We start from the raw sequence: 57,671 nt of genomic DNA on the forward strand, positions 1-57,671 counted from the left end.
TATGAGATCCATGATATATTTATATTCGTCGGTTAGATACGACGTAAAAAACTTGCCGGTGTGGCGGAATTGGCAGACGCGCACGACTCAAAATCGTGTTCCTTCTGGAGTGTCGGTTCGACCCCGACCACCGGTATACTGAAGAACCCGTTTCTTATTTAGAAACGGGTTTTTATTTTTATCGAAGAAAAGGAGCCTCAGCTCCTTTTTTTACTTACTCAGCGTATTGGTCTATGATCTCTTCTAACACCTCTTCAAGACCTTCGGCATCTTCAAGCTCTGATTGGCTGAAACGGACGCGTACAAGCTGTTCTCCGTCATTATACATCTCTTCCAGCCACCCTCGGAGTCCTCTTGCTCTGCGGTCGATTTCGAAAATGATTTCCAAACCGTCTTCTTCTAAAAGGAAAATGAGCTCTAATTCATCAAGCATCTGACGATAATATCCGGAAGTCGGAACGAACTCGAATTCTTGAACGAATGGAAGACGGCGCTGGAAGTAGGGCGCTTGTTCGCAGTCTGCTTCGTTAAGACGGAAGCCCAGGTTTTCGATAGCATCCAGGACATTTTCAATCCAAGGGTGCGCTTCAACGAAAATGCGGTCATGGTCAGATTTATCGATACCGCCTTGAATGTCAAGGTCTGTCACCACGGCAACCTCTACTTTTCCTACAGTGATCGGCGTATCTAGAGGCAGAGTGAATGCGAACGGAAATTGACGCTCTTCTCCGGGCTGAATGGCAAATGAACCAGTGACCCGAAAAGAATGAATTGTAGCGTATTTCCGGTGTTCTTCATCGTCTTTTACAATGACGTACTTGGTGTTAAGCTGTAAGTCAATATAGCGGATGTCCTGAGCGATTTTTCCGCCTTTGACGTGTACAGTTCCCCGTACTTCTTCTCCCGGAAAATATGCATCTTTCTCTAAAATTGTATCGACTTTTGCAGCTCCGATTCCGGCACTTGCCGCAAGTTTCTTAAAAAATGACATGTTTGATCTTCCCCTTTTTCTTTTTCTCAACAGATATACGCAAGAAGGAGGAAAAAAGATTCATTTTATTCATACTTTTTTCCTATTATTCATCTAAGCCTAAGGGCAGACTAAGAATAATATTGAAAACAAAGGAGTAGGTGGAAGTGAATAAAGAAAATTTGGTTGCAGATGAATTACACAGAATGTTTTTGGCTGGTGAGCTGCAAATCACAGTAGAGGAGGATATAAACCATATTTCCGAAAGGCTGAGAAACGGCGATCTCAGTTTAGACCGATTAAGCGGTGAAGACGCGTTTATAAAAGAAACGGTAAACGAGGCTTTAAGAAGAGTGGAGCAATAAAAAAGAGACGGCATCTCATCTTTGAGATCCCGTCTCTTTTTGTGGTCTTTGCTGCAAGATAAAAGCGAATCAATTTGAAATTGCTCACCCAAGCCACCCTTTTTCGAACAGAAGATCTGACAGTTCATCATGGAGATGGGCAGCTGTATCTAATTGATCATGCAATGCTCTTCTGATGTGCGGGTTTGCGGTTTCTGTTATTGCGACAGTGTATTTTTTCATGCTGGCTTTTATTGTTGTTAACAAATCAAAAATGTCTTCGGGATAAAGACTCAATGAGCAAGCCACCTCCTTTGGTTTTTATAGCAGCTCCTGATAAGAAAGTATTTTGCTTTGTTTCTTGCTTCTATTCAAAATGCTATAATAAACAACAAATTTTGTTGGGGAGTGTAATGATGAAACAGATTATTGCGATGGGAGGCGGGGGTTTTTCGATGGAGCCGGAAAATTTGTCCCTCGATCAATATATCCTCAATCAATCGGAACGGGAGTCACCTCGTATTTGTTTTTTGCCGACCGCGAGTGGAGATTCCCAAAACTATATTCAGCGGTATTATCATGCGTTTCAAACAATGGATTGTGTGCCGTCTCATTTATCCTTATTTAAGCCGCCGTCAACAGATTTAACTTCTTTTGTTATGGAAAAGGACGTGATCTATGTTGGCGGGGGAAATACGCGCAATATGCTTGTGCTATGGAAGGAATGGGGGCTGGACTTTATTCTCAGAGAGGCATGGAAGAACGGAGTGATTTTAGCTGGATTAAGTGCAGGTGCGATATGCTGGTTTGAAGAAGGCGTGACAGATTCGACCGGGCCGCTGACAAGTATGAAAAGTTTAGGTTTTTTGCAAGGGAGCTTTTGTCCTCATTATGACGGGGAAAAGGATCGGAGACCGGCATACCACCAGCTGATAGCTAACGAATTCTTGTGCAATGGCTATGCGGCGGACGATGGGGCGGCTCTCCATTTCATAAATGATCAGCTGTTTCAGACTGTGAGTTCAAGATCGGATGCAAAGGCATATCGGGTGATGAGGGATGAACATGGGATATGTGAAATCCCGTTGCCCGTCACATATTTGGATTCAATTAGCTGAATATTTTCTATATTCCTCTTTTTTTTCGATTGGTTTTATGTTAAGATGAGTCCGAAATCAATAGTTACTGGGGGTGCCCGCTTTCGGGCTGAGAGAGAAGGTAAGCTTCTTAACCCTTTGGACCTGATCTGGTTCGTACCAGCGTGGGGAAGTAGAGGAATTGTTTTTATTATTGTCGTGCTGGGCAATAATATGTTTCTTTCTGACTGTAACCGGGTTCATTTTTATGAATCCGGTTTTTTGTGCTGGTTATGGGCTTGATTTTGTCCTTTCAAACGTAGAGAGGGGAAGGATAAGTAATGCAAAACAATTCAGTGCAGCAAGCCAACATTTCTATTATGTCAAGTTTTTCTGGCAGCAAAAAGGTATACGTGGAGGGTTCTTCTTCAGACATCCAAGTGCCGATGAGGGAGATTACATTGAGTCCGACGACGGGATCGTTCGGCGAGGAGGAAAACGCACCTGTGCGTGTCTATGATACAAGCGGACCGTATACGGACCCCGAAGTTACTATTAATATTCAAGAAGGATTAAAGCCGCTCCGCCAAAAGTGGATTACAGAGCGCGGTGATGTGGAAGAATATGAAGGTCGTGCAATAAAACCAGAAGATAATGGTTATAAAAAAGCAAATCCAAACGTAAGCTACCCAGGGCTAAAGCGGAAACCGCTGAGGGCGAAGGCTGGTCATAATGTCACCCAAATGCACTATGCCAAAAAGGGAATCATTACACCTGAGATGGAGTTTATCGCTATTCGAGAGCACGTGTCTCCCGAATTTGTAAGAGACGAGGTGGCAAGCGGCCGGGCAATCATTCCTTCAAACATTAATCACCCTGAAAGTGAGCCGATGATTATCGGCCGGAATTTTCATGTGAAGATTAATGCGAATATCGGGAATTCAGCTGTTACGTCATCCATTGAAGAGGAAGTGGAAAAAATGACGTGGGCCATCCGCTGGGGAGCAGATACAATGATGGATCTCTCTACAGGAAAAGATATTCATACGACGCGTGAATGGATTATTCGCAATTGTCCTGTGCCTGTGGGAACTGTTCCGATTTATCAGGCGCTTGAAAAAGTAAACGGCGTAGCGGAGGATTTAACGTGGGAGATTTATCGTGATACGCTGATCGAGCAGGCAGAACAGGGAGTGGATTATTTTACGATTCACGCGGGTGTTTTGCTTAGGTATGCGCCGCTGACTGCCAAAAGGACAACTGGTATCGTGTCCCGTGGGGGCGCCATTATGGCACAGTGGTGTCTGGCTCACCATCAAGAAAGCTTTTTATACACTCATTTTGAAGAGATCTGTGAAATCATGAAAGCGTATGATATTGCGTTTTCTCTTGGGGATGGCCTGCGTCCCGGATCAATCGCCGATGCTAATGACGAAGCACAGTTTGCTGAATTAGAGACGCTTGGAGAGCTGACGCAAATTGCGTGGAAGCATGATGTTCAGGTGATGATTGAGGGTCCTGGACATGTTCCGATGCATAAAATCAAAGAGAACGTCGATAAACAAATGGACATTTGTAAAGAAGCTCCTTTTTATACATTAGGGCCGTTGACAACGGATATTGCCCCTGGATATGACCATATTACTTCAGCGATCGGGGCGGCGATGATCGGTTGGTATGGGACAGCAATGCTTTGTTATGTAACGCCGAAGGAGCATTTAGGGCTGCCAAACCGTGATGATGTTCGTGAAGGAGTCATTACATATAAGATCGCTGCGCACGCTGCGGACCTTGCAAAAGGGCATCCCGGAGCGCAAATCCGCGATGATGCGTTATCGAAAGCCCGTTTTGAATTCCGCTGGCGGGATCAGTTTAATCTATCTCTTGATCCGGAAAGAGCGCTTGAATATCATGATGAAACTCTGCCGGCTGAAGGAGCAAAAACCGCTCACTTCTGTTCCATGTGCGGTCCAAAGTTTTGCAGCATGAGAATTTCTCAGGATATTCGAGATTATGCGAAGAAAAACGATCTCAGTGAAGCAGAAGCCATAAATAGAGGATTAAAAGAAAAAGCAAAAGAATTTGTCGATACGGGAAGCAATTTATATCAATAAAAAAGATGAAGATGGAGAATGCTCCATCTTCATTTTTTTAGAAAAACAGAGAGCGTCGAAGCGGAGGAATACTCTGTTCAAAGCGGAAAACATTTTCTGGATCATATTTCGTTTTGACACGGCGGAGTCGTTCAACATTTTCGCCGTAATATGTTCTTGGCCAGTTTCTGATTTCGATATCTGGCCAATTTACGTAGTCCCCCATCGTTTCTCTCGAAAGGGATGTTCTCAACCTCTCAATCCAGCGGACGTTTTGTCTTTTTTCTTCAGGGGATGTCCAGTTTGTTAGGTATTCCTGGGCAATGATTGCATCACGATAATAAAATGCTGTTTGGTCTGGAGCGATCCGTCCGGCTGCTCCGCCGAGCGACTGCTGCCAGACGCTGGCGTTTTGATTCGGAGCGTGCTCCAAAAAGTGTTTAATCGTTGAAATCGCACGTTCTGATAATGGCTTTTCAATGAAAGAGCCGGAGCGTTTCATTTTTTGAGGCTGATTGCCTCCCGGGCTGTTAAAAAAGGTTACCGCTTCAATGAAGGGCATTGCGATTACCATTCCGCTTGTCGGGCTTCCTGCTTTCAATAAAGGCTTTAACAGTTTTTTTAACTCTGTTTTTGGACCGACAAATTGGCCGAGGGCCTCTATCCGGTTTACTTCTTTAGGCCAAAACTCTATTGATGAGGTAAGCCGGTCATCTGTATAGGGGGCCCAGTGCTGCCACGTGTTAAATACTTCTTTAAAATCATCCCAGCCCCATGTAATTGAAAAAATCGACACTTGAGAGATGGGCACTGCTTGAAATGTCATGGAGGTGACAATGCCGAAATTGCCGCCTCCGCCTCCCTGAGACGCCCAAAATAAGTCTGGATGGTTTGAAGAGCTGACTGTAACCAAATCAGCGCCCTCTTTTTCGTCTGCTATTATCATCTCGAGATTCACGAGGCGGTCACAAGTAAGACCGGCAGCCCTTGTTAAAAGTCCAATACCTCCTCCGAGAGTTAAACCTGTGAGCCCTACATTAGCAATGGTGCCTGCGGGAAGCGTCAGGCCGTATTGCCAGAGAGTCCGATAGACTTCTCCCAATTCAGCGCCTGCTTCAATATAGGCAAGCTTTTTATCCTGATTTACAGTTATTTTTTTCATTTCGCTTAAATCAATAACAAGACCGTTATTTAAAAGGGAAAAGTTTTCATAGCTGTGCCTGCCGCCTCGAATACGGAAAGGCACACGGTTTTCACGCGCCCATTTCAGCGCATTGAGTGCATCTTTTTTGTTTTGGCAAAACACAATGATGTCAGGATACCTTTCTAAGCTCAGGTTAATATTGGTTCTTGCTTCGTTATAGTCCGGATCATCCCGTGTCACGATACGTCCGGTCAGTTTTGTCTTTTCCACACTCCCACATCTCTTTCTCACGTATTCTAGTTTCTCTAGCTTATGCGTCAGGGTAAAAGAGTGTATAAGGAAAAAGCGTGGATATAATCTAATAAAGCGTCAATAGCTTCAAAATATAGTTGACAGGTCGGTATTGTATGAATTAACATGGTCAGTACAAATTTTCAAAACTGTCGCGCTGATCGGAACACCGAAGGCTCTTATCTTTAGATAAGGGCCTTTTTTGTATGAAAAAGGAGGGATTATTGATGGGGGTCAAAAAAGAAAAGGGAAGAAAACGATTCAGGAAGCGAAAAACCTACGGGAATCAGATTTTGCCGCTCGAGCTGCTGATTGAAAAAAACAAACGAGAGATCATAAACAGCGCGGAGCTCATGGAGGAAATTTATATGAAGATTGATGAGAAGCATACGCAATGCGTAACTAAATATAAAAAAACCCGCTGATTACAGCGGGTTTTTGCATTTCAATTAAGCATCTTTTTTAATCGGCAATCCAAGGCCTTCTGCGACGCGTTTTCCGTATTCAGGGTCCGCTTTATAGAAGTGCTCGATTTGACGGAGCTTGATTTCTTCTTTTTCTACCGGCTTCATAGCGTTAACAATATTTTCAACAAGGCGGGTACGTTCATCTTCGCTCATTAAACGATATAGGTCACCGGCTTGTGTATAGTGATCGTTGTGATCGTAGCTTACGCTGTCAGCGATACCTTGTACCGGATATGCTGCTTGCTTATCCTCAGGTGACTCTTTCGGGCCGCCGAAGCTGTTAGGCTCGTAGTATACAGATCCGCCGCCATTATTGTCAAAGCGCATTTGTCCGTCACGCTGATAATTTTTCACTTCGTTGCGTGCGCGGTTGATTGGCAGCGCTTGATGGTTTGCACCGACACGGTAGCGGTGTGCATCATGATAAGCAAACAGTCGGCCTTGAAGCATTTTATCCGGTGAAACATCAATACCAGGCACGAGTGTTCCAGGTGAGAATGTCGCTTGTTCTACTTCAGCAAAGTAGTTTTCCGGATTTCTGTCTAGAACCATGCGTCCGACCTCGATTAACGGGTAGTCTTTTTGAGACCAAACTTTTGTGACATCAAACGGATCGAAACGGTACGTATTTGCATCTTCTAAAGGCATGATTTGCACATATAGTTTCCATGCAGGGTAATCACCGTTTTCGATTGCGTTGAAAAGGTCTTCTGTATGGTAATCAGGATTTTCACCGGCAATTTTTGCTGCCGTATTGACATCAAGATTTTTCACGCCTTGTTCTGTTTTAAAGTGATATTTAATCCATACGCCTTCGCCTTCGGCATTTGTCCATTTGAATGTATGGCTTCCGAAGCCGTGCATGTGGCGAAGTGTCGCAGGAATTCCGCGGTCAGACATCAGGATTGTCACTTGGTGCAGTGACTCTGGTGAAAGTGACCAGAAATCCCATACAGCCGTAGGGTTTTTCAGGTGTGTTTTTGGATCTCTTTTCTGTGTATGGATGAAATCAGGGAACTTAATCGCATCGCGGATAAAGAATACCGGCGTATTGTTGCCGACGATGTCGTAGTTTCCTTCTTCGGTATAAAATTTAACAGCAAATCCGCGTGGGTCGCGAACTGTGTCAGCCGAGCCAAGTTCACCGGCAACTGTTGAGAAACGGATGAACAGCGGTGTGCGTTTGCCGACTTCAGAAAGGAAAGCGGCTTTCGTATATTTTGTTACGTCGTTTGTCACTTCAAAATATCCGTGTGCGCCTGCTCCTTTAGCGTGAACAACACGTTCAGGAACACGTTCTCGGTTGAAATGGGCCAATTTTTCGAGTAAATGTACATCTTGAATTAAAGTTGGTCCGCGAGAACCGGCAGTCATTGAGTTTTGGTTATCTCCAACCGGAGCGCCCCAGCTAGTTGTCAGTTTATTTGAACTCATGTAATCACCTCTTGGAATTTATAAGAACATAATATCACCTCTAATTAAAAAGTCAATATTATTTTATAATTATTATAAAATAGTTATCTATATTAAGCGATATCTAGTATTGGAAATGGTGAAAAACCTTGTTATATCAGCTGTTGCATAGCATTTAATAATTTTCGGAGAAATCATTTTTTCTACTCTACTTGCGAAACAAGCAGAGTAAGTGATAAACAAGGATCAAAAACCGCATTTTTAAAAAAGAGTTGACATATCGGAATAATTTGAATTAACATGTTATTCAAACAAAAAACAATTGGGCAGCTGATCGGACCGCCGAAGGCTCTCATCTCTACAAGAACAGAGATGGGGGCCTTTTTGTTTTTTGAAGGCGGCGTTGGCAGAAAGAGGGGATAAAAGTGGCTGTGACCATCAGCATCAAAGAAAAGTCATTTGTTCAAGAGGGCCGCAAAAACACGGTCTTAGAGAACATACAATTATCAATCGCACCAGGTGAATTTTTAACGCTTATCGGACCGAGCGGGTGCGGGAAAAGCACCTTGTTAAAGATTATTGCGGGACTTGATTCTGAATATGACGGGAGTGTTGAAATCAACGGCCGCAGCGTAACAGCTCCGGGGATTCAGCAAGGATTTATTTTTCAGGAGCACCGCCTCTTTCCTTGGCTGACGGTTGAGCAGAATATTGCCGCCGACTTGAATTTGAAGGACCCAAAAGTCAAACAGAAGGTGGATGAACTGATCGAGATTGTCAGATTGAAAGGATCGGAGAAAGCATATCCGCGCGAGCTGTCAGGCGGCATGTCACAAAGAGTTGCCATTGCCCGGGCCCTTCTGCGGGAGCCTGAGGTGCTGCTTTTAGATGAACCGTTTGGTGCACTTGACGCTTTTACAAGAAAACATCTGCAGGACGTGCTGCTGGAGATATGGAGGAGGAAAAAAACAACGATGATTCTTGTAACTCACGATATAGATGAATCTGTTTATTTAGGAAATGAGCTTGCGATCCTTAAGGCCAAACCGGGGAAAATCCATAAGCTGATGCCCATTCACCTGGCGTATCCGCGGAACCGGACGACTCCGGATTTCCAAGCGATCAGGCAGAAAGTGCTGTCGGAATTCGAGAAAACAGAAGATTTGGAGTACGCTGAAGGATCAGGGATATAGAAAGGGCGGAAGCGGAAATGAAAAAAAGGCTCATTGTATTGGCTGCCGTTATTTTTCTGCTCGCAGGCTGCGGAGCAAACGGAGCTAATGGTGATCACAAACAATTGAAGGAAATTCGTATTGGTATTCAGCAAAGCTTAAGTCCGCTTTTGATCGCGAAGGAGAAAGGCTGGTTCGAAGATGCATTTGAAAAAGAAGGCATCAAAGTGAAATGGGTGGAGTTTCAAAGCGGTCCGCCCCAATTTGAAGGCCTTGCGGCGAACAAACTTGATTTTTCTCAGGTCGGCAATTCGCCTGTGATCGCTGGACAGGCGGCAGGCATTGACTTTAAAGAAATTGGTTTGTCTCAGGACGGTTTGAAAGCAAACGGCATCCTTGTGAATCAAGGCAGCGGCATTCAGGACGTCAAGGACTTAAAAGGGAAGAAAATTGCAGTCGCCAAAGGCAGCAGCGGGTTTGATTTTTTGTATAAAGCGCTTGATCAAGTCGGGTTGTCAGCTAATGATGTGACAATTATTCAGCTTCAGCCTGATGAAGCGGCTTCGGCGTTTGAAAACGGATCTGTTGATGCCTGGTCCATTTGGGAGCCGTACTTGTCATTAGAAACAATGAAACACGGAGCAAAAATCCTTGTGAACGGAGAAAGCACAGATTTATATTCACCGGGCTTTACTTTAGTAAGAACCAAGTTTTCAGAAGAGCATCCAGACGAAGTGGTCCGTTTTCTGAAGGTGTTTAATAAGGCTGTTGTATGGCAAAAGGAACATTTGGATGAAGCAGCAGAACTGTATGCAGACATTAAAGATCTCGATAAAAAGGTCGTCGAAAATGTGCTGAAGAATACTGAGCCCCTGAATGAGGTCATTAGTGACGATATTGTGAAAGCACAGCAGGAAACAGCAGATTTTCAATTTCGAACGCAGGCAATAGATAAGAAGATTGATGTGAAGGATGTTGTGGATAACACTTATATCAAAAAAGCATTAAAGGAATATTCCTCAGGAGGTGATCAGTGATGAAAGCAGAGGCTGCGGGCTCGCTGCCCAAAACGAATGCGGAAGCAGTGCGAAAAAAACCCGGAAGGAAGAAGTATGGCTGGACGAAGGGGCTTTTACTGCCAGCTGCCATCATTGCCATCTGGCAGATTATCGGCGCGCTGGGGCTTGTGTCCGCTACAGTGCTGCCTACGCCTGTGACGATTGTCCTGACCTTTAAGGAGCTTATTTTGTCCGGTGAGCTGTTCGGCCATCTGCAAATCAGCATTTATCGGGCGGCGCTTGGTTTTTTGCTTGGTGCGGGACTTGGATTGATAATCGGGATTTTGGCCGGATTCTCAAAACGAACGGAGCTGTATCTTGATCCGTCGTTGCAAATGCTTAGAACGGTACCTCATTTGGCCGTCACGCCGCTGTTTATTTTATGGTTCGGATTTGACGAAGTATCTAAAATTTTGCTGATTGCGCTCGGTGCCTTCTTTCCCGTCTATATCAATACGTTTAACGGTATCCGCGGAGTTGATGCGAAGCTGTTTGAAGTCGCTCGGGTCCTTGAATTTAAATGGCATCAGCAGATAACCAAAGTGATATTGCCGGCAGCCCTGCCCAATATATTGCTAGGCATTCGCTTATCGCTCGGCATTGCATGGCTCGGGCTCGTTGTAGCAGAGCTGATGGGCTCAAGCTCGGGAGTCGGCTATATGATTATGGATGCGAGACAATTTTCACAAACGAACAAAGTCTTTGCAGGGATTATCATTTTTGCAGTGGTTGGAAAGCTGACGGATTCCTTCGTCAGGCTGCTTGAACGAAAGCTGTTAAAGTGGAGAAACAGCTACGAAGGATAGAGTATCTAAGGGGGATGAATATGGAAATTCTTTGGTTTATACCGACTCATGGAGACGCGAGATATTTAGGATCTGAAAGTGATGGACGGACTGCGGATCATCTTTACTTTAAACAAATCGCGCAGGCGGCAGACAGGCTGGGATATACAGGGGTTCTTCTGCCGACGGGAAGATCGTGCGAGGACCCGTGGCTTACAGCGTCGGCGCTGGCAGGAGAAACAAAGGACTTGAAATTTTTAGTCGCGGTAAGACCTGGTTTAATGCAGCCTTCTTTAGCAGCCAGAATGACATCCACCCTAGACCGCATTTCAGACGGACGGCTGCTGATCAACGTTGTGGCAGGGGGCGATCCGTATGAGCTGGCAGGTGATGGCCTGTTTATCAGTCATGATGAGCGCTATGAAGCAACAGACGAATTTTTAACCGTTTGGCGAAAACTTTTGCAGGGAGAAACGGTTTCCTATGAAGGAAAGCATATAAAAGTGGAAAACAGCAATCTGCTTTTCGCCCCGCAGCAAGCGCCGCATCCGCCTATCTATTTCGGTGGATCGTCGCAGGCAGGGATTGAAGCTGCCGCAAAGCATACAGACGTGTACTTGACATGGGGGGAGCCGCCTGAACAAGTAAAAGAAAAGATTGAGAGAGTCAAAAAGCAGGCGGAAAAAGAAGGGAGATCTGTCCGGTTTGGCATTAGGCTGCATGTCATTGCCCGTGAAACTGAACAAGAGGCGTGGGAAGCGGCTGAGCGCTTGATCAGCCACTTGGATGATGACACCATTGCCAAAGCGCAGGCTGCTTTAAGCCGTTACGACTCTTCAGGCCAGCAGCGGATGGCCGTTCTTCATCAAGGCGATCGGACGAAGCTTGAAATCAGCCCGAATCTGTGGGCGGGGATCGGTCTGGTCAGAGGAGGGGCAGGAACAGCCCTTGTCGGTGATCCGCAGACTATTGCCGACCGGATAGCGGAGTATCAGGCACTCGGCATAGAATCATTTATATTCTCCGGCTATCCGCATCTAGAAGAAGCGTATTATTTTGCAGAGCTTGTATTTCCACTTTTGCCGTTTGAAAACGATCGGACGAGAAAGCTTCAGAACAAAAGGGGAGAAGCAGTAGGAAACACTTATTTTGTCAAAGAGAAAAATGCATGAGTTTAATTAAAATACAGCCCCCGAATATGGTATGATTTTCAAAAAGGGGGCTGTTTTTCTGAAAACATTGAGAAGCGCAGCAGTCATTTGCCTGATAGCTATGCTGTCAGCATGCGGACATTCAAAACAGATGGAAATCAAAGCAGCGGACATATCAGATTTTGAAAAAAACAGAATGGATGTTGCAGCTTCACAGGCATTCACTGCTGAAGCCGTCAATATCGGTGAAGGTATTTCTTCAGCTGACATGTACATCGAACATTATCAAAAGGGAAAGCTTGTTGAGACGGTTGGTCCAGTTCGTGCAGATTATTCAGAGGAAAAATCTGATACCATACAATTTGTTTATTTTGAGAATGAAGAGGGGGAAGGAAAGGATAAACACACCACCATTCATTTTGGCATTGTGGATAAACAGGGAAATATAGCAGCTGATTCATCGGTGAAACGTGACGATAGCGCAACACAGGAAATGACTCAGAATATTTCATCGCCGGAACCGATTTCTTTCGAGAAGCCTGTTTTGATCGGCAGCAATATTAGAGGGACTGACGAGACAATGCATACCTCTGAACATAAAAAAGAGCTCATTAAGCATCAAGATGCGTTACTGTATTATGTGAAATTGCATCACTAGAAACGGGCGGCTTCAGGCCGTCTGTTTTACAAAGCGGTATGCTTGCTTTTTTAAAGGGAGCATGATACATTTTAAATCGTAATAATTTCGATTTGATGAGGAGGCTATGTGACTTGGCTAAAAAATCAAAAGTGGCAAAAGAGTTAAAACGACAACAGCTTGTTGAACAATACGCTGATATCAGACGCGAGTTGAAGGAAAAAGGAGATTACGAGGCACTCAGCAAGCTGCCAAAAGATTCAGCGCCGGGAAGGCTCCACAATCGCTGCATGGTAACGGGGCGCCCGAGAGGATATATGAGAAAGTTTAAAATGTCCAGAATCGCTTTTAGGGAGCTGGCCCATAAAGGCCAGATTCCCGGTGTGAAAAAAGCAAGCTGGTAAGAAAAAACTCCGGCCGATTACAGTGCGCCGGAGTTTTTTTCGTTTTTCTTGAAAGAGATGACGTAGGAAAGGTGCTGGATGATCATGATGACAAACACAATAATAATAGGGAAAAACGGCATGCGCGATTGAAAAAGCGGATAAAAAATGAGAAGCACCGCAGCGGCAGGCAGCGAGAAGTAGACAGCGATATATGAAGCGCGGCATGCTTTTGCCGTCATCATCTGCTCTCTTTCATCCTGCTCTTCAAATTCATCAGGCAGAAGAAGCTGCTTTCTGGCAGGGCGGCTTTTTTTCTGTAAGTACAAATAAACCGCAGTCGCCGCAATAAACAGAACAAAGGGGGTGAGGTTTATTTCAAACACCGTCCCGCCGCTCTTTGTGCGGAAAAAAGATGCTATGCCTTCCGAGGCTTCAAAGTATGAAATCAGCGTCCAGCATGCAAGGCCAAATAACACCAGTTGAAAAGCTGCTTTTGTTTTCATGCTCATCTTAGTTTTCCTCCTCTAACCAAAAGACATCCTCCATTTTCATGGAGAAGGCTTTGCAGATTTTCAATGCTAACAGCAGTGAGGGAACATAATCGCCTTTTTCAATGGCTGCCACAGTCTGTCTTGTGACGCCGACCGTTTCTCCGAGTTTTTCCTGAGAATAGCCGAAGCGTGCCCTCAGCTCTTTTACTTTATTTTTCATCATGACGTCTGTCCCCTTCACTTTCTTGTTTCATTATATTGTATAGTATACTTAACATTATGTAAATGTTACTTAACAACTTTACAAAAAGATAACTTTTTTTCGACAAAATTTTTATATTCCCTTGACGAAAAATAAATAAACCTGTAATATAAGAACAGTCAAAGCGGTACTGTTACTGACATTCACAAATGCGGGTGTAGTTTAGTGGTAAAACCTCAGCCTTCCAAGCTGATGTCGTGAGTTCGATTCTCATCACCCGCTCCATACATACGTTATTAACGCAGTGTTTCGTTTCTCAGATAAACGAAGTATTGCGTTTTTTTATGTAAAAAAGAACACGTTATTCGTGTTCTTTTACGTAAGCCAATGTACTGTATGGGTGCCGCCGTGAATTTGTTCAAACATTTTCGTTAATGATGATAAGAGTTTAACAGCGCTGCTTTTCTCAATGGATGGCGGGAAAAAAATGATTTGCAGCATATTTTTGGTCTCGTTTGAAACGGGATGTTGATTGAAGCTGTTTTTAAAATCGCCAAAAATGCCATTTTCATCAGAGAAAAGCAGGATGTTTTCTTTTTCTCCCAATGAGATCCGGACAGACTCATGAAGCTTTCCGGCATCATAAATCATAATGGGCAGAGAATATTTTAATGCGAAAAAATCGATTGTGTCATGGGCCGAGTCCTTACTTTCCATGAATTGTTCTTTTGATATCGGGATCAGCATGTCCTCCATTGGGGTTGTTTCTCCCTCAAATGAAGGGTTAAGCTGTTTAAAGAGTTCCCGCCATTCCTTGACGAAGGGTTCATCAGGTATACCGCCGTCTGCATAGTCGAAAAACAGGGACTCCTGGAATAGGCGGAGTCTGCCTTTCAGCATTTGCGGTGAGGAGCCGACTTCGATATTCTCATAAATGACAGCTGCTGCATGTAAGCCAGCCGCACGTTCAGTAATAACAGAATCAAGTTTGATATTCACTAGCATTCACTCCAGTTACGTGATATCAACCTATTATAAACGCTGTATCGTTTTATCACAAAGAAAGGAGGCTGTGCAAAACATGAACGTTTATCAGCTCAAAGAAGAATTAATTGAATACGCGAAAAGCATTGGCGTGGACAAGATTGGTTTTACGACCGCTGATACTTTTGACAGTTTAAAAGACCGTTTGATTCTTCAAGAATCACTCGGCTATCTCTCCGGCTTTGAAGAGCCGGATATCGAGAAAAGGGTGACGCCGAAGCTTCTGTTGCCGAAAGCGAAATCAATAGTGGCGATTGCTCTCGCATATCCTTCCAGAATGAAGGATGCGCCAAGAAGCACGAGAACTGAGCGCAGGGGCATTTTTTGCAGAGCCTCCTGGGGCAAAGACTATCATGATGTGTTGAGGGAAAAGCTCGATCTGCTGGAGGAATTTCTAAAAAGCAAGCATGAGGATATCAGAACGAAGTCAATGGTTGATACAGGTGAATTGTCTGATCGCGCCGTTGCAGAACGTGCCGGCATCGGATTCAGTGCGAAAAACTGTATGATCACAACGCCAGAGTATGGCTCTTATGTGTATTTGGCGGAAATGATCACAAATATCCCTTTTGAGCCTGATGTGCCGATTGAAGATATGTGCGGCTCCTGCACGAAATGTTTGGACGCCTGTCCGACGGGAGCACTGGTTAATCCCGGGCAGCTTAATGCGCAGCGCTGCATCTCTTTTCTGACCCAGACAAAAGGATTTTTGCCTGATGAATTCCGGACAAAGATCGGAAACCGCCTGTATGGGTGCGATACGTGCCAAACGGTATGTCCTCTCAATAAAGGGAAGGACTTTCATCTTCATCCGGAAATGGAGCCTGATCCTGAGATTGCCAAACCGTTATTGAAGCCGCTCTTGACCATCAGCAATCGGGAATTTAAGGAGAAATTCGGACATGTCTCAGGTTCTTGGCGCGGGAAAAAACCGATTCAGCGAAACGCCATTCTCGCGCTTGCGCATTTTAAGGATACCTCCGCACTGCCTGAATTGGCGGATCTGATGCACAAGGACCCGCGTCCTGTCATCAGGGGGACAGCCGCATGGGCAATCGGTAAAATCGGAGACACCGTATACATGGAAGAGCTTGAAAAAGCGCTGGAAAAAGAGAAGGATGAAGAGGCAAAGCTGGAAATTGAAAAAGGAATTGAGTTGCTAAAAGCTTCAGGCATGACTAAACAAGGCCTGTCCTGACATACGTATAGAGCAGAAGGAAAAAACACTTGAGATCATCCAAGTGTTTTTTCTCTATAAAAAAGTATGGCGGGTGGGGTGAGCTTGAAGCACATTTTAGAACAATTAGCGGAGGAGCGGCTGGGCTTTCTGGTTAACGGGCATGATATGAGACAGGAGTCTCAAGTCGGAGACCTTAAAGTCATGGAGCGTAAGAAAAAGCTTCTGGAAAAACGTAAAGTTGACATCATAAAAGCGAAAGCAAAGGCCGTGATTAATCATGTGCAGGTTGAGGATGACGGAACGACCTGCCTTACGTATACCATCCATTACGAATACGTGTGTAAGGAACAGGACGACAGCTTGTATATGGAGGAGCACATAGAGGAGCGAATGGCTTTCCTGTATGATCACATTTTGATTAGTGATCAGGAAGTTGCGAAAAAGCCGGCTGGATTTCATGAAGGGACCAGTATTATTGACTATTCTGAAGAGGAAAGAGAAGCGTTTGGCAGGGCTTTTCAATACGATCGTCTCGGCGCTGTGCAATATGCCGAGAAATTTTGGAACAAGCGCAATCCTGCTTATAAAAATTTCAGCGATAACTGTACCAATTTTATTTCTCAGTGTCTTCATGCGGGAGGCGCGCCAATGCGCGGCCATCCGAACAGAGGATCAGGCTGGTGGATGAAACAAAGCTCATGGAGCTACAGCTGGACGGTGGCTCATTCGATGAAAATGTATTTGTCTAATTCAAAGGCCGGACTGCGTGCGGTGCGGGTGAAATCAGCGGAAGAGCTGGTGCCGGGCGATGTGATTTGCTATGACTTCGAAGGAGACGGCCGGTTTAATCATACAACGATTGTCGTGGCAAAGGACAAAGGCAATATGCCGCTTGTTAACGCCCAGACCTATGACAGCCGGATGAGGTATTGGTCATATGAGGATTCAACGGCATACACGCCGTCGATACGATATGCTTTTTTTCATATCGTTGATGATACGACAAAAGAGTAATTAATGTTATAATGATGGGCGGATAAGAAAAACAGAGGTGAACATTGTGGCATTACATGTCGTTTTATATCAACCAGAAATTCCCGCTAACACAGGGAATATTGCGCGTACTTGTGCAGCAACTAATACTACGCTCCACCTGATTCGTCCGCTCGGCTTTTCAACGGATGATAAAATGCTGAAGCGTGCCGGACTCGATTATTGGGAGTTTGTTAATGTTGTGTATCATGATTCGTTAGAGGAATTGTTTGAGGCATATGAAAAAGGCCAATTTTTCTTTATTACGAAATTTGGCCAGCAGCCTCATACATCATTTGATTACACTGATCTTGACGAGGATTATTTCTTTGTGTTCGGAAGAGAAACAAGCGGTTTGCCAAAGGATTTAATTCAAAATAATATGGACCGCTGCCTGCGTCTTCCAATGACAGAGCACGTCAGATCGTTAAACCTGTCCAACACTGCCGCGATTCTCGTTTATGAAGCGCTGCGTCAGCAAAATTACCGTGATTTAAAATAGTGAAAAACCCGCTCATCGCTGATGGGCGGTTTTTTTGTGCCTGTTGAAATACTTTGTTTCGTTTTCGGGCTTAACAACGTAACAGTGTTATGTTACAATGTACCTATCAAAGGAGCTGGACTTATGGAGGAACAATTAATCTCTAAAAAAGAATTACTTGAAAGAACATCGATTTCATACGGTCAGCTGTATCGATGGAAGCGAAAAAATTTAATACCCGAGGAATGGTTTATTCGCAAATCCACTTTCACAGGGCAGGAGACGTTTTTTCCGAGGGAGGATATTTTAAAACGTATCTCAATGATTCAAAAAATGAAGGAAAACTTGTCTCTGGATGAAATGAGGGAAATGCTGTCACCGAAGATGAAGGATGTCAGCATGACCGCTGATGAATTGCTGCGTAAAGGTTTGATCTCAAAGCCTGCACTTGAAGTCTATTCAGAAGACGGAAGTAGTCCGGTTTTTTCATCCCGCGACTTGCTGTCGCTGTATGTGCTTGAAGGACTGCTGCAGTCTGGAAATGTCAGCTTGGCAGAAGCAAAAATGGCTGTAGAGGTATTAAAGAAACATGATTCTGAAAAGATTGAAAAACAGACGGAACTGATTGTGCTGCGCAAGCTCGGTGTTACAACTTGTTTTATAGCGGCTGCGGCAGACAGCATTTTGTTTGAATCATCCGTCAAGGTTGTGGAACGGGTAGATTTATTAAAAGCTTCAGAGGAATTAAAAACAACATATATGCAGGAGGGCCAACAATGGATGTAGTGGAAAAGTTGGTGATAAATGGATCGGGAAGTTCAAAGGGAGGAACGTTTCAATCAGTTGAGATTAACGGAAGCGGAACAGTGGCTGGAGACGTGGAGTGTGACACTTTTTCTTTTAATGGAACGGGAAAAGCTGACGGCAGCGTCAAAGCGAAAGCGGTAACCATCAGCGGTTCTGGAAAGATACATGGAGACGTTGAAGCTGAATCTATTCGGATTAATGGAACTGGTTTTATTCAAGGAGAGGCAACAGCTAAACAATTAAAAATCGCTGGATCATCAACATTTGGCGGGACTGTCAAGGCTGATGAGATTGACATTAGCGGAAAAACCGTCATGGAAGCGGATTGCGAAACGGAAACCTTTCAATCAGAAGGGAAATGCAAAATCAGCGGTCTTTTAAATGCAGACCAAGTGACCATTAAGCTTTGTTCCGGGGAAAGCGATGTACGGGAGATCGGCTGCCGCCATCTTCAAGTGACCTGCAGAAAAGGAATGCTGACATTACTCAGATTGATGCCGCAGCCTGTTCTAACGGCAGAGCTGATCGAAGGTGACGTGATTGAATTGACAAATACAAAGGCGAAAACCGTGCGCGGAAATAAAGTGATAATCGGTCCGGATTGCCGGATTGAAACCGTCGAATACAGCGGTGACTATACTTGTGATCCAAGCGCATTGGTAGAAACATGCACGAAGGTGTGAGGAGGATCGTAATGGAGACAACAAAACTGGGAAATTTAAAATTATATGGCGCTGGCCATGCCGCCGGAGGCACGTATCACAATGTCGTCATCAAAGGTGAAGGTGTGGTCGGTGATGGGCTGTCTGCTGCGGGCTGCCGCATATTCGGAACAGGCTGCTTTCTCGGGACTGCAGAGACTGAGCGGCTGCGTGTGTTCGGAGAAAGTGAGTTTAAAGGCAATCTGACCGCGGGAAGAATCAATATTTTTGGCGCAATGAAAGTCAGCGGCTCACTTCAATTTGATCGCTTTAATTTGAAGGGCCTGACAGAGATTTCCGGGAGTATGACTGGAGAATCGTGCGATGTGAAAGGGAAGCTTAGCGTAAAAGGTGATTGTGAAACAGAAAGGTTCCATGGAACAGGCTGTGTTGATGTATCGGGGTTATTAAATGCAGGTGACATCAAGCTAGGATTGAGCCATGATATAAGCCATGTGCGCGAAATCGGCGGAACAACAATTACTGTGAAAAGACGCACGAGCTTTTTTAACCGGAAGAAAGTGAAACTGATCGCAGACGTCATAGAAGGAGATCAGGTTTATTTGGAGAATACCGATGCGGCAGTTGTCAGGGGAAAAGAAGTGATTATCGGGCCGGGATGCAGTATCGGAACAATTGAGTACGAAAACAGATACGAATGTGATCAACATTCACAGATTAAAGAAAAAACAAAACTGTAAAACATTGTTCTGTTATACAAAAAGGGTGCTCTTTCAGGAGCACCCTTTTTTATTCTTTTCCAGGCTTGCTATCGTATCCTGCAGTAAAAATTGATACTAAAAAAGTGACAATGACCCCCATCATGATGATTGTTTTCACCGTCTCTCCCCCTCTTCAATTTTTCCGTGCTGTCCGAGTCTGGATGATTCTGTATTTTTCTTTATTATGAACGGTCGCAGTCGGCCTTGTCAACGATGTATAAGTATCTTTATTTTTAAGAAACCAAAGCATGTATCACGAGTTGGCGGCATAGATTGTAACAAAGTACCTTATTTGCATAGTGTATCAAACATGATAGAGGAGGTCCTTATGGATATATTAAAGAAAATTGAACAGTACAGAGAGGAAGAGCAGCGGCTGAAATGGGAAGGAACATTCGCCGATTATTTGGAGATTATTAAAGAAAATCCGATGGTCGCGCAATCTGCTCATTCTCGAGTTTTTAATATGATAAAAGACAGCGGGATAGAGGAGATTGACGGACGCAAGAAGTACAGTTTTTTTGACCGTGAGCTGTTTGGGCTTGAAGAATCTCTGGAACGTCTTGTGGAAGAGTATTTTCATCCGGCTGCCAAACGTCTAGATGTCAGAAAGCGGATTCTATTGTTGATGGGACCTGTGAGCGGCGGTAAATCCACGTTGGTCACGATGCTTAAAAAAGGTCTCGAAGCATACACGCTGACAGATAATGGCGCTGTATATGCGATTAAAGGCTGCCCGATGCACGAGGACCCTCTACATTTAATCCCCCACCATTTACGTGATGACTTTTACAGAGAATACGGTATTAGAATAGAGGGAAGTCTTTCTCCTTTAAATGTCATGAGGCTGGAGGAAGAGTACGGAGGAAGAATTGAGGATGTGAAGGTGGAGCGCATCTTCTTTTCAGAAGATAAACGTACGGGAATTGGAACATTCAGTCCATCTGACCCAAAATCTCAGGATATTGCCGATTTGACCGGGAGTATTGATTTCTCAACAATTGCCGAGTACGGTTCGGAATCAGATCCGCGCGCTTACCGGTTTGACGGAGAGCTGAATAAAGCGAACCGAGGGATGATGGAGTTTCAGGAGATGCTGAAATGTGATGAGAAATTTCTCTGGCATTTGCTTTCATTGACACAGGAAGGGAATTTTAAAGCGGGGCGGTTTGCGTTAATTTCTGCTGATGAGCTGATCGTGGCGCACACGAATGAAACGGAGTATCGCTCATTCATTTCTAATAAGAAGAATGAAGCCCTGCACTCGAGAATCATCGTGATGCCGGTTCCTTATAATTTAAAAGTGTCTGAGGAAGAGAGAATTTATGAAAAAATGATCGCAGAGAGCGATGTGTCGGATGTTCATATTGCCCCTCATACTTTGAAGGTCGCCGCGATGTTCTCAATCCTTACCCGGTTAAAAGAGCCAAAGCGGTCGGATATTGATCTGGTCAAGAAAATGAGATTGTATGATGGAGAAAGTGTGGAAGGATATAATTCCGTCGACGTTGAGGATATGAAAAAAGAATATAATGATGAAGGAATGAGCGGCATTGATCCGCGGTACGTGATCAACCGGATTTCTTCAACGATTATCAGAAAAAATATGGAGTCAATTAATTCTCTCGATGTCCTTCGTTCCTTAAAAGAAGGTCTTGATCAGCATCCATCAATATCAAGCGAGGACAGGGAGCGGTATTTGAATTTTATTTCTGCCGCCCGAAAGGAATATGACGACATTGCGAAAAAGGAAGTCCAAAAAGCGTTTGTGTATTCGTATGAAGAATCAGCAAAAACACTTATGGACAATTACCTCGATAACGTAGAGGCCTATTGCAATAAAAATAAGCTTCGTGATCCTTTGACAGGAGAAGAAATGAACCCTGACGAAAAGCTAATGAGATCCATCGAGGAGCAGATCGGCATTTCGGAAAACGCCAAAAAAGCGTTCCGCGAAGAAATTTTAATCCGCATCTCGGCCTATGCGAGAAAAGGCAAGCGGTTTGATTACAATTCCCATGAAAGACTGCGTGAAGCAATTCAGAAAAAGCTGTTTGCTGATCTGAAGGATGTCGTTAAAATTACGACTTCAACAAAAACGCCGGATGAGCAGCAGCTGAAAAAGGTAAATGAAGTCGTGGCCCGTTTAATTGATGAGCACGGCTACAACTCGACGAGCGCCAATGAGCTGCTGAAATATGTCGGCAGCCTGCTGAACCGATAAGCAACGTGACCCGTCCGAATAGGGCGGGTTATTTTGTCCCATTTTCTAAATAGTTTGTCAATTAAACGTGCTTTTGTGCATATGATGAATATAAATCTTTTCAAAAGACTTGTTTCATAATCTGGCACAAGCCGGAATACGTATGTATCACGACCACAAATGGTTAAGGAGGGGAATTCATGTCCCAAAATGACAGCGGCCATTTTTTGATTTCTGAGGAAAACTGGTCCCTCCATCGCAAAGGCTTCGATGACCAGCAGCGTCACCAGAAAAAGGTGCAGGAAGCGATCAAAAACAATCTTCCGGACCTCGTAACTGAGGAAAGCATTATTATGTCTAATGGAAAAGATGTAGTGAAAATCCCAATCCGTTCACTTGATGAGTATAAAATCCGTTACAACTATGATAAGAATAAACATGTAGGGCAAGGAGACGGCGACAGCCAGGTTGGTGATGTTGTGGCCCGGGATGGATCAGACAAAAAACAAGGACCAGGAAAAGGGCAGGGTGCCGGTGATCAGGCAGGCGAGGATTATTATGAAGCGGAAGTTTCATTAATGGATTTAGAAGAAGCGCTTTTTAAAGAATTAGAGCTTCCGAATCTCCAGCAAAAAGAGCGGGACAATATCATTCATACAGATATTGAGTTTAATGATATTCGTAAAACAGGGTTAACCGGTAACATTGATAAGAAAAGAACAATGATGTCAGCCTTTAAACGAAACGCAATGTCAGGAAATCCGTCGTTCTATCCAATTTATCCGGAGGACCTAAAGTATAAGACGTGGAATGACATCACAAAGCCTGAATCAAAAGCTGTCGTTTTAGCAATGATGGATACAAGCGGCAGTATGGGGGTTTGGGAAAAATACATGGCCAGAAGCTTCTTTTTCTGGATGACCCGTTTTTTGCGGACGAAATACGAGACTGTGGAAATTGAATTTATTGCCCATCATACAGAAGCAAGAGTTGTCTCGGAGGAGGATTTTTTCTCAAAGGGAGAAAGCGGCGGAACCATCTGTTCTTCCGTATATCGGAAGTCGCTTGAGCTTATTGATGAAAAGTACAATCCCGCTCGCTATAACATTTACCCGTTTCATTTTTCTGACGGTGACAACCTGACATCTGATAACGCGCGCTGTGTGAAATTGGTTAATGATATTATGAAGAAGGCCAATCTATTCTGCTACGGCGAGGTCAATCAGTACAACAGGCATTCAACGTTAATGTCTGCATATAAAAATGTGAAAGATGAGAAATTTAAGTACTATATTTTAAAACAGAAATCTGATGTTTTTCAGGCGCTGAAGAGCTTTTTCAGAAATGAAGAGTCTGGTGTAAGCCATCAATTTTCGTAATGAAAAGCCCATTTCAGGGCTTTTTTTTATTTAATAAAAGTAAGAAAACGCTTGCGAAAAAAATACGGGAGAAAAAGAAATTTTTCCTTTGACAAATCTTCTTTCATTTATTAATATTTTATCTTGTGAACTATTATTGAGGAATGAGGTGAAAAGGAGTTGACTGAATCAGAACGTGCTTTGCTCACTTTTGAACAGCTCTTCGATACGTCTCGGGCGATTTATAAAAAACAGAAGAAGATATTGGAGATTGTGCTTGAGCCTTTTGATATTACAGTCCTTCAATATTTGCTGATGTTTAAAATTCATCAAAGCGGAAGCACTCCGCTAAGCAAGCTGGCAATGTCGCTTGATCTTAAGCCTGCTTCTGTGACGCGGATGACAGATATTCTGTATAAGCGCCACTTGATGAATCGATATGACAGTCCGGATGACCGCCGTATCGTCATGATTCAGTTAACCGAAGAGGGGGAAGAACTGATAGAAAAAGCCGCTGTGCAATATGCAAAAATGGGTGCGGGCTTGTACCAAAAGCTTGATACCTCCCAGCTGCAGTATTTGCGCAAACTTGCCGGAAGCTTAACGAAGCTTGCTGAAGGCTGTTCAGAAAAAAGCGGTAATTAAAAACTTCTCACATATTTTCACCAGCTTTCCGCAAAATGATAGAGGATGAAACGAAAGGAGAAAACAAAATGAACAGAGGACGTTTAATTCTGACCAACATTATCGGTTTGATTGTTGTTCTTGCAATTATAGCTGGAGGTGCTTACTACTATTATCAAAGCACTAACTACGTAAAAACAGATGAAGCAAAAGTAGCCGGCGATATGGCTGCTATTACTGCTCCAGCAGCAGGTAAAGTATCTGACTGGGATCTGGACGAAGGAAAAACAGTGAAAAAAGGCGACACAGTTGCAAAAATCAAAGGTGAACAAACTGTTGACGTAAAATCCATTATGGATGGAACAATTGTGAAAAACGAAGTGAAAAACGGACAAACCGTACAAGCTGGTACAACAATTGCACAAACGATTGACATGGACAACCTATACATCACAGCAAATATTAAAGAAACAGATATTGCGGATATTGAAGTAGGAAATAGTGTAGACGTAGTAGTTGACGGAGACCCTGATACAACATTTGACGGTACTGTAGAAGAAATTGGATATGCGACTAACTCAACTTTTGATATGCTTCCTTCTACAAATTCAAGCGGAAACTACACAAAAGTAACACAAAAAATTCCAGTGAAAATTTCAATCAAAAACCCATCTGATAAGGTGCTTCCTGGTATGAATGCATCTGTTAAAATTTCTGAGTAAAACAGATCAGTCATCAAACCATGAAAGGAGGTTGTCTTAGATGGCTACAGGCAAAGAAAAAAATGCAAAAAGCCCTATGTCATTGCTGATTGTGCTAATGGCGGGTTTATTTTTGGCAATTCTCAACCAAACATTGCTTAACGTTGCAATGCCGCATTTAATGACTGAATTTGGCGTAAGTGCAACGACGATTCAGTGGCTGACAACAGGTTACATGCTTGTTAACGGCGTATTGATTCCGTTATCTGCCTTCCTGATTACACGGTTTGGCCAACGGAGTCTCTTTCTCGTCGCGATGTTCTGTTTTACGCTCGGTACGTTAGTCTGCGGTATCGCACCTAACTTCTCTACAATGCTGATCGGCCGTTTGATTCAGGCCGTGGGCGGAGGTATCTTGCAGCCGCTCGTTATGACAACCATTCTGTTAATTTTCCCGCCTGAAAGCAGGGGGAAAGGAATGGGGATTTTCGGGCTTGCGATGATGTTTGCTCCAGCGGTCGGCCCGACTCTTTCCGGGTGGATTATTGAGCATTATACATGGCGCATTATGTTTTACGGACTTGTGCCAATCGGCGCAATTGTTATCATTGTGGCTTTCTTCATCTTTAAAAATATGGTGGAGCCGCAAAAAATCAAACTCGATACTCTGGGAGCCATTCTCTCGATTGTCGGATTCGCCTCCTTATTATACGGAGTCAGTGAAGCCGGATCTGACGGCTGGACCGACCCGATTGTACTGTCTACAGTTATTATCGGCGTCATTGCAATTGTTGCTTTTGTTGTTCAGCAATTGCGCCATGATGATCCAATGCTTGATTTCAGAGTGTTTAAATATGACATTTTCTCACTTTCGAGTGTCATTAATATCATTATTACAGTGGCACTTTACACAGGTATGTTTCTTTTACCGATCTATCTGCAAAACCTGGTCGGCTTTACGGCACTTCAATCCGGTCTGCTTCTGCTTCCGGGTGCGATTGTCATGCTGATTATGTCACCGATCTCAGGTATTTTGTTCGATAAATTCGGACCGAGACCGCTTGCGATTATCGGGCTTCTTGTGACAGTGGTAACAACTTATCAATACACGCAATTGACAATTGATACACCATATACGCACATCATGCTGATCTATTCAATCCGTGCATTTGGTATGTCTCTCTTAATGATGCCAGTCATGACAGCCGGGATGAACCAGCTTCCTGCCCGTCTGAACAGCCACGGAACGGCGATGAGCAACACGCTTCGCCAAATCAGCGGATCAATCGGTACAAGTTTAATTACGACGATTTATACAAACCGGACGACATTCCATTATTCACAAATTGCAGATAAAACGAGCACGGCGGACCCGAACTTCCTCCATGCGTTCCAAAATGCAGTTTCGAATTTAATGGTGAATATGAATGTGTCTTATGATACAGCGAAAACGTATGTGTACTCACATATTTATAAACACGCGTCACTCGATTCCAATGTCATGGGGATAAATGATGCCTTTATGTGGGCAACCTTATTCTGTGTAGCAGGTTTGATTTTAAGTATCTTCCTGCGTGACGTCAGAAAAGATAAATTGCGTAAGAAGAAAAAAGAGGAGCTTTCATTACTTCCTGCTCCTAAAGAAGCTAAGGAATCTTAATCTGTACAGGGAGGTTTCCTGAATGAAAATTTATGTAGTGTATGATAGTGAAGGCGAACATACTAAAGTGCTTGCAGAAGCGATTGCTGACGGCGCGAGAGAAAACGACGCGGCTGAAGTGTTCATCGACCATGTAGATCAGGCGGATATCCGCAAGCTTAAAGATATGGATGCGATTATTTGGGGATGCCCTGGGCATTTCGGAACAATCAGCTCCGGTCTTAAAGCTTGGATCGACAGACTTGGCTACTTGTGGGCTGAAGGCGAACTGATTAACAAAGTCGGTGCTGTTTTCTGCACAACGGCAACAACACACGGCGGCTTGGAAATGACAATGCACAATTTAATCACGCCGATGTTCCACCAAGGAATGATCGTTGTCGGACTGCCTGGCAACGTGCCTGAAAACGCACTTTATGGCTCTTATTACGGAGCAGGTGTCACTTGTCCGGTAGACAGTGATGAGTTAATGTCTGAGGAAGGTATTCAGCTTGGACGCGCGTTGGGAAGACGTGTCAGCCAAGTTACAGGAAACCTAACAGCAGGACAGTAAGGAGAGGTTGAAATGGCCATTATTATAGCAATAATTGCTGCTGTCATTGTCATTGCGGCCCTTATTACATTTAACGTCCGCAACGCCTCACCTGGACCTGAGAAGCAAGAAGCAACTGATAGAATCGCACCTCCAGAAGAGGAAAAAAACGAAGCGCAATACCCTGCTGAAGCAAGGGCTGCCGAGCATACGCCATCTGTTGTCGAAAATGATTCTCAAAAAGAGAAACGTAACACAATGGGTGATGATATTTACAGGCAGGCGCTGCAAAAGTTTAAGCATTCTGACGAAGATCAGGCAGAAGAAGAGGTCACTGAGGAAAGTGACAAAATGCAGGACCGCAGCTATCGTGATGCGCTGCTCTCTATGAAAAACAAGAAAAAATAATGAAAAAGGCAAATCCGTTTACTCATGGCGGGTTTGCCTTTTTTGCTGTTTACATCAATTATGTTTTTTATCAAATAAATCCATGGAATATGTTGTATTCCATCTTGATCTAGTGTACTATGTTACTCATACACCGAGGATTTTTTCCGGGAGGTAAAGACATGAATTCTTTTTTAGGTTTATTAAAGAAAGATATCAAGCTTTCAAGAATGTGGCTGCTATTATGGATATGTGGAATCATTTTCTTATTGGGAACAGGCCATATTATAGCTTCTCGCACGAAAGAACCTCTAGTCGTTTTTGGGTTTTTTGTTGCAGTTGCTTTTTTTCTGCTTTTCTTATCTCCTGTTTTTGTGTTTTATCACCTTCGTAAGGAAGGGAAATCACAGCTTTGGCTGTACAATCCAAATGGCGGCTTATGGCTGTTTTCTTCTAAATTGGCAGCATCTTTGCTCTATCAATTTGTGATTCAGTTGGCATTAACAGCCTATGGGATATGGATGTATCATATGCTCTCTGTAAAAAATCTGCTGGAGCATCAAGTTGATATAACGAGTACAGTGGCTTTGCTGAATATGTATGGGCTTATTTCTTCGTTAGATATGTCAGTAACAGTCATCGTGTTTTGGACTGTTTTTCACGCTCTCAGGAATTGGCGCGGAATGCGATGGGCTGCGATGGTTCTGTTGGTCGCAGTGTGGTTATTCTTCGATGAATACATCATAAGCCCTTTGGTTGAATCTCAAAAGCATTTCTGGCCGGTAACAGTCTATTGCAATTTTGATTTCCACTTCCATAACGTTTGGAGATTGGAATTAAAACCTATCCATCTGTCTGTGCTAGGGTTTCCTATTACCTTAGTCATCACGTTCTTGCTGCTCATCATGGCTTCAAAACTGCTTGATCGTAAAGTAGAGGTGTAAATATGGATAATCAATTTCAATCCTCGAAACCGATTTATCTGCAGATCGCTGATCAGATCTTTTATAGGCTGGTCAGGAAGGAGCTGCTCCCAGGAGACAAGCTTCCTTCAGTAAGAGAAATGGCGATTCAAACTAAGGTAAATCCCAATACAATTCAAAGAACTTACAGTGAAATGGAAAGGCTGGGTATTGTGGAGACAAGAAGAGGTCAAGGGACGTTTATTGCGGAAAAAGCTGAAATCGTAGACGAGTTGAAAGAAAGGCTGACACGAGAAGTCCTGGAAGGCTTTGTCAAGCAAATGAAAGAGCTGGGGCTCACGAAAGAGGAAATGGTAGAGGGGATTAAAACATTCACAGAGGGAGGCTAAAATGGAAATCAAGCTAGAACACGTATCAAAAAAATACGGCCGCCATACGGCCGTCAATGATGTGTCATTTACCCTATCATCTGGACGGATTTATGGTCTGATCGGACCGAACGGCAGCGGCAAGTCAACGACCCTGAAAATGATGGCTGGCCTTTTGTTTCCGACTTCAGGGTTTGTAAAAGTAGATGGAAAACAAGCTACGAGAGATATGGTGCGTCAAACGGCTTATCTTACTGAGCTTGATATGTTTTATCCGGATTTCACTGTCAAAGATATGGTGAATTTTTATCAGTCGCAGTTTCCTGATTTTCAAACAGAACAAGCTTATAGACTATTGAATGAGATGCAGCTGGATCCGGAAAAAAAGATCAAAAAGCTATCAAAAGGAAATCGGGGCAGGCTGAAAATCGTTCTTGCTTTAGCGAGACAGGCAGACGTCATCTTGCTTGATGAACCTTTTTCGGGGCTTGATCCGATGGTGAGGGACTCCATCGTAAACAGCCTTGTGTCGTACATTGATTTTGAGCAGCAGATTGTCGTGATCGCGACACATGAAATTGATGAAATTGAGACGTTGTTAGACGAAGTCATCATACTCGCAAATGGAGAAAAAGTGGCGCAGCGCGAAGTAGAAGATATTCGTGAACAGGAAGGCATGTCTGTTTTGCAATGGTTTAAATCAAAAATGGAAGTTTGCTAGAAAGAGGAGGAATATGATGAAAACAGTGTTGGAATTGAGAAATGTGACAAAAAACATCAGAGGCCGAACGATCATTGATGATCTCAGTTTTACGATTCGTGAAGGTGAAGTATTCGGTTTTTTGGGACCAAACGGAGCTGGGAAAACGACAACCATCCGGATGATGGTAGGCTTAATGAAGCTGTCGAAAGGTGATGTCCTCATTTGCGGTCAATCCATTACGAAAGAATATGCCAAGGCGATTAAGCATATTGGAGCGATCGTAGAGAATCCAGAGCTGTATAAATTTTTAAGCGGATATAAAAATCTCCAGCAATACGCAAGGATGGTCAAGGGTGTTACGAAGGAAAAAATTGATGAAGTTGTTGAGCTGGTTGGTTTAACAGACAGAATCCACGACAAGGTGAAAACATATTCTCTAGGAATGAGACAGCGTCTTGGCTTGGCACAATGCCTTCTGCATGATCCGAAAGTGCTGATCTTGGATGAACCGACAAATGGACTTGATCCGGCGGGAATCAGGGAAATCAGAGATCATTTAAAGAAGCTGACCCGAGAAAGAGGAATGGCTGTCATCGTTTCAAGCCACCTGCTGTCAGAGATGGAACTGATGTGTGATCGCATTGCGATTCTGCAAAAAGGAAAGCTGATCGATATTCAAAATGTAAAAGATGAAAACATTGATGAGAACGATACATATTTCTTCCAGGTTGAGCAGCCGAATGAAGCAGCTTCCGTGCTAAAACAGTACGATTTAGTGAGTAAGACAAATGGTGTAGAACTCAAACTTGCTAAAGACGAAGTCCCTGCGGTTATTGAATTGCTGGTGATGCAGCAAATCCGCATTTACGAGGTCAAGATTATAACAAAATCATTAGAGGACCGTTTCTTAGAAATGACAGGTGAAACAAAAGAGGAGGTTCAGCATGCTTAATTTGATTTATAATGAGTGGATCAAAATTTTCAGCCGTGCCGGAACATGGGTGATGATCGGAATTCTGGGGCTAACAATGGTTGGATTTGCATTTTTGGCGAATCATTTTTCTGCCGGTGAAGCAAATTCTCATTGGAAACAAGAACTTCAAGCACAAAACGCCGAATTAAAGAAAGAAATCAAAGACGATCCTTCACTGAAAGATGGATATAAAGAAATAATCACACTCAACAACTATCGCATTGAACATAACATCCCAAATGACACGGGCTATACGGTATGGTCTTATGTAACGGATTCAGCAGGTTTTACCATCCTTACCGGACTGTTTACCATTATTATCGCAGCCGGAATTGTCGCGAACGAATTTAATTGGGGAACCATTAAGCTGTTAATGATCCGCCCGCTCAGCCGTTTTCAAATTTTGATGTCAAAATATATTACAGTTCTCCTATTTGGGTTCCTATTGCTGTTGATTTTATTTATCGGTTCTACTTTGTTAGGGTTGATTTTCTTCGGGACGGGTGGTGAAACCGCTGCGAATATTCATTTAATCTATAAGGATGGCCATGTTATTGAGCAAAACATGATGAGTCATTTGGCCACAACGTATCTTTCTGAATCCGTCTCGGCCTTAATGGTGGCGACGATGGCGTTTATGCTGTCTGCAGTATTCAGAAACAGCTCTCTTGCAGTAGGGTTTTCCATCTTTTTATTGGTTGCCGGTACGACAGCCACTGCCTTTATTGCAGCGAAATTTGACTGGGCAAAGTATATATTGTTTGCTAATGTCGATTTAACTCAGTATGTGGATGGCACACCGTTAATAGAAGGGATGACAATGACGTTTTCTATCGTCATGCTTGCGATTTACTTTATCATTTTCCTGCTGCTTGCTTTTGGAATCTTCATGAAACGGGATATTGCAAACTAATGAAAAAGCTGTTTTGCATAAGCAAAACAGCTTTTTTGTCCAAAATAAAAACTGCAGGTTTGCACCTGCAGTTTTTCATATCAATTTATGCTTACGCTTCTTTAGTAACGTTAGCAGCTTGTGGTCCGCGGTTTCCTTCAACGATTTCAAAAGAAACAGCTTGGCCTTCTTCTAAAGTTTTGAAGCCTTCGCCTTGAATAGCAGAGAAATGAACGAATACATCGTCTTGACCTTCTACTTCGATGAATCCGAAACCTTTTTCAGAGTTGAACCATTTTACTTTACCTTCTAACATGAAATTTCCTCCTAAAGCGATCATAACGCTTAAATTCACTATTCTTGCTCTTAACAAACTTTCAAGACGAAAACTCTTACAAAACTTTCTTCTTAAAGATAGTTCGAACAAAAATAATTACCTTTACTCTACCAGTAATCTTCAGAAAAAACAACTGCTTATTGAAACTTTTTTGGGAAAATACCATATTTATTTTTCAATTTGATATTTATTTACGGAAATTCATCTGCTTTCTCGATATGTGATCATACGTTTGCCTTCGTATGCCTTCATTTGGGAAGATAATGTCAAAGGAATTGACAACCTGATTGGATATGAGTAAGGTAAAAGTTATCAATATTACAAATGACAACGTTTATCAACTAAGAGAGCGTATGATTTTTTTGTCTGATATTGCTTGCATGCTCTAATACATAGATAGGAGTATGGTCACAATGAAAAAGTGGCTTATATGCAGTTTCGTCCTTGTTCTTTTCGTTTCATTTACTGCATGTTCACCGTCTGCAGAACATGAATCGATAAAAATCGGGATTGCTGAGTCTGACGGGGCAATATGGAACTATATTGCCCAAAAGGCTGAAGAGGCAGGGCTGGATATTCAGCTGATCCCTTTTTCTGATTATGCTGAGTCTGATATCGCACTAGCTAACAAAGAAATTGATGCCAACGCCTTTCAAACCATTTCATATTTTCAGTCGTTCACTCAAAAACACAAACTTAAGCTTGCACCGCTCGGTACGACATACATAACGCCTATGGGCATTTATTCAAAACAATATGACCGAATTCAAGATATACCGCGGGGAGCTGTTGTTTCTGTTCCGGATAAAGCATTCGATTTTGGCAGGGCGCTTACTGTGCTTCAGGAGGCGGGATTGCTAACGTTGAAAAACGGATTTAACGGAACAGGTTCAGTTGATATGATTAAAGATAATCCGAGACACCTGAAATTGAAAGCTGTCCGGCAACAGGATGCAGTGAGCGGTGGGGATGTGTTTGTCATGAAACCATCTGAAGCAAAAAAAGCGGGGCTGAACCCGAAAAAGCATACCATAAAGAGCGGCGGTCTCATGTCGGGGGAAGAGATGAATTTGATTGTTGTCAGAGCGGAGGATCAAGATCGGGAAGCGCTGCAAACCATTCTTGAGCTTTATCAAGCTGATGATACAGCGGCATTTATAGAAAAAGAATATCAGGGAGATCTTGTCCCGGCTTTTCTGCCTTTGAAACGTCTTTCAGATTGGAAGAATGAATTCGAACATTGAATTCATTCTTTTTTTTCTGAAAAACACACTTTGTTCCGTCCCGTCTCTTTCGCTTTGTAAAGCATTTGATCGGCAAGAATGGGCAAGGATCTTGGCCGTTCCGTATTATTGGGGTAATGAGCGGCCCCCAGTGATATCGTAACTGAAAGCTTTTCGCCGTTTTTTAATACAATCGGTTCATGACTGACAGCGCTCCTGATCCGTTCTGCGATCTGGGCTGCTTTATTAAGAGAACAGTTCGGCAGAAGCACGGCAAATTCTTCACCACCGATCCGAGCGGCTGGATCAGTATTTCGGATGCTCTGCTTCAGACGTAAGCCCAGCTCTTTGAGCACCTGATCTCCTTCATGATGGCCATATTGGTCATTGATGGTTTTAAAATGATCGATATCCATATAAATCAGTGCAAATTGAAAATGCGGGGTATCGGCCGCCTGTCGATACAGAGCTTTTGTGATTTCTTCAAACTTTCTTCGGTTATACACGCCTGTTAAAAAGTCAAAGTGCGCTTGAAACTTATATTGTTTATAAAGAAGATGTGCATTTGTTTCATGATCAATAATATATAAACTGAGCATACCGCCCGCTATTGAGATGATCCAAAAATATAAATGAAGTTCATATGAATGTAAGTCTATAAGAAAATAAAAGGCAAAGGAGATCAAGCTATTTGTGATTATTATAAGATAGAAAGCATGTTTTAGTTGAACTTTTTTTCTTCTAGAAACAATGAGTGACGGGATGGCAGCGATACAAATGATAATAACCGAGTAAAGTGCAGATGTGTTCATTGTGATCAGCATGCGGCCAGCAGCGATCATAGCCAGGGCCGTTGCCGTTGAAACCCAGCCTCCATAAAGAGCGGCAATCATAATAGGGATATTTCGAAGATCAATAATTGAATGCTGATAGGTAAATCCAAACACCATCAGAATAACCCCGAGCAAACCGCAGGCCAGTCCTTTAACAGCTTGAAAGGATATGCTGTCTTTTTTATGTACTAACCTTTCTTTAAACAGGTGGGTGAAGAGATAATTAAATGTGATTAAAATCGTCAAGTTTACAAACAGTTCTTTCAGCAAATATTATCACCCTTATATAAGGTACTAAAGATGGAAGGGAAAGAAAAGAAAAAAAGGCATTATATAAGGTTTTTTTGCTTGAATTGATAAGTTAAAATAATTCGCACTTGACCCATCGGAATTAGTGTAATATAGTAAATGAGAAAATTTGAAGGGAGAGTTTACCTGCTTTGGAGACTTTACTAGTTGTATTACATGTATTTATTTTATTTTTACTTATCTTAGGGCTCTTTGTTATGCAGAAAAAACATGTTTCCTTCTCTAAACGTGTATTTACTGCGCTGGGACTGGGGATTGTATTTGGATTTGCGCTTCAGCTGATTTACGGCCCGACTTCAAATATAGTTATTCAAACAGCCGACTGGTTTAATATTGCCGGGGGCGGATATGTCAAATTGCTTCAAATGGTTGTCATGCCTCTTGTCTTTATTTCGATTCTCGGTGCATTTACAAAGCTGAAACTGACAAAAAATCTCGGGAAAATCAGCGGTTTGATTATCGGGATTTTAGTAGCAACAACAGCTGTTGCAGCAGCTGTCGGTATCGTGTCCGCACTTTCATTTGATTTGCAGGCGATTCAGGTTGACCAAGGAAGTACAGAGCTTTCACGGGGGCAGGAGCTTCAGCAGAAATCAGAGGATATGACAGCGAAAACGCTGCCGCAGCAGATTGTTGAACTGCTGCCTGGAAACCCGTTTTTAGATTTTACGGGAGCTAGACCGACTTCAACGATCGCTGTCGTTATTTTTGCCGCTTTCCTTGGAGTGGCATTCCTCGGCGTAAAAAACAAACAGCCGGAACAGGCAGAAACATTTAAAAAACTGGTTGATGCCGTTTATGCCATTGTCATGCGTGTTGTCACGCTCATTTTGAGACTGACGCCTTATGGGGTGCTGGCTATCATGACAAAAACGATTGCAACGAGTGATCTTGACAGCATTCTAAAACTGGGCATGTTCGTGATTGCTTCATATGCCGCGTTAATCACTATGTTTATCATTCATTTGCTGCTGCTGACGTTCAGCGGCTTGAATCCTGTGATTTATTTGAAAAAAGCGCTGCCTGTACTTGTATTTGCATTTACGTCAAGGTCAAGCGCAGGTGCTTTGCCGCTGAATATTAAAACACAGAGAAGCATGGGTGTGCCCGAAGGGATTGCAAACTTTGCCGGTTCGTTCGGCCTTTCGATCGGCCAAAATGGATGTGCGGGCATTTATCCTGCGATGCTGGCGATGATGATTGCCCCGACTGTCGGTCAAAATCCATTCGACCCGGTGTTTATTATCACTGTTATCGCAGTCGTTGCCATCAGCTCCTTCGGTGTTGCCGGAGTCGGCGGCGGAGCGACTTTCGCAGCGCTTCTTGTATTATCATCATTAAACATGCCTGTAGCGCTCGCCGGTTTATTAATCTCAATTGAACCGTTAATTGATATGGGGCGTACTGCTTTGAATGTCAGCGGAAGTATGACATCCGGCCTTATTACAAGTAAGGTCACGAAGGAAATTGATCGAGGGACATTTCATGATCAATCCAGAGTGATTGAAGCTGAAGAAGCGTAACATATGAAAAACGTGTAATCGTCAGGGATTACACATTAATAAGACCCATGAACCTTGCAATATAAAGGTTTCATGGGTTTCTTTTTTTGTTTTTTTGGGAAGATCAAGCCGGCATTACTGATCAATGGATTGATCTAATTGAAATGAAAATTATATTCATGGTATCTTGAAGACGCTAACTTATCTGAGGCACACACACATAATAGATTCCTTCTTAGAAGGTGAGTTGGCTAATAATCTAATTCAATCGTGCCTGAACATAAAAAGGCGATTACATGTATAGCATCGCAAGTGTATACCCCGATATGCTGTGATGTCTAATTTTCGGAAACGAATAAAAGAAAAGCGCTCGCCTGTGGTAGATGCATTCCCTTCAATTCTTCATTGAATTAAAAAAGTTCATAATGAACCTCTTTGCATTATTTTTCCATTAACATTGAATACTTTCGATACACTTTATAGAAACTGGCGGCAAAGAGAACAACCATAAGGGCGGGAAGCGACCTCAAAAGAGCAAATGGAGTTTCAAATAAAAATGCTTTCCAAAACCATTCACCTTTCATACTCCAAAGACCTTCAGTTAAATATAAACCTGAATCCTTATAGATCATATAAGAAAAAAACAAACACATGAAACCTAAACCAGAAGAATAATTCATCAATCTTTTATAATAATTACTCTTTGATTGGCGATCCGAGAAGATTTCATTTTGACCATCATCTTCTTTTTGCCAATATCGAATTCCACTAAGCCAGGGGCCATTTATATAAATCCAACCGAAGTCTTCATATATCCCTTTGTAATCTTTGAACTTTTTCTTTGGTAAAATATCTTGGTAATCCAGTCGGATCACATATCTCTTGTCGGTTTTTTCAAAAGTGTATATTCCTAATCCACTAATATTTGTACACCGATAGCCTTTTTGTAATTGCTCGTTCAGCCATTGTTCCTCTTTTTCAATATCAAAAAACATCTTAAATTTCTTCATTCGATTCACTTCCTTCGTACAAGGATAAAATATGCAATAACCTATTTTGTTCCATTTTTAAAATAGCGCTTCCTTCTTCAGTTATCATGTAAACTTTTCTCCGGCCTGACTCTCCGACAGGTTCAATCCAACCATGCTTATTCAAGTTTTCAATCGCACCGTATAATGTACCCGCTGCTAAAATAACAGTACCGTTACTTATCTTTTCTATCTTCTGCATTACGGCATAGCCATGGAGCGGCTCGCGCAGAGCTAATAAAATATAATGCATGGTTTCAGACAACGGTAATAATTTGTGTTTCATATCCGCACCCTCTATTCAGTTTGACTATATAGTTCAACTTAATAATAATGTAATACAGTTCAACTGAATAGTCAACAGCATTTTCCAACGCTCGAGTAAATTCTAAATGTTGAGTGTTGAAGCAAGAAACAAAATGAATAGTGTTCTGTCCTTTTCAGCCTTTTGATGAGGGAGCTAATAATGAATCGATAAAGATTGCTTCGGATAGAGCGGCAGCATAAACAAAAAATCCTTCAAACGTTCTAATTGAACGAAAGAAGGATTTTTTTAGCTCGCCAATTGTACTCCAAAATAGGCGAAAAAATATAGAAAACAAGAAGTTTAAAAGAAAAAAACACCTAGAGGCAAATGGTTACACGTTTTTTAACGGCCGGGTTCTAAGTCCTCCAGCATTTCCATCATCGTGTTGTCGTCCATGACATTCATTGCGCTTTGCTCAAAATGAATGGGTTCAGCATAATGAGGCTGTCTTTTTTTCGGGGCTGTTTCAGTTTGCCTCGATTGTGTCTGTGTATGCTGATGCTGTGTTTGCTGTTGTCCGGCATTCTGGTGCTGACGGCCGTTTTGCCGCTGGCTTTGATGTTGTGAACGGTCATGGTTATCACCGCTACCGCCGCCTAATGCTTGTTTGACCATGTTTCCTACATTAGAAGCATCAAATGTGTTATTTCCTGAATGTCGTCTGTTCATTTGTCCTGTGATAAACCCGCTGATTCTTTGGCGGATCTGAGGTGATAATGCAGCAATAAGCATAGTTGATCCGATGATCAATGCTGCGGGGCTGATTCCTCTTCGCTGGTTGAACAACATGATCCCTCCTTTGCAATGTATTCATATTTTCCCCCTCATTAGACAAATTAACCGTTATATTTCCCGGGAAAGCATTTCCTTCAGATTTTCATGCATAATTAAAGCCAGTTAGAAAAACCTATAAGTAAAGTGATAAAGGAGGAATTCACATGCTTGGAAAAAAACAAGTCCTTGCGTCTGTGCTTCTTATCCCTTTGCTTATGACTGGCTGCAGTATGGCCGACCAAGGTGAGGGCAGACGTGACAATAATGATGTAAGAAATGTAAATTATCGAAATCCGGCCAATGACGATATGCGCAATGTGAACAACCGGGATAACGTTGACAACAATGTTACTGATAATGTCAATAACAATAACAATCGTGTAAATGACGATAATAACAACGACCGGAAACTCGAGGTTGCTGATGAAGCAGCTGATAAAGTAACAGATCTAAAAGAAGTAAAGCATGCCGATGTCATTGTTGCTGGAAATCAAGCTTACGTTGCAGTCGTTTTAACCAATGGAAATAAAGGTGCAGTAGAAAACAATCTGAAGAAAAAAATAGCCAAAAAGGTAAGATCTACTGACAAAAACATTGATAATGTTTACGTTTCAGCTAACCCTGATTTTGTAGAGCGTATGCAAGGATATGGAAAGCGTATTCAAAATGGTGATCCAATCGCTGGGTTATTTGATGAATTTACACAAACTGTACAGCGCGTATTCCCTAACGCTGAATAAATGAAAAAGCCGCACAAATTGTGCGGCTTTTTCTATGCGTTGATGACACACTGTGAACTCAGGCTGCATAGAGTAAAAATAAAAGGTACAAGACGGACCGGCTCAGGGAGGGAGACGTTTGCGGGGTGGCATAGGAAAGCGTGCGGCATCCGCTCTATTCCTGTGCGGAGTCCTTGTGATGCTGGCTGTAAGCTCAGCCATCGTATCAAGCACGATGTATATCCTGTCTTTTCCAGGGCAGGCATCTGGAATCACAAAAGAACAAGTGACGAAGCACATGAAGAAAGAGTCATTTAAACAGGCCGATATTTATTACACTTCTAAGGAAAAGTCCTTACTGCCATTGACGAAAGAAACGCTTGAATATGCGGTCAGTATTAATCAATTTATGATTGGATATTCGAATCAAAAGCCTATTGATATTATTTTTTTTTCTAATGAAAAACAGATGGAGGATTACTCCGGGTTATTGGATGTCGTTGGTTTTTATTCTGAGCGGGAGCAGCTGATCGGATTGTTGCCTGAAGAGAAAAAGAAACTTTTAGAAGGGGACGAGGTAGCGGTTTATTTGTACCAGAGATTGTTGATTCATGAATACACACATCATGCGTTTCACCAGAAACTGAAGGAGCTTGAGGCGGACCCCGATGAGTTTCCGTTATGGTTTCATGAAGGGTTAAGCGAGTGGATTGCGAACTATGAATTGCTTATCGATCCGATCACGTTTTCTGTTGTCCCTTTTGACCGTTTGCAGTCAGACCGAGACTGGCAGGAAGCCAGAGCCGAATATGAAACTGATGTCTATTTGCAAAGCTTTTATATGCTCGATGAGCTGACGGGTAAATACGGGAAAGACATTATATCTGAACTGATAAAGGAAACGGCAAAAAAAGGGGACTTTAAAAAAGGGTTTAAATCAGCAACAAAGGAAAGTCTTGATCAATTTGAAAAAGACTTTAAGAAAAAATTTGAAAAAAGTGAGGCATTGGATAGTATCTATCCAATGCCTTTGTATTAATGAAGCCCTTGCTGGCCCATACCGCCTTGTGTCGGAGGCATTTGTCCTTGTTCAGGGGCGAATGAATTTCTCAGCTGTTCCATGTCCTGCGCATCAAGCTGAGGAACTTGGTAATAGCCGTGTTTGTTTTGATATAGGAAAATTTCAAATGCCATTTCAACATACTCCTGAATTTGCGCAGACAGTACGCGTCTAACGGCCGGATTTGTCATTTCCAAAGAAGCCATCGTCAGCATAGAAGCTTGTGCTTTAACCGCGCAAAGCATTTGTCTGCTGATGATGCTGTCATCAATATCATTCATGGATTGAACAGGCTTTTTAGGCTGTGTCGGCTGCATGCCATAAACAGTCTGGTTGTCTTCCTTCATCATATAAGTTGCTGTTTTTTGTGAAGGTTCGCTTCCTGTTTTGAAACATTCTGCAGTTATATTGTATTGAGAAGAAATGAATTGATATTGACGATCAAGGATATTTAATAATTCTTGATCCTTACAGAATTGTCTCAGCATCATAAACTGATCAAGTACAGTAAGTGTTCCGGACAGCACCTCGTGCATATCAAACATTTCATGTCCGCCGTGGTTTTTATGCGGTTTTCCAGGGATACCTTTGTTCATTTGGGATTGCTGCTGCTGATTTAACTGATCCAAACCGAATTCCTCCTTGTTTTTCAGATCAGCTGTATTTTGTGCCAGTCCGCCGCGTATTATGCAGAAGCCTGAAAGGAATTATATGCTGGCTGTCGAAATGGTAAGCAGACAAAGTCATTGTCATTATGTGTATATTAAGGGAGGAAATATGATGAGGCGTATGATGCATATGGTATTGATCATGGCATTGATATTCTTAAATGTCATGTACACGTGCGAAGCGGTAACTGCAGCTGAACCGCAGCAGGCTATATCAGTTGAGAAGGCAAAACAGCAAAAAGAAGGACAGGCGCTTGTCGAAGGATATGCAGTCGGCCAGGCGGTTTCCCCGCAGCATTACAAGCTGACAAGCCCATTTTCAAATGATTATAATGTCGCGCTGGCAGACCGCAAAAATGAGATATCGCCCGATCATATCCTTCCTGTGCAAATCCCTTCAGCTTTCAGAAACCAGTTCGGGCTGCAAACCAATCCGCTTCTTCTTGGAAAAAAGATAACGGTTCAAGGCAAGCTTGAAAATTACTTTAACACGACAGGACTTAAAAACGTTCAGTCGATGAACCTAACCGATGACACGAAAACTCCGCCGGCTGAACACCCAATGACCATAAATGAAGCGCGGGGAAGGCTGAATGAAGAAGTAACGATAAAAGGGATCGTCACAGCTGATCAAAACGCAATCGGAGGCGGGAAGCTGTCAACCTTTTTGCAAGATGAAACCGGAGGCATTAACATGTATTCGCCTTCCCCCGAACAATTTCCTGAATTAAAAGAGGGCATGGATGTCACGGTGACAGGGAGAATCACGACTTACCAGGGACTGAAAGAAATCGTTCCAATCTTATCAGGGATTAAAATCAATCAGTCAAACCAGCCTCTCCCCGCCCCTAAACAATTAACAATCAATGAACTCATTAATGGCAGCCTGGGTGATCAGTATGAAGGCCGCCTTGTGACATTAACTGCATTTGTCTCCTCAATTCCAAGTTCTCCTTCAGGCGGCGGTTACAATGTAACGATGATTGATGACGACCATCATGCAATGACGCTCCGTGTTATGAATGAAACAGGGGTGATAGACGAACTTAATGAGGGCAAGTGGTATGAATTTACTGGGGTGTTAAGCAGATACCAATCCTTTCAGCTGCTTCCGCGAAAATCGTCTGACCTGAAGCTGCTTGAAGAGCAGCCCGCACCTCCGTCTGCTGAGGGAGAATATGAAGGGATTGTTGACCGGGTTGTTGACGGCGATACCATTCATCTCAAATCTCCGGTTCTCGGAACGACAAAAATCAGGTTTGTAAATGTAGATACACCTGAAACATATCACACACCAAAAAATGACGCAGACGAAAATCAATTAAGATTTGGCAAAAAGGCATCTGACTATCTAAAAACGGTTCTGTCCCCAGGGGATAAAATCACTGTTAAGGTCGGGAGTGAAGCCAAGGACAGCTATGGCAGGCTGCTCGGACAAGTCATAACTGAATCAGGTTCAAACGTGAACTTAGAGCTTGTGAAAAAAGGCTATGCGCCGACATATTTTATTTGGCCGGTTGACAATGAAGAGGATTATCAGCAGTTTCAGTCCGCAGTAGCTGCTGCGAAAAAAGAACAAAAAGGAATTTGGAATGAAAACGATCCGCTCATGGAAATGCCGTTTGAATTCAGAGCCAGAGAGCAAGGGAAAGGCCTGACAAGATATGTAGGGGATTCGTCGAATCAAACATATGTGCAGCCGGCTGACTGGAAGAGGGTCGCGGTGGAAAACAGAATTTTCTTTGCATCAGCAAAGGAAGCGGAGAACGCAGGATATAAAATGAGGCAAACGGCACCTGAAAAAAATGTGCCGCTAAGAATTCTCAGCATGAATGATTTGCATGGCAAGATCGATCAGCAATATGAGCTTGATCTTGATGGGAACGGAACTGCAGACGGCACATTTGGACGCATGGACTATGCCGCCGCATATTTAAAAGAAAAAAAGGCTGAAAAGAAAAACACGCTAATGGTGCACGCGGGAGATATGATCGGAGGCAGCTCTCCAGTTTCATCTCTTCTTCAGGATGAGCCCACTGTAGAATTAATGGAGGACATCGGATTTGATGTCGGAACTGTGGGAAACCACGAATTCGATGAAGGCACCGATGAACTGCTGAGAATTTTAAATGGCGGTGATCACCCGAAAGGCACAAGCGGATATGATGGACAGAACTTTCCCCTTGTATGTGCCAATTGTAAAGTGAAATCAACTGGAGAGCCCTTTTTGCCGGCTTACGACATCATAAATGTGGAGGGCGTACCCGTGGCTTTTATCGGAGTTGTCACACAGTCGGCAGCTGGTATGGTTATGCCTGAAGGAATAAAAAATATCGAGTTTACAGATGAAGCGACAGCGGTGAATGAGGCGGCCAAAGAGCTGAAGAAAAAAGGCGTAAAGGCCATCGCAGTTCTCGCACATATGTCAGCTGAACAAAACGGCAACGCCATTACCGGAGAGTCTGCTGATCTTGCAAACAAAACAGATTCTGAAATTGACGTGATTTTTGCCGCGCATAATCATAAGGTTGTTAACGGCGAAGTGAATGGAAAACTGATTGTTCAAGCGTATGAATATGGAAAAGCGATAGGTGTCGTTGATGTAGAGATCGATAAAACGACAAAAGACATTGTCAAAAAGTCAGCGGAAATCGTATATGTGGATCAAAGTAAAATCGAACCGGACGCCAGCGCTTCAGCCATTTTAAAGAAATACGAAACTATTGCTGAACCGATTATCAGCGAAGTAGTCGGCGAAGCAGCTGTTGATATGGAAGGAGGGTATTCAAATGACGGTGATACACCACTTGGAAACCTGATTGCGGATGGAATGAGAACTGCCATGAAAACGGATTTCGCCCTTATGAATGGAGGCGGCATACGTGAAACGCTGAAGAAGGGCCCAATTACGTGGGGAGACCTTTACAATATTCAGCCGTTTGGAAATGTGTTAACGAAGCTTGAGATTAAAGGAAAAGATTTAAGAGAGATTATCAATGCGCAAATCTCGCCGATTTTTGGGCCTGACTACAGCATCAGCGGGTTTACGTACACGTGGGATAAAGAAACTGGAAAAGCAGTCGATATGAAAATGGCAGATGGCACCGAGATCCAGCCTGATGCCACATATACATTAACCGTCAACAACTTTATGGCGACGGCGACAGGCACCAAATACCAGCCGATCGGATTGCTCGGGAAAAATCCGGTGACAGGGCCAGAGGATTTGGAAGCGACAGTTGAGTACGTGAAGAGTTTTGATGAGCCAATTGCGTATACAAAAGAGGGAAGGATTAAGCTCGCTGCAGCCAGTGATATTGAAGACCCTGTAACAGAAGACCCGGTTACGGAAGAGCCTGGAGATGACCCGGGGACGGAGCACCCAATGAAAGAGGTTCCAGAGCCTGATGTGGATTTGCCTGATATAAAAGAGACTCCGGGCACAGCACCGGTTCATCAGCTGCCGCCTTCAGCCATTTTGAGATTCGATGAAATACCTATCAACAACACAAAAAACGCCGCCAATAGCATCAGCACATTGCCTTTACGAAACGAGGGCGGGGAAAGCGGGTCAGAGCATCCGCTTCCGGATACATCAGCAAACTACAATAACTTTATGGTGATCGGTGCGGCGGTGACATTATCCGGAACTTATTTATATGTCAGAAGAAAAAGGAGCGCCTCCAGAACGTGAAAAAAGTTATTCCACTACTTATCATTGCGGCCGGCCTAGTGATCGCAGGCTATGGAGGCTTTAAATTGATCGATACGAATATGAAAACGGAACAGACATTAAAAGAAGCAAAACTGGCGGCGGAAAAACCGCAGGAATCTTCGAGAACGAAAAATAGCGCAAAGCAGGCAAAGAACAAAGCATCATTTAAGCCAGAAACCGGCCAAGCGAGCGGCATTTTGGAAATACCGAAAATCAATGCAGAGCTTCCGATTGTGGAGGGCACTGATGCTGATGATTTAGAAAAAGGTGTCGGGCATTATAAGGATAGCTATTATCCTGATGAAAACGGACAAATTGTGCTGTCAGGGCATCGAGATACCGTGTTTCGCCGGACGGGAGAGCTGGAAAAGGGAGATCGGCTCCGCATTCTGCTGTCTTATGGAGAATTCACATATGAAATTGTAAAAACAAAAATTGTTGATAAGGATGACACATCTATTATCACGCTCCAGCATGAAAAGGAAGAGCTGATTCTGACGACCTGTTATCCGTTTTCATACGTGGGAAATGCCCCGAAGCGCTATATTATATATGGAAAGCGAGTCATTTAAAAAGCCGCAGGAAATACCTGCGGCTTTTCTTTATGAAAAATATGTAGAGCATAGGATTTCTATATCAGCCGGGAAAGGCGCTTCGGCAACAATCAGCTCGCCGGTTATCGGGTGAACGGCCTGTACCTTTTTGGCATGCAGCGCCTGCCTGTTTAACAGCTTGTTCCCGCCTCCGTAAAGCGAGTCTCCTATCAGTGGATGGCCGATGCTCGCCATATGAACACGAATTTGGTGTGTTCTTCCTGTTTCCAGCTCTAATTCAACGAGTGACAGACGCTCTTTCGCATTGCTGGCCATTACCTTGAAATGAGTAACGGCTGCTTGCCCGCTGAGTGAAACCCGGCGCCTTGTCGGGTGTGATCGGTCTCTGCCGATCGGTGAATCAATTGTTCCTTTTTTCGTCCGTAGCTTTCCTTCAGCGATGGCGGTATACGTACGCTTCAGCATCTTTTTCTCTAGCTGCTGGTCTAAGATGGCGTGTGCCAGACGATGCTTGGCAAAGACGATAGCGCCAGATGTATCCTGATCCAGACGGTGGACGTGGCGCACCTTACATGTTTCGCCATTTATCTGATAATGATACGCGATCAAATTAGCCAGTGTGCCTGTTTGCCCATCCTCATTCGGGTGCGTCGCTATGCCAGCTGGTTTATTGACGATGAGCATGTGATTGTCCTCAAATAAAATATCAAGCTCTCCATACTCCGGAATGACCGAAGATGCTTCACTTTCCTGAAGATCAATGAACACGCGGTCTCCCTTTTTTACAATCATATTGTTTAAGACGGATTCGTGATTGACCTTTATCTGATGATGTGTCATCCAGTCTTGTATCACAGGTTTAGAAGCTTTGAGCCCTGTTTTGAGTATGGAAAACAGCCATTGGCCGTCCTGTTTTTCATTGATGAGGACCTCAAGCCCTCTGCCTTTTTGTTTCATGTCAAATGGCTCCTTTTCGAAGCGGAAGGCTGCTGTTTCTCATAGGAAACACTTACCTTAGCTTTCGCGTTTTTTTCTGTGCTATTCTTGAGTAAGACTTAGGATATTCGATGGCAAGAAAGGTGATTGACGTGAGAATTGTGAACGCAGCAACTGCAGAACAGGAGAGCTTTATCAAGGAGCTGTCTATGGAGCTGATCCATGATGTATTTCCTCTTTATTTCTCCGAGCTGGACATTCAGCGCTTTAAAAAGAAAGGCGTTCTATCTTTAAATAACCATTATTACCAAGGAACATTAAAAGAAGCATTTCAAATTATGGCTTGTCTGCAAATGATACATATTATCCTGACAAAGCCTTCGCCGCACTCTGATGTGAGTGATCAGGCGATTTTTGAAAAAAACAGCAAGATGCTGAATGATTTTGGGATTTATTTTCCGTTTGCTTTTTCTGACTTTCAAAAGAAGGCAAACAAAGCCTTTTTCGGTCACAGAAGGCTGATATAATCAGGTGGCAAGAGCTTTTCTATTTTCAGAAAAGCTCTTTTTTGTATCAGAGAAATCATATCATAAAACCTTTCCTCTAACTCCCTTTTTAAACGGCTCGTGTCTGAACATACTAATGATTGAAAGGGGTGCTGACAATGAGTTCAGTTAAAGATACAATGACAACGCAGGTGGCAACCGTTTCTCCGAATCAAACGATTCAGGAAGCGGCTTCTCTAATGAAACAGTATAACGTCGGGGCGATTCCCGTTGCAGAGCAAGGTGTTTTAAAAGGAATGCTGACTGACCGTGACATTGCATTAAGAACTACAGCTCAGGGCCGTGATGGCCAGACACCCGTTTCAGAAGTGATGTCAACAGAACTCGTATCAGGAAACCCTAATATGAGTCTGGAAGACGCGTCGCAGCTGATGGCCCAGCACCAAATCCGCCGCCTTCCTATTGTAGATCAAAACAATCTAGTCGGGATCGTTGCGCTTGGAGACCTGGCAGTCAATCAGATGTCGAACGAGTCTGCGGGAGCAGCGCTGACAAACATTTCTCACCAAAACATTCATTAAATAGAAAGAGCTTGCAGTGTGCAGGCTCTTTCTTCACATACACCTTACTTTTTGAAAGCAGACTTGTTTCGGGGTATAGTAAATGTATACATATGTCTCAATTCGGACTAAAGGAGTTGTACCGAGTGATTAAAGCGTTAATTTTTGATTTTGACGGACTTATTCTAGATACAGAAACACACGAATATGAGGTCCTTCAGGAAATATTTGAAGAGCACGGCTCAGTGCTGCCGCTATCTGTCTGGGGGAAGGTCATCGGAACTGCAGCGGGATTCCGGCCTTTTGAATATTTAGAAGAGCAGATCGGGAAAAAGCTGAATCATGAAGAGCTCACAAAATTGAGAAGAGAGCGGTTTGCCAAACGCATGGAAACAGAAAAAGCGAGACCTGGTGTCGAAGCGTATTTGAATGCGGCAAAGGATTTAGGCTTAAAAGTAGGCCTTGCTTCCAGCTCCGATTATAAATGGGTGTCGGGCCATTTGAAGCAAATCGGCCTGTTTGATGATTTTGAGGTTATTCAAACGGCGGATGATGTGGAAGAGGTAAAGCCGAATCCTGAGCTCTATTTATTGGCGGCAAAGAATCTCGGGGTATCGCCAGCGGAATGTCTCGCGTTTGAGGATTCTGTCAATGGTTCGATTGCTGCGAAACGCGCAGGCATGAAGTGTGTCATTGTCCCGAATAAAGTAACGGGCACCTTGATGTTTGAAGACTATGATCACAGGCTTGAATCAATGGCGGAAATGGAGCTCGCCCTATTGCTTGATCATCTGAACTCACAAAACTAGAAAGGAGCGAGTAGGTTGTCTGAGAAATTAGATTTGACCCGGTTTGAAAAGAAAATGGTTATCCGCAATATCGAAGAGAAAGACATCGACAAGATTATCGATCTTCAAAAGGACTGCTTTCCGGGGATGGAGCCTTGGAAGCGAGAGCATTTAATCAGCCATTTGGAGCATTTTCCAGACGGGCAGTTTTGTGCAGAATTCGAAGGTGAAATTATCGGTTCTTGCTCAAGTCTCCTGATTAACTTTGATGAATATGATGATCGCCATACGTGGCAGGACATTACCGATGACGGTTATATCACCAACCATAATCCGGACGGCTTGAATATGTACGGAATCGAGGTCATGGTGCATCCGAAATACAGACGGATGAAGATCGGCCATCGTTTATACGAGGCGAGAAAGGATTTAGCGAGACGCTTAAACCTAAAAAGCATCATCATAGGCGGACGGATTCCGAACTATCACAAATATGCAGAGGAAATGACGGCCAGAGAGTATGTTGAACAGGTGACACGCCACCAAATTTACGATCCGGTCCTTTCTTTTCAGCTGATGAACGGCTTTACCCTTATGCGAATTAACCCGAATTATCTCCCGGATGATACAGCTTCGATCAAGTATGCGACGCTGATGGAATGGAATAATGTCGATTATCTTCCGCAGCAGACAAAGCGCTATTATAAGTCAGCGTTCCCTGTGAGAATTTGTGTAATCCAATATGAAATGAAGAAAATTTATTCCTTTGAGGAATTTGCGAATCAAGTAGAATACTATGTCGATGTTGCTTCTGACGCGAGATCTGATTTTGCGGTGTTCCCGGAAATTTTCACAACCCAGCTCATGTCCTTCCTTGAAGAAAGGTCGCCGAGCTTGGCGGTACAGAGAATTACCGAGTATACAGAAGATTACATCAGCCTTTTTACTGATTTGGCTGTGAAGTACAACGTCAACATTATCGGCGGGTCTCATTTCGTCGAAGAGGAAGGCAAAATCTATAATATCGCCTACCTGTTCAGACGGGACGGAACGATCGAAAAGCAATATAAACTCCATATTACACCGAATGAACGCAAATGGTGGGGAATCAGCGCCGGAGACCAGGTTCGCGTGTTTGATACAGACTGCGGAAAAATTGCGATCCAGATCTGTTATGACATTGAATTTCCTGAGCTTGCCCGGATTGCGGCTGACAAAGGCGCCAAAATCATCTTTACGCCATTTTGTACAGAAGACCGTCAAGGCTATTTGCGTGTCAGATACTGTTCGCAGGCTAGGGCGGTTGAAAATCAAATTTATACCGTTATCTCGGGAACGGTTGGAAACCTGCCGCAAACGGAAAACATGGATATCCAATACGCCCAGTCAGGCATCTTTGCCCCGTCTGATTTTGAATTCGCCCGAGACGGCATTGTCGGCGAAACAAACCCGAATATTGAAATGGTCGTCATCGGTGATGTTGATCTGGAAATTCTCCGAAGGCAGCGCCAAAACGGCACAGTGCGCCAGCTAAAAGACAGGCGGCGTGATATTTATCATATTCACTATAAGAAATAATCCGGAAACCCGCCTGAATTGGCGGGTTTTTTAAAAACAAAAGCGGAATTGATACGTTTACTTTAAATTATATATTGTCTTATAAAGTTTCTGTATTTTCGTCAGAAAACGGCTAGGCTTCACATTGCTATTGCAAGGCTGTCCAAGTCGTTTCGTGTGAGACCTTTATCAGTCCGATGCTGAGATTGTCACTTTGCCTGTTCTGGCTGCATCTTCTTTCTTCTTGAGGAAAGAGGACGTTTTATTATTCACAAGGTTTATTGACTCTGACCCCGTCTGGCTTTATATTGAAGGCAGGGAAATCATCACCAAGACATCACATAAAGAGAAGGTCTGTTTCAATGAATTGGCATTTTAGGGTACGCTAATGAAATGGAGATGATGGGGATGGAAAACATTCAGCAAAATCAGGGATTAAAGCAAAAAGATGAGCAATTTGTGTGGCATGCCATGAAGGGAGCGCATCAAGCGGAAAGCCTGATCGCCCAGAAGGCCGAAGGGGCCTGGGTAACCGACATAGACGGACGACGCTATTTGGATGCGATGTCCGGTTTGTGGTGCGTCAATATTGGTTACGGCAGAAAGGAGCTTGCGGAGGCTGCCTATGAGCAATTAAAGGAGCTGCCTTATTACCCGTTAACGCAAAGTCACGCACCCGCAATTGAACTGGCGGAAAAGCTGAATGAATGGCTTGGCGGCGATTATGTGATCTTTTTTTCCAACAGCGGATCGGAAGCTAACGAAACTGCTTTTAAAATTGCCCGCCAGTACCATCTGCAAAATGGCGACCACAGCCGTTATAAATTCATCTCAAGATATCGGGCATACCACGGCAATACATTGGGAGCGCTCTCAGCTACCGGACAGGCGCAGCGGAAATATAAATACGAGCCTTTAAGCCAAGGGTTCCTGCATGCAGCTCCGCCAGATATATACCGGAATCCTGATGATGCTGATACGCTTGAAAGCGCAAATGAAATCGACCGCATCATGACATGGGAATTAAGCGAAACGATTGCCGGGGTCATTATGGAGCCCATTATTACAGGCGGAGGCATCCTAATGCCGCCTGACGGATATATGAAGAAGGTGGAGGACATTTGCCGGCGCCACGGAGCTCTTTTGATTTGCGATGAAGTGATCTGCGGATTTGGACGGACAGGCGAGCCGTTCGGGTTTATGCACTACGGAGTGAAGCCTGATATCATTACGATGGCGAAGGGAATCACAAGCGCGTACCTGCCATTGTCAGCTACTGCTGTGAAACGGGACATTTTTGAAGCGTATCAGGGAGAAGCTCCTTATGACCGTTTCCGCCACGTGAACACGTTCGGCGGAAGCCCGGCTGCCTGTGCCTTGGCATTGAAAAACCTGCAAATTATGGAGGACGAACAGCTGATTCAGCGCTCACGCGATCTTGGAGCAAAGCTTTTAGGTGAGCTTCAAGCTCTGAGAGAACACCCGGCAGTCGGAGACGTCAGAGGAAAAGGGCTGCTGATCGGAATCGAACTCGTCAAAGATAAATTAACCAAAGAGCCGGCTGATGCTGACAAAGTAAATCAAGTGGTTGCAGCATGCAAAGAAAAAGGGCTGATTATCGGCAAAAACGGAGATACAGTTGCCGGCTACAACAACGTCATCCAGCTCGCACCGCCATTTTGCCTGACAGAAGAGGACCTTTCCTTTATCGTGAAAACGGTGAAAGAAAGCTTTCAAGCGATATAATATAAAAGTGATTGATTAAAGGAGCACATGATGAGTTTTCACAACCAGCCGATCTTACCGGCTATTCGCAATATGAAGCAATTTGATGAGTTTTTGAACAGTTCATTCTCTTACGGTGTTATTCTTGATATCCATCTCGGCCAGCTGAAGGGCGTGATCAGAGAAGCGCAAAAGCATGGAAAGAACATGATGGTGCACGTCGATCTCATTCAAGGGATTAAGCATGACGAATACGGAGCGGAATTTATATGTCAGGATATCAAGCCCGCTGGGATTATTTCAACAAGATCGAACGTGATTGCCAAAGCGAAGCAGAAGAAAATTTATGCTATTCAGCGCCTGTTTTTGCTTGATACAAGCGCGATGGAGAAAAGTATGGAGTTTATCGGCAAACATAAGCCTGACTTCATCGAAGTGCTTCCCGGCATCGTTCCGTCACTCATTCAGGAAATAAAGGAGAAAACGGGGATTCCCATCTTTGCCGGCGGCTTCATCCGTACGGAAGAGGATGTAGAGCAGGCATTGAAAGCGGGGGCTGTAGCTGTCACAACATCTAATACCAAATTGTGGAAAGAATATGAAAACTTTTTGACAGAAAGTGATTGACACCGCTTTCATACACTGATACAATTGCACTAGGTTAATACATTGTGATGGAGAACTCGGAGACCACAGCAGCTCTTTACGGCAAATGTTTATGCACCCGTAAAGCGGTTTGTTGTGGTTTTTTTATTCTCTTCTTCTCTATCATGCTTTTTAATCGTGACTTTAGGAGGAATGTGCTATGACAGCATTTTGGGGAGAAGTCATCGGTACGATGCTGCTTATTATTTTTGGTGCAGGTGTTTGTGCAGGTGTCAATTTAAAGAAATCGCTTTCATTCCAGTCTGGCTGGATTGTTGTTGTATTTGGATGGGGATTGGGTGTTGCCATGGCGGCTTACGCGGTAGGCGGTATCAGCGGCGCCCATTTGAACCCGGCGCTAACGATAGCGCTTGCATTTGTTGGGGATTTTCCATGGAAAGAGGTTCCGGTTTATATTGCGGCGCAAATGATCGGAGCGATCATCGGTGCGGTGATTATTTATCTGCATTACCTGCCGCATTGGAAGTCAACAGATGATCCCGCTGCCAAGCTGGGTGTTTTCTCAACAGGACCAAGCATTCCGCATACATTTGCAAACGTTTTAAGCGAAGTGATTGGGACATTTGTCCTTGTGCTTGGAATCTTGGCCATTGGGGCAAATCAATTTACAGAAGGACTTAATCCTTTAATCGTCGGTTTCCTCATTGTAGCGATCGGTATTTCTCTAGGGGGTACCACCGGCTATGCCATTAATCCTGCGCGTGACTTAGGTCCGCGGATCGCCCACGCATTTCTTCCGATTCCGGGAAAGGGCTCATCAAACTGGAAATACGCATGGGTTCCGGTAGTCGGCCCGATTTTAGGCGGATCGTTCGGGGGCGTATTTTACAACGCTGCATTTAAAGGGCACATCACGAGCAGTTTCTGGATTGTAAGCGTTATATTGGTTGTGGTATTGTTAGGACTCTATGTCTATACGAAATCACATTCTGCTAAAACATTATCAAATTCAAAATATATTTAATCAAAGGGGAGACACCTTATGGAAACGTACATTTTATCCTTAGATCAGGGGACAACAAGTTCAAGAGCGATTCTGTTTAATAAAGAAGGCAAAATCGTTCACTCCGCTCAAAAGGAATTTACACAATACTTCCCGAATCCTGGCTGGGTTGAGCATAATGCCAATGAAATTTGGGGCTCTGTGCTCGCGGTTATCGCGTCAGTCATCTCTGAATCAGGAATCAGCGCTTCTCAAATTGCCGGCATCGGCATCACGAACCAGCGCGAGACGACGGTTGTGTGGGATAAAGATACAGGAAGTCCTGTCTATAATGCAATTGTTTGGCAGTCCAGACAGACGTCCGGCATTTGTGAGGAACTTCGTGAAAAAGGATATAATGATAAATTCAGAGAAAAAACTGGGCTTTTAATCGATCCATACTTCTCCGGCACGAAGGTGAAGTGGATTTTAGATAATGTGGACGGCGCAAGAGAAAAAGCGGAAAAAGGCGAGCTGCTGTTCGGAACGATTGATACATGGCTCATTTGGAAAATGTCAGGCGGAAAAGCGCATGTGACCGATTACTCCAATGCCTCCAGAACGCTGATGTTTAATATTTACGATTTAAAATGGGACGATGAACTGCTCGACATTTTAGGCATACCGAAATCCATGCTCCCTGAAGTGAAGCCGTCTTCCCATGTGTATGCGGAGACTGTTGATTATCATTTCTTCGGAAAAAATATCCCGATTGCGGGAGCGGCAGGCGACCAGCAGTCAGCATTGTTCGGCCAAGCGTGCTTTGAAGAAGGCATGGGAAAAAACACATACGGCACTGGATGTTTCATGCTGATGAATACCGGGGAAAAAGCAATTAAGTCCGAACACGGGCTTTTGACGACAATCGCTTGGGGCATTGACGGAAAAGTGAACTATGCGTTAGAAGGAAGCATTTTTGTCGCAGGCTCTGCCATCCAGTGGCTTAGAGACGGATTGAGAATGTTCCAGGATTCATCGCTAAGCGAATCTTATGCAGAAAAAGTAGATTCAACTGACGGCGTGTATGTTGTTCCGGCATTTGTCGGATTGGGAACGCCTTACTGGGACAGCGATGTGCGCGGTTCGGTTTTCGGCCTGACAAGAGGGACAACAAAAGAGCACTTTATCCGTGCGACACTGGAGTCATTGGCTTATCAGACAAAAGATGTGCTTGACGCAATGGAAGCAGATTCAAACATTTCATTAAAGACGCTTCGTGTAGACGGAGGAGCTGTGAAAAACAATTTCCTGATGCAGTTCCAGGGTGATCTGCTGAATGTTCCTGTGGAGCGTCCGGAAATTAATGAAACGACTGCACTTGGCGCGGCTTATTTGGCAGGTATCGCTGTGGGATTCTGGAAGGACCGTTCTGAAATCGCGAACCAGTGGAATCTGGATAAACGGTTTGAACCTGAATTAGAAGAAGAAAAACGAAATGAGCTGTATAAAGGCTGGCAAAAAGCCGTGAAAGCAGCTATGGCTTTTAAATAATGCAATACTATGGTATAATGGTTACAAGTTAATAAGAACGGTCCTGAGACGAGGAGAGACCACAGCACCAAAGTGTAAGCATGCACTTTGGCTGTTGTGGTCTCTTTTTCTATTTACCGTGACAACAAGGAGGAAACGTAATGATGAAACATCAATTTTCAAGTCTTGAAAGAGATCGCATGCTGACAGACATGACGAAAAAAACATATGATCTATTTATTATCGGAGGAGGAATTACAGGAGCGGGAACAGCTCTTGACGCGGCATCAAGGGGTATGAAGGTCGCACTAAGCGAAATGCAGGACTTTGCGGCGGGGACATCAAGCCGATCAACGAAGCTGGTACATGGCGGCTTGCGCTATTTAAAACAATTTGAAGTGAAAATGGTCGCTGAGGTAGGGAAAGAACGGGCGATTGTGTATGAAAACGGTCCGCATGTCACAACACCGGAATGGATGCTGCTTCCGTTTCATAAAGGCGGCACATTCGGTTCATTTACAACATCCATCGGGTTACGAGTGTATGACTTCCTTGCAGGTGTGAAAAAGTCAGAACGAAGAAGCATGCTTTCAGCAAAAGAAACGCTGCAAAAAGAGCCTTTGGTGAAAAAAGACGGCTTAAAAGGCGGCGGGTACTATGTGGAATACCGCACTGACGACGCGAGACTGACAATCGAAGTCATGAAGGAAGCGGTGAAATTCGGGGCAGAGCCTGTGAATTACTCCAAAGTGAAGGAGCTTCTATACGAAAAAGGCAAAGCCGTCGGCGTATTAATTGAAGATGTGCTGACAAAGAAAGAATATAAAGTGTATGCGAAAAAAATTGTCAATGCGACAGGTCCTTGGGTCGATCAGCTCAGAGAAAAAGACCATTCGAAAAACGGAAAGCATTTGCAGCATACAAAAGGCATTCACCTTGTATTTGACCAGTCTGTCTTTCCGCTCAAACAGGCTGTATATTTTGATACACCTGATGGCCGGATGGTATTTGCGATTCCTCGTGAAGGCAAAACATACGTGGGTACAACAGACACTGTTTACAAAGAGGCGCTGGAGCATCCGCGGATGACAACGGAGGATCGTGATTATGTCATCAATTCAATCAATTATATGTTCCCGGAACTGAATATCACTGCGAATGACATCGAATCCAGCTGGGCAGGGCTGCGTCCGCTGATTCATGAAGAAGGCAAAGATCCTTCTGAAATTTCACGGAAAGACGAGATTTGGACATCTGACTCAGGCTTGATCACCATTGCCGGCGGAAAACTGACTGGATACAGAAAAATGGCGGAGCACATCGTTGATCTTGTGCGTGATCGCTTAAAAGAAGAAGGCGCAAAGGATTTTGGCCCGTGTAAAACGAAATACATGCCAATCTCAGGCGGGCACGTCGGAGGTTCGAAAAATCTCATGTCCTTCGTTACCGCGAAAACAAAAGAAGGAATTGCAGCCGGTTTATCAGAAAAAGACGCAAAACAGCTGGCGATCAGATACGGCTCTAACGTAGATCGCGTCTTTGACCGGATAGAAGCGCTGAAAGATGAGGCCGCGAAACGCAATATTCCGGTTCATATTCTTGCTGAGGCAGAATACAGTATAGAAGAAGAGATGACTGCAACCCCTGCTGACTTCTTTGTCCGCAGAACGGGACGTTTATTCTTTGATATCAATTGGGTAAGAACATATAAAGATGCCGTTATTGATTTTATGAGCGAGCGATTCCAATGGGATGAGCAGACGAAAAATAAACATACAGAAAACCTCAACATGCTTTTACACGATGCGGTTGTGCCGCTTGAACAATAAATCATAACGGGCTGTCTGCAGCCCGTTATTTTTTTTTACGTGCCGAAAGTGCCAGATCTCAGGTTATCAAGTGACAGAGGCACCCGCTTCATATAAAATAATGGCATAAGCTGATACATAGGAGGACGAACATGACTTGGAGAAAGAGCTATGAACGCTGGAAACAAACAGAACATTTAGATCCGGAATTAAAAGAGCGCCTCACTGAATTAGAGGGGAATGAACAGGCTCTTGAGGACTGTTTCTATAAAGACCTTGAATTCGGTACCGGCGGAATGCGCGGAGAAATCGGCGCTGGGACGAATCGGATGAATATTTACACTGTGCGCAAAGCATCAGCCGGGTTTGCGGCATACATCTCGAAGCAAGGTGAGGAAGCAAAAAAACGTGGCGTTGTCATTGCTTATGATTCTCGCCATAAATCGCCGGAATTTGCGATGGAAGCGGCAAAAACACTTGCGACACAAGGCATCCAAACATACGTTTTTGATGAGCTTCGCCCGACGCCAGAGCTGTCATTCGCTGTCAGACAGCTAAACGCTTATGGAGGGATTGTGGTAACAGCAAGCCATAACCCGCCTGAATATAACGGCTACAAAGTATACGGTGATGATGGCGGCCAGCTGCCTCCGAAGGAAGCGGACATTGTCATTGAACAGGTAAACGCGATTGAAAATGAGCTGACAATCACAGTGGACGAAGAAAATGCGTTAAAAGAAAAAGGCTTAATCAAGATCATCGGTGAAGACATTGATAAAGTTTATACAGAAAAACTGACGTCCATTTCTGTCCATCCTGAATTATCGAAAGAAGTAGATGTAAAGGTTGTTTTCACACCGCTGCATGGAACTGCGAATAAACCGGTCAGACGCGGCCTTGAAGCGCTCGGCTACAAAAATGTAACGGTAGTCAAAGAACAGGAACTGCCTGATCCAAACTTTTCCACTGTTACATCGCCAAACCCGGAAGAGCATGCGGCATTCGAATATGCCATTAAGCTTGGGGAGGAGCAGCATGCAGATATTCTCATTGCGACAGACCCTGATGCTGACCGCCTCGGCATCGCGGTGAAAGACGATCAAGGCAAATATACAGTGCTGACAGGAAACCAAACCGGAGCGCTGCTGCTTCATTACCTGCTTTCTGAAAAGAAAAAACAAGGCATCCTGCCTGATAACGGTGTTGTTCTTAAAACGATTGTCACAAGTGAAATCGGCCGTGCTGTAGCTTCTTCATTCGGCCTTGATACGATTGATACGCTGACAGGCTTTAAGTTTATCGGTGAAAAGATTAAGGAATACGAAGCATCAGGCCAGTATACCTTCCAATTTGGTTATGAAGAGAGCTACGGTTATTTAATCGGGGATTTTGCCCGCGATAAGGACGCCATTCAGGCTGCGCTTTTGGCAGTTGAAGTTTGCGCGTTTTATAAAAAGCAGGGAATGTCATTATATGAAGCCCTTATCAATCTCTTTAACGAGTATGGTTTTTATCGTGAAGGGCTGAAATCTCTGACACTGAAAGGAAAACAAGGAGCAGAGCAAATTGAAGCGATTCTTGCCTCCTTCAGAAAAAATCCGCCGCAGAAAATGGCCGGCAAACAGGTTGTTACAGCAGAAGATTACGCTGTGAGCAAACGGACGCTTCTGACTGAAAACAAAGAAGAGTCCATCGATTTGCCAAAATCAAATGTACTGAAATACTTCCTGGAAGACGGGTCTTGGTTCTGTCTTCGTCCTTCTGGAACAGAGCCGAAAGTGAAATTCTATTTCGCCGTAAAAGGGTCATCTTTAGAAGACAGTGAAAAGCGTCTTGCCGCTCTTTCTGAGGATGTAATGAAAACGGTAGATGAAATTGTTGAGTCAACGAAAAAATAATTTAACTATCAGCCGGATCATTGTAAATGATCCGGTTTTTTTCTTTTTCTCATCCAAAAGTCTGAAAGAAAATCATTCCACATACGAAGTAATGAAATACAAAAAACTGGTATAATCTTAAATACAAGATTAATGCCGGAGTGAGAAACGTGAGCAAAACGAGGATGGAAAAATTAAAAACGCTGAAAACGATTGCGGAAACCTTAAATCAAGGACACGATATCAATGCAACACTGGATGAGGTTTTAAAAGAATTGCTGAGTCTGACAAATCTTCAATCCGGATGGATTTTTCTGATCGAAGAAGATGGATCCTATACGTTAGCGGCCGACGCTTTTCTGCCTCCCGCTTTAAGCCGCAAGGAAAAAGTGCTGATGTGCGAAGGGGAGTGTTACTGCCTGACAAAATTCAATAACGGAGGGCTTAGAAGGGCTGCTAATATCATGAACTGCAAACGCATTGAATCAGCCGAAGAACTGCATTGTTTTGACACAGAAGGGATTACGCATCATGCAACTGTGCCTTTAGAAGACGGGGACAGGAGATTCGGATTGTTAAATGTAGCGGCGGCCGGAAAAACCATGTTTGATGAGGAAGAGCTGCATTTACTCGAGTCTGTCGCCTTTCAGATCGGAACGGCAATCCAGCGTATGAGGCTTTCCGAATATAAACAAAAAAATGCTCTTTTAATGGAGCGTAACCGCCTCGCTCAGGAGCTTCACGATTCTGTCAATCAAATGCTGTTTTCCGTCAGTTTAACTGCCAAAGCTGCAAA

The 57,671-nt window shown here is 43.6% G+C and carries 57 protein-coding genes, 2 tRNA genes, 4 pseudogenes and 1 riboswitch (1 of these 64 only partly in view); of the genes and pseudogenes, 49 read left to right on the top strand and 14 right to left on the bottom strand.

The annotated features are described in order from the left end of the window. Window positions 1-54 precede the first annotated feature (54 nt). Window positions 55-136: transfer RNA gene (locus CDO84_RS03885), tRNA-Leu, on the top strand. Between the two features lie 78 nt (window positions 137-214). Here CDO84_RS03885 and spo0M read toward each other — a convergent pair. Further along, a complete protein-coding gene (gene spo0M, locus CDO84_RS03890; RefSeq protein ID WP_040083662.1) occupies window positions 215-991 on the bottom strand; it encodes a sporulation control protein Spo0M in 777 nt (258 codons plus the stop codon). Window positions 992-1,131: 140 nt separating this feature from the next. Here spo0M and CDO84_RS03895 point away from each other — a divergent pair, with 140 nt between their 5' ends. Further along, window positions 1,132-1,335 (top strand): hypothetical protein, encoded by a 204-nt coding sequence (locus CDO84_RS03895; protein WP_014663285.1) that lies wholly within the window; start codon window positions 1,132-1,134, stop codon window positions 1,333-1,335. An 84-nt stretch (window positions 1,336-1,419) separates the two neighbouring features. Here CDO84_RS03895 and CDO84_RS03900 read toward each other — a convergent pair. Beyond that, window positions 1,420-1,689: pseudogene (locus CDO84_RS03900) on the bottom strand (spore coat protein). A 41-nt stretch (window positions 1,690-1,730) separates the two neighbouring features. On the opposite strand from CDO84_RS03900, the gene CDO84_RS03905 reads away from it, so the two are divergent. After that, entirely contained in the window at window positions 1,731-2,432 is a 702-nt protein-coding gene (locus tag CDO84_RS03905) for a Type 1 glutamine amidotransferase-like domain-containing protein (RefSeq protein ID WP_040083661.1), read from the top strand. 59 nt (window positions 2,433-2,491) lie between these two features. Next, window positions 2,492-2,599: riboswitch (TPP riboswitch) on the top strand. 132 nt (window positions 2,600-2,731) lie between these two features. Then, on the top strand, window positions 2,732-4,504 hold the full coding sequence (gene thiC / locus CDO84_RS03910; protein WP_040083660.1) for a phosphomethylpyrimidine synthase ThiC: 1,773 nt from the start codon (window positions 2,732-2,734) through the stop codon (window positions 4,502-4,504). Window positions 4,505-4,541: 37 nt separating this feature from the next. Here the strand turns inward: thiC and CDO84_RS03915 are convergent, their stop codons facing one another. After that, window positions 4,542-5,897: an FAD-binding oxidoreductase gene (locus tag CDO84_RS03915; protein ID WP_040083659.1), complete on the bottom strand. Its 1,356-nt coding sequence runs from the start codon at window positions 5,895-5,897 to the stop codon at window positions 4,542-4,544. Between the two features lie 248 nt (window positions 5,898-6,145). Here CDO84_RS03915 and senS point away from each other — a divergent pair, with 248 nt between their 5' ends. Beyond that, the gene (senS, locus tag CDO84_RS03920; RefSeq protein WP_003245192.1) at window positions 6,146-6,343 is read left to right on the top strand and encodes a transcriptional regulator SenS; all 198 of its coding nucleotides are present in this window, start codon (window positions 6,146-6,148) and stop codon (window positions 6,341-6,343) included. Between the two features lie 24 nt (window positions 6,344-6,367). Here the strand turns inward: senS and katA are convergent, their stop codons facing one another. Then, window positions 6,368-7,819, bottom strand: coding sequence for a catalase KatA (gene katA / locus CDO84_RS03925; RefSeq protein ID WP_040083657.1), 1,452 nt, complete (start codon window positions 7,817-7,819; stop codon window positions 6,368-6,370). 404 nt (window positions 7,820-8,223) lie between these two features. On the opposite strand from katA, the gene CDO84_RS03930 reads away from it, so the two are divergent. From CDO84_RS03930 to rpsN, 6 genes are all read left to right on the top strand, one after another. After that, the gene (locus CDO84_RS03930) at window positions 8,224-8,991 is read left to right on the top strand and encodes an ABC transporter ATP-binding protein (RefSeq protein WP_040083656.1); all 768 of its coding nucleotides are present in this window, start codon (window positions 8,224-8,226) and stop codon (window positions 8,989-8,991) included. Between the two features lie 17 nt (window positions 8,992-9,008). Further along, the gene (locus CDO84_RS03935) at window positions 9,009-10,007 is read left to right on the top strand and encodes an aliphatic sulfonate ABC transporter substrate-binding protein (RefSeq protein ID WP_040083654.1); all 999 of its coding nucleotides are present in this window, start codon (window positions 9,009-9,011) and stop codon (window positions 10,005-10,007) included. Beyond that, complete coding sequence (locus tag CDO84_RS03940) at window positions 10,004-10,834, top strand: ABC transporter permease (protein WP_082033034.1); 831 nt, start codon at window positions 10,004-10,006, stop codon at window positions 10,832-10,834. Before CDO84_RS03935 ends, CDO84_RS03940 begins: the two co-directional genes overlap by 4 nt. Before the next feature lie 20 nt (window positions 10,835-10,854). After that, complete coding sequence (gene ssuD / locus CDO84_RS03945) at window positions 10,855-11,985, top strand: FMNH2-dependent alkanesulfonate monooxygenase (RefSeq protein WP_040083650.1); 1,131 nt, start codon at window positions 10,855-10,857, stop codon at window positions 11,983-11,985. Between the two features lie 100 nt (window positions 11,986-12,085). Continuing rightward, entirely contained in the window at window positions 12,086-12,622 is a 537-nt protein-coding gene (locus tag CDO84_RS03950; protein WP_040083819.1) for a hypothetical protein, read from the top strand. Window positions 12,623-12,735: 113 nt separating this feature from the next. Continuing rightward, the gene (rpsN, locus tag CDO84_RS03955) at window positions 12,736-13,005 is read left to right on the top strand and encodes a 30S ribosomal protein S14 (protein WP_040083649.1); all 270 of its coding nucleotides are present in this window, start codon (window positions 12,736-12,738) and stop codon (window positions 13,003-13,005) included. Window positions 13,006-13,022: 17 nt separating this feature from the next. On the opposite strand, the gene CDO84_RS03960 is transcribed toward rpsN, so the two are convergent. Together CDO84_RS03960 and CDO84_RS03965 are read right to left on the bottom strand one after the other, a co-directional pair. Then, on the bottom strand, window positions 13,023-13,496 hold the full coding sequence (locus tag CDO84_RS03960; protein ID WP_040083648.1) for a hypothetical protein: 474 nt from the start codon (window positions 13,494-13,496) through the stop codon (window positions 13,023-13,025). A 1-nt stretch (window position 13,497) separates the two neighbouring features. Continuing rightward, entirely contained in the window at window positions 13,498-13,698 is a 201-nt protein-coding gene (locus CDO84_RS03965; RefSeq protein ID WP_009966860.1) for a helix-turn-helix transcriptional regulator, read from the bottom strand. Between the two features lie 193 nt (window positions 13,699-13,891). Between CDO84_RS03965 and CDO84_RS03970 the strand changes: the two genes are divergently transcribed. Then, a tRNA-Gly gene (locus CDO84_RS03970) sits at window positions 13,892-13,965 on the top strand. 90 nt (window positions 13,966-14,055) lie between these two features. Here CDO84_RS03970 and CDO84_RS03975 read toward each other — a convergent pair. Then, window positions 14,056-14,679: a B3/B4 domain-containing protein gene (locus tag CDO84_RS03975; RefSeq protein ID WP_040083647.1), complete on the bottom strand. Its 624-nt coding sequence runs from the start codon at window positions 14,677-14,679 to the stop codon at window positions 14,056-14,058. Window positions 14,680-14,761: 82 nt separating this feature from the next. Here CDO84_RS03975 and queG point away from each other — a divergent pair, with 82 nt between their 5' ends. The 19 genes and pseudogenes from queG (at window position 14,762) to CDO84_RS04070 (ending at window position 30,992) form a co-directional block, all read left to right on the top strand. Further along, a complete protein-coding gene (gene queG / locus CDO84_RS03980; RefSeq protein WP_040083646.1) occupies window positions 14,762-15,922 on the top strand; it encodes a tRNA epoxyqueuosine(34) reductase QueG in 1,161 nt (386 codons plus the stop codon). A 66-nt stretch (window positions 15,923-15,988) separates the two neighbouring features. Further along, window positions 15,989-16,918, top strand: coding sequence for an amidase domain-containing protein (locus CDO84_RS03985; protein ID WP_080478188.1), 930 nt, complete (start codon window positions 15,989-15,991; stop codon window positions 16,916-16,918). A gap of 37 nt (window positions 16,919-16,955) precedes the next feature. Next, window positions 16,956-17,438, top strand: coding sequence for a tRNA (uridine(34)/cytosine(34)/5-carboxymethylaminomethyluridine(34)-2'-O)-methyltransferase TrmL (gene trmL / locus CDO84_RS03990; RefSeq protein WP_003233442.1), 483 nt, complete (start codon window positions 16,956-16,958; stop codon window positions 17,436-17,438). 123 nt (window positions 17,439-17,561) lie between these two features. Beyond that, window positions 17,562-18,203 (top strand): YhbD family protein, encoded by a 642-nt coding sequence (locus CDO84_RS03995; RefSeq protein WP_040083644.1) that lies wholly within the window; start codon window positions 17,562-17,564, stop codon window positions 18,201-18,203. Continuing rightward, a complete protein-coding gene (locus tag CDO84_RS04000; RefSeq protein ID WP_014663303.1) occupies window positions 18,194-18,907 on the top strand; it encodes a bactofilin family protein in 714 nt (237 codons plus the stop codon). The genes CDO84_RS03995 and CDO84_RS04000 overlap by 10 nt, the downstream gene beginning before the upstream one ends. 11 nt (window positions 18,908-18,918) lie before the next feature. Then, window positions 18,919-19,626, top strand: a complete 708-nt coding sequence (locus CDO84_RS04005) for a hypothetical protein (protein ID WP_040083643.1) — start codon at window positions 18,919-18,921, stop codon at window positions 19,624-19,626. Between the two features lie 349 nt (window positions 19,627-19,975). Further along, a complete protein-coding gene (gene prkA, locus CDO84_RS04010) occupies window positions 19,976-21,871 on the top strand; it encodes a serine/threonine protein kinase PrkA (RefSeq protein WP_003224051.1) in 1,896 nt (631 codons plus the stop codon). A 179-nt stretch (window positions 21,872-22,050) separates the two neighbouring features. After that, the gene (gene yhbH, locus CDO84_RS04015; RefSeq protein WP_040083642.1) at window positions 22,051-23,229 is read left to right on the top strand and encodes a sporulation protein YhbH; all 1,179 of its coding nucleotides are present in this window, start codon (window positions 22,051-22,053) and stop codon (window positions 23,227-23,229) included. A gap of 159 nt (window positions 23,230-23,388) precedes the next feature. Then, a complete protein-coding gene (locus CDO84_RS04020; RefSeq protein WP_040083640.1) occupies window positions 23,389-23,853 on the top strand; it encodes a MarR family transcriptional regulator in 465 nt (154 codons plus the stop codon). Between the two features lie 35 nt (window positions 23,854-23,888). Next, window positions 23,889-24,554, top strand: a complete 666-nt coding sequence (locus CDO84_RS04025; RefSeq protein ID WP_014476241.1) for a biotin/lipoyl-containing protein — start codon at window positions 23,889-23,891, stop codon at window positions 24,552-24,554. Window positions 24,555-24,594: 40 nt separating this feature from the next. Continuing rightward, window positions 24,595-26,193, top strand: a complete 1,599-nt coding sequence (locus tag CDO84_RS04030) for an MFS transporter (RefSeq protein ID WP_014663306.1) — start codon at window positions 24,595-24,597, stop codon at window positions 26,191-26,193. Between the two features lie 22 nt (window positions 26,194-26,215). After that, complete coding sequence (locus CDO84_RS04035; RefSeq protein ID WP_014663307.1) at window positions 26,216-26,746, top strand: NAD(P)H-dependent oxidoreductase; 531 nt, start codon at window positions 26,216-26,218, stop codon at window positions 26,744-26,746. Between the two features lie 12 nt (window positions 26,747-26,758). Beyond that, window positions 26,759-27,133: a hypothetical protein gene (locus CDO84_RS04040; protein WP_040083637.1), complete on the top strand. Its 375-nt coding sequence runs from the start codon at window positions 26,759-26,761 to the stop codon at window positions 27,131-27,133. Then, window positions 27,133-27,290, top strand: a pseudogene (locus CDO84_RS04045) (hypothetical protein). The gene CDO84_RS04040 and the pseudogene CDO84_RS04045 overlap by 1 nt, the downstream one beginning before the upstream one ends. 4 nt (window positions 27,291-27,294) lie before the next feature. Next, complete coding sequence (locus CDO84_RS04050) at window positions 27,295-28,056, top strand: hypothetical protein (RefSeq protein WP_040083635.1); 762 nt, start codon at window positions 27,295-27,297, stop codon at window positions 28,054-28,056. 2 nt (window positions 28,057-28,058) lie between these two features. Continuing rightward, window positions 28,059-28,424: a GntR family transcriptional regulator gene (locus tag CDO84_RS04055; protein WP_014663310.1), complete on the top strand. Its 366-nt coding sequence runs from the start codon at window positions 28,059-28,061 to the stop codon at window positions 28,422-28,424. Window position 28,425: 1 nt separating this feature from the next. Next, entirely contained in the window at window positions 28,426-29,124 is a 699-nt protein-coding gene (locus CDO84_RS04060; RefSeq protein WP_040083633.1) for an ABC transporter ATP-binding protein, read from the top strand. Between the two features lie 16 nt (window positions 29,125-29,140). Beyond that, a complete protein-coding gene (locus CDO84_RS04065; protein WP_014663312.1) occupies window positions 29,141-30,058 on the top strand; it encodes an ABC transporter ATP-binding protein in 918 nt (305 codons plus the stop codon). After that, the gene (locus tag CDO84_RS04070) at window positions 30,051-30,992 is read left to right on the top strand and encodes an ABC transporter permease (protein WP_014663313.1); all 942 of its coding nucleotides are present in this window, start codon (window positions 30,051-30,053) and stop codon (window positions 30,990-30,992) included. The genes CDO84_RS04065 and CDO84_RS04070 overlap by 8 nt, the downstream gene beginning before the upstream one ends. Window positions 30,993-31,083: 91 nt before the next feature. Here the strand turns inward: CDO84_RS04070 and cspB are convergent, their stop codons facing one another. Then, window positions 31,084-31,287: a cold shock-like protein CspB gene (cspB, locus tag CDO84_RS04075; protein ID WP_003224086.1), complete on the bottom strand. Its 204-nt coding sequence runs from the start codon at window positions 31,285-31,287 to the stop codon at window positions 31,084-31,086. A 434-nt stretch (window positions 31,288-31,721) separates the two neighbouring features. Between cspB and CDO84_RS04085 the strand changes: the two genes are divergently transcribed. Then, window positions 31,722-32,552, top strand: coding sequence for a MetQ/NlpA family ABC transporter substrate-binding protein (locus CDO84_RS04085; protein WP_040083632.1), 831 nt, complete (start codon window positions 31,722-31,724; stop codon window positions 32,550-32,552). A 2-nt stretch (window positions 32,553-32,554) separates the two neighbouring features. Here CDO84_RS04085 and dgcK read toward each other — a convergent pair whose 3' ends face one another. Further along, complete coding sequence (gene dgcK / locus CDO84_RS04090) at window positions 32,555-33,634, bottom strand: diguanylate cyclase DgcK (protein WP_040083630.1); 1,080 nt, start codon at window positions 33,632-33,634, stop codon at window positions 32,555-32,557. 170 nt (window positions 33,635-33,804) lie between these two features. Here dgcK and tcyP point away from each other — a divergent pair, with 170 nt between their 5' ends. Further along, window positions 33,805-35,196 (top strand): L-cystine transporter TcyP, encoded by a 1,392-nt coding sequence (gene tcyP, locus CDO84_RS04095; RefSeq protein ID WP_040083629.1) that lies wholly within the window; start codon window positions 33,805-33,807, stop codon window positions 35,194-35,196. A 92-nt stretch (window positions 35,197-35,288) separates the two neighbouring features. After that, window positions 35,289-35,409 (top strand): annotated as a pseudogene (locus tag CDO84_RS21630) (hypothetical protein); the annotation flags it as partial. Window positions 35,410-35,615: 206 nt separating this feature from the next. Here CDO84_RS21630 and CDO84_RS04100 read toward each other — a convergent pair. The 3 genes from CDO84_RS04100 to CDO84_RS04110 all read right to left on the bottom strand — a co-directional run bounded on the left by CDO84_RS04100 (window position 35,616) and on the right by CDO84_RS04110 (window position 37,299). Next, window positions 35,616-36,185: a DUF2812 domain-containing protein gene (locus tag CDO84_RS04100; protein WP_040083628.1), complete on the bottom strand. Its 570-nt coding sequence runs from the start codon at window positions 36,183-36,185 to the stop codon at window positions 35,616-35,618. Next, window positions 36,172-36,489 carry a PadR family transcriptional regulator gene (locus tag CDO84_RS04105; protein WP_014663320.1) on the bottom strand — a complete coding sequence of 106 codons (318 nt, stop codon included), beginning with the start codon at window positions 36,487-36,489 and terminating at the stop codon, window positions 36,172-36,174. Before CDO84_RS04105 ends, CDO84_RS04100 begins: the two co-directional genes overlap by 14 nt. A 363-nt stretch (window positions 36,490-36,852) precedes the next feature. Next, window positions 36,853-37,299: a hypothetical protein gene (locus CDO84_RS04110; protein ID WP_014663321.1), complete on the bottom strand. Its 447-nt coding sequence runs from the start codon at window positions 37,297-37,299 to the stop codon at window positions 36,853-36,855. 149 nt (window positions 37,300-37,448) lie between these two features. Between CDO84_RS04110 and CDO84_RS04115 the strand changes: the two genes are divergently transcribed. Together CDO84_RS04115 and CDO84_RS21635 are read left to right on the top strand one after the other, a co-directional pair. Further along, window positions 37,449-38,024 (top strand): YhcN/YlaJ family sporulation lipoprotein, encoded by a 576-nt coding sequence (locus CDO84_RS04115; RefSeq protein WP_014663322.1) that lies wholly within the window; start codon window positions 37,449-37,451, stop codon window positions 38,022-38,024. A gap of 118 nt (window positions 38,025-38,142) precedes the next feature. Continuing rightward, window positions 38,143-39,107 (top strand): annotated as a pseudogene (locus tag CDO84_RS21635) (hypothetical protein). Here CDO84_RS21635 and CDO84_RS04125 read toward each other — a convergent pair. Then, window positions 39,039-39,692, bottom strand: coding sequence for a spore coat protein (locus tag CDO84_RS04125; protein ID WP_040083626.1), 654 nt, complete (start codon window positions 39,690-39,692; stop codon window positions 39,039-39,041). The pseudogene CDO84_RS21635 and the gene CDO84_RS04125 sit on opposite strands and share 69 nt — an antisense overlap. Window positions 39,693-39,774: 82 nt before the next feature. On the opposite strand from CDO84_RS04125, the gene CDO84_RS04130 reads away from it, so the two are divergent. Further along, window positions 39,775-43,425 carry a sortase-dependent nonspecific endonuclease YhcR gene (locus CDO84_RS04130; protein WP_082033033.1) on the top strand — a complete coding sequence of 1,217 codons (3,651 nt, stop codon included), beginning with the start codon at window positions 39,775-39,777 and terminating at the stop codon, window positions 43,423-43,425. Then, entirely contained in the window at window positions 43,422-44,018 is a 597-nt protein-coding gene (gene srtA / locus CDO84_RS04135; RefSeq protein ID WP_040083624.1) for a sortase SrtA, read from the top strand. The genes CDO84_RS04130 and srtA overlap by 4 nt, the downstream gene beginning before the upstream one ends. Window positions 44,019-44,048: 30 nt before the next feature. Here srtA and CDO84_RS04140 read toward each other — a convergent pair whose 3' ends face one another. Beyond that, a complete protein-coding gene (locus CDO84_RS04140; RefSeq protein WP_040083623.1) occupies window positions 44,049-44,957 on the bottom strand; it encodes an RluA family pseudouridine synthase in 909 nt (302 codons plus the stop codon). Between the two features lie 110 nt (window positions 44,958-45,067). On the opposite strand from CDO84_RS04140, the gene CDO84_RS04145 reads away from it, so the two are divergent. From CDO84_RS04145 to yhcY, 11 genes are all read left to right on the top strand, one after another. Beyond that, window positions 45,068-45,463 carry a YhcU family protein gene (locus CDO84_RS04145; protein ID WP_014663328.1) on the top strand — a complete coding sequence of 132 codons (396 nt, stop codon included), beginning with the start codon at window positions 45,068-45,070 and terminating at the stop codon, window positions 45,461-45,463. Window positions 45,464-45,600: 137 nt separating this feature from the next. Further along, window positions 45,601-46,023 (top strand): CBS domain-containing protein, encoded by a 423-nt coding sequence (locus CDO84_RS04150; protein WP_040083622.1) that lies wholly within the window; start codon window positions 45,601-45,603, stop codon window positions 46,021-46,023. A 125-nt stretch (window positions 46,024-46,148) separates the two neighbouring features. Beyond that, window positions 46,149-46,811 (top strand): HAD family hydrolase, encoded by a 663-nt coding sequence (locus CDO84_RS04155; RefSeq protein WP_014663330.1) that lies wholly within the window; start codon window positions 46,149-46,151, stop codon window positions 46,809-46,811. Window positions 46,812-46,826: 15 nt separating this feature from the next. Further along, window positions 46,827-48,368 (top strand): bifunctional GNAT family N-acetyltransferase/carbon-nitrogen hydrolase family protein, encoded by a 1,542-nt coding sequence (locus CDO84_RS04160; RefSeq protein ID WP_014663331.1) that lies wholly within the window; start codon window positions 46,827-46,829, stop codon window positions 48,366-48,368. A gap of 372 nt (window positions 48,369-48,740) precedes the next feature. Next, window positions 48,741-50,093, top strand: a complete 1,353-nt coding sequence (locus tag CDO84_RS04165; RefSeq protein ID WP_082033032.1) for an aspartate aminotransferase family protein — start codon at window positions 48,741-48,743, stop codon at window positions 50,091-50,093. Window positions 50,094-50,120: 27 nt separating this feature from the next. Continuing rightward, a complete protein-coding gene (glpP, locus tag CDO84_RS04170; protein ID WP_082033031.1) occupies window positions 50,121-50,699 on the top strand; it encodes a glycerol uptake operon antiterminator GlpP in 579 nt (192 codons plus the stop codon). Window positions 50,700-50,877: 178 nt separating this feature from the next. Further along, window positions 50,878-51,702, top strand: a complete 825-nt coding sequence (gene glpF / locus CDO84_RS04175; protein ID WP_003233386.1) for a glycerol uptake facilitator protein GlpF — start codon at window positions 50,878-50,880, stop codon at window positions 51,700-51,702. Between the two features lie 18 nt (window positions 51,703-51,720). Then, complete coding sequence (gene glpK, locus CDO84_RS04180; RefSeq protein ID WP_040083618.1) at window positions 51,721-53,211, top strand: glycerol kinase GlpK; 1,491 nt, start codon at window positions 51,721-51,723, stop codon at window positions 53,209-53,211. A 140-nt stretch (window positions 53,212-53,351) separates the two neighbouring features. After that, the gene (gene glpD, locus CDO84_RS04185) at window positions 53,352-55,019 is read left to right on the top strand and encodes a glycerol-3-phosphate dehydrogenase (RefSeq protein ID WP_040083617.1); all 1,668 of its coding nucleotides are present in this window, start codon (window positions 53,352-53,354) and stop codon (window positions 55,017-55,019) included. A 131-nt stretch (window positions 55,020-55,150) separates the two neighbouring features. After that, window positions 55,151-56,896 (top strand): phospho-sugar mutase, encoded by a 1,746-nt coding sequence (gene pgcA / locus CDO84_RS04190; protein WP_040083616.1) that lies wholly within the window; start codon window positions 55,151-55,153, stop codon window positions 56,894-56,896. Between the two features lie 149 nt (window positions 56,897-57,045). Beyond that, a protein-coding gene (gene yhcY / locus CDO84_RS04195) for a two-component system sensor histidine kinase YhcY (RefSeq protein ID WP_040083615.1) crosses the window boundary here: on the top strand, window positions 57,046-57,671 show its 5' portion. The gene runs 514 nt beyond the window's last position; the window shows 626 of its 1,140 coding nt (coding positions 1-626); it begins with the start codon at window positions 57,046-57,048; its stop codon lies beyond the right edge, outside the window.

The organism is Bacillus sp. MD-5 (genome assembly GCF_002201875.1).
Taxonomy (GTDB): Bacteria; Bacillota; Bacilli; order Bacillales; family Bacillaceae; genus Bacillus; species Bacillus stercoris.

Coding starts and splice junctions, on each gene's coding strand:
- spo0M (WP_040083662.1), bottom strand. CDS start 991: ATGTCATTTTTTAAGAAACTTGCGGCAAGTGCCGGAATCGGAGCTGCA.
- CDO84_RS03905 (WP_040083661.1), top strand. CDS start 1,731: ATGAAACAGATTATTGCGATGGGAGGCGGGGGTTTTTCGATGGAGCCG.
- thiC (WP_040083660.1), top strand. CDS start 2,732: ATGCAAAACAATTCAGTGCAGCAAGCCAACATTTCTATTATGTCAAGT.
- senS (WP_003245192.1), top strand. CDS start 6,146: ATGGGGGTCAAAAAAGAAAAGGGAAGAAAACGATTCAGGAAGCGAAAA.
- katA (WP_040083657.1), bottom strand. CDS start 7,819: ATGAGTTCAAATAAACTGACAACTAGCTGGGGCGCTCCGGTTGGAGAT.
- CDO84_RS03935 (WP_040083654.1), top strand. CDS start 9,009: ATGAAAAAAAGGCTCATTGTATTGGCTGCCGTTATTTTTCTGCTCGCA.
- ssuD (WP_040083650.1), top strand. CDS start 10,855: ATGGAAATTCTTTGGTTTATACCGACTCATGGAGACGCGAGATATTTA.
- CDO84_RS03950 (WP_040083819.1), top strand. CDS start 12,086: ATGCTGTCAGCATGCGGACATTCAAAACAGATGGAAATCAAAGCAGCG.
- CDO84_RS03960 (WP_040083648.1), bottom strand. CDS start 13,496: ATGAGCATGAAAACAAAAGCAGCTTTTCAACTGGTGTTATTTGGCCTT.
- CDO84_RS03965 (WP_009966860.1), bottom strand. CDS start 13,698: ATGAAAAATAAAGTAAAAGAGCTGAGGGCACGCTTCGGCTATTCTCAG.
- queG (WP_040083646.1), top strand. CDS start 14,762: ATGAACGTTTATCAGCTCAAAGAAGAATTAATTGAATACGCGAAAAGC.
- CDO84_RS03985 (WP_080478188.1), top strand. CDS start 15,989: ATGGCGGGTGGGGTGAGCTTGAAGCACATTTTAGAACAATTAGCGGAG.
- CDO84_RS03995 (WP_040083644.1), top strand. CDS start 17,562: ATGGAGGAACAATTAATCTCTAAAAAAGAATTACTTGAAAGAACATCG.
- CDO84_RS04000 (WP_014663303.1), top strand. CDS start 18,194: ATGGATGTAGTGGAAAAGTTGGTGATAAATGGATCGGGAAGTTCAAAG.
- CDO84_RS04005 (WP_040083643.1), top strand. CDS start 18,919: ATGGAGACAACAAAACTGGGAAATTTAAAATTATATGGCGCTGGCCAT.
- prkA (WP_003224051.1), top strand. CDS start 19,976: ATGGATATATTAAAGAAAATTGAACAGTACAGAGAGGAAGAGCAGCGG.
- yhbH (WP_040083642.1), top strand. CDS start 22,051: ATGTCCCAAAATGACAGCGGCCATTTTTTGATTTCTGAGGAAAACTGG.
- CDO84_RS04025 (WP_014476241.1), top strand. CDS start 23,889: ATGATAGAGGATGAAACGAAAGGAGAAAACAAAATGAACAGAGGACGT.
- CDO84_RS04030 (WP_014663306.1), top strand. CDS start 24,595: ATGGCTACAGGCAAAGAAAAAAATGCAAAAAGCCCTATGTCATTGCTG.
- CDO84_RS04035 (WP_014663307.1), top strand. CDS start 26,216: ATGAAAATTTATGTAGTGTATGATAGTGAAGGCGAACATACTAAAGTG.
- CDO84_RS04040 (WP_040083637.1), top strand. CDS start 26,759: ATGGCCATTATTATAGCAATAATTGCTGCTGTCATTGTCATTGCGGCC.
- CDO84_RS04050 (WP_040083635.1), top strand. CDS start 27,295: ATGAATTCTTTTTTAGGTTTATTAAAGAAAGATATCAAGCTTTCAAGA.
- CDO84_RS04055 (WP_014663310.1), top strand. CDS start 28,059: ATGGATAATCAATTTCAATCCTCGAAACCGATTTATCTGCAGATCGCT.
- CDO84_RS04060 (WP_040083633.1), top strand. CDS start 28,426: ATGGAAATCAAGCTAGAACACGTATCAAAAAAATACGGCCGCCATACG.
- CDO84_RS04065 (WP_014663312.1), top strand. CDS start 29,141: ATGAAAACAGTGTTGGAATTGAGAAATGTGACAAAAAACATCAGAGGC.
- CDO84_RS04070 (WP_014663313.1), top strand. CDS start 30,051: ATGCTTAATTTGATTTATAATGAGTGGATCAAAATTTTCAGCCGTGCC.
- cspB (WP_003224086.1), bottom strand. CDS start 31,287: ATGTTAGAAGGTAAAGTAAAATGGTTCAACTCTGAAAAAGGTTTCGGA.
- CDO84_RS04085 (WP_040083632.1), top strand. CDS start 31,722: ATGAAAAAGTGGCTTATATGCAGTTTCGTCCTTGTTCTTTTCGTTTCA.
- CDO84_RS04100 (WP_040083628.1), bottom strand. CDS start 36,185: ATGAAGAAATTTAAGATGTTTTTTGATATTGAAAAAGAGGAACAATGG.
- CDO84_RS04105 (WP_014663320.1), bottom strand. CDS start 36,489: ATGAAACACAAATTATTACCGTTGTCTGAAACCATGCATTATATTTTA.
- CDO84_RS04110 (WP_014663321.1), bottom strand. CDS start 37,299: ATGTTGTTCAACCAGCGAAGAGGAATCAGCCCCGCAGCATTGATCATC.
- CDO84_RS04115 (WP_014663322.1), top strand. CDS start 37,449: ATGCTTGGAAAAAAACAAGTCCTTGCGTCTGTGCTTCTTATCCCTTTG.
- CDO84_RS04130 (WP_082033033.1), top strand. CDS start 39,775: ATGCTGGCTGTCGAAATGGTAAGCAGACAAAGTCATTGTCATTATGTG.
- CDO84_RS04140 (WP_040083623.1), bottom strand. CDS start 44,957: ATGAAACAAAAAGGCAGAGGGCTTGAGGTCCTCATCAATGAAAAACAG.
- CDO84_RS04145 (WP_014663328.1), top strand. CDS start 45,068: ATGGCAAGAAAGGTGATTGACGTGAGAATTGTGAACGCAGCAACTGCA.
- CDO84_RS04150 (WP_040083622.1), top strand. CDS start 45,601: ATGAGTTCAGTTAAAGATACAATGACAACGCAGGTGGCAACCGTTTCT.
- CDO84_RS04165 (WP_082033032.1), top strand. CDS start 48,741: ATGGAGATGATGGGGATGGAAAACATTCAGCAAAATCAGGGATTAAAG.
- glpP (WP_082033031.1), top strand. CDS start 50,121: ATGATGAGTTTTCACAACCAGCCGATCTTACCGGCTATTCGCAATATG.
- glpF (WP_003233386.1), top strand. CDS start 50,878: ATGACAGCATTTTGGGGAGAAGTCATCGGTACGATGCTGCTTATTATT.
- glpK (WP_040083618.1), top strand. CDS start 51,721: ATGGAAACGTACATTTTATCCTTAGATCAGGGGACAACAAGTTCAAGA.
- glpD (WP_040083617.1), top strand. CDS start 53,352: ATGATGAAACATCAATTTTCAAGTCTTGAAAGAGATCGCATGCTGACA.
- pgcA (WP_040083616.1), top strand. CDS start 55,151: ATGACTTGGAGAAAGAGCTATGAACGCTGGAAACAAACAGAACATTTA.